The organism is Limnohabitans rimovensis (SeqCode), from assembly GCF_965234775.1.
Classification (GTDB): domain Bacteria; phylum Pseudomonadota; class Gammaproteobacteria; order Burkholderiales; family Burkholderiaceae_C; genus Limnohabitans; species Limnohabitans rimovensis.
The window spans coordinates 1,474,753-1,531,037 of record NZ_OZ248562.1 but is presented as its reverse complement, the minus strand read 5'-3'; the positions used below and the strand labels follow the sequence as shown (position 1 = coordinate 1,531,037).

Below are 56,285 nucleotides of genomic sequence, written 5' to 3'. Positions count from 1 at the left end.
GTTCGCAGCTTGGTGAAATGACATGAAAGCATTTGTGGTGGAAGACGGCGTGGCCGTTCCGTTTGATCAGGCCGATGTGGACACCGATCAAATTTTGCCGGCGCGGTATTTGCGCCGCCCGCGCCAAGGTGGCTATGGCCAGTTTTTGTTTCGTGACGTGCGCTTCAATGACGATGACAGCGAGCGTCCCGACTTCATCCTGAACCAAGCGCCTTACCGCAGCGCCATCATCATGGTGGCGGACCGCAACTTTGGCTGCGGCTCCAGCCGCGAGCAAGCGCCTTGGGGCCTGGTGGACCACGGCATCCGCTGTGTGATTGCCGCTGACTTTGGCGATATTTTTTACCTCAACTCGCTCAAAACAGGCTTGCTGCCGGTGCAATTGGACATTGCCGTGTGCGTGCGCATGCGTGAGCAACTGCACGCCCAGCCGGGCGCCCACATTCGGGTGGACTTGCCCGCCCAAACCGTGACCGGGCCGGATGGCCAGGTCTATGCTTTTAAGATGGATGCATTTCGCAAGAAATGTTTGGTCGAGGGACTCGATGAGATCGGTGTCACCTTGCAGCATGACGCCGCCCTCAAATCCTTTGAGGTGCAATACCGCCAAGCCCACCCTTGGCTTTTTAACCTTTGAATCGCATGGAACACTCCAACAAAACCGCGCGCCAATTGTTTGAAGACATCAAGGCCAACCCGACCCGCCGCCGCTTTGGCTTTGGCAAACGCCCGGCCATCATCAACATCGACTTGCAAAAAGCCTACACCTGCGTGGGTGAGTTTGCCACCGCCTACGAAACCGATCCGCAGCAACTGGCCTATGTGAACCAAATCTCCAACGCCTTGCGCGCCAAGGGCGGACCGGTGGTGTGGACCTATGTGGCTTACATGGAATCGGGCGAGGACTGTGGCATCTGGGGCACCCGCACCAACACCCCCGACTCTTTGCAAAACATCAAGGTCGGCTCGCGCCGCTCGGAGTTCGATGACCGCTTGCAAATCGATCACCAGCGCGATGTGGTCATCAACAAGCGCATGGCTTCGGCCTTCCATGAAACCCACCTCAATTCGGTGTTCAATTTTCACGGCATCGACACCGTGATCGTCACCGGCGGCTCGACCTCGGGTTGCGTGCGGGCCACGGTGGTCGACAGTTTGTCGCGCAGTTTTCGCACCATCGTTCCAGAGGAATGTGTGGCCGACAAGCACGAAAGCCCGCACTTTGCCAATTTGTACGACATGGCCATCAAGTACGCCGACGTCATGTCGGTCAAGGAGGTCTTGGCCTACCTAGAGGGCTTGCCGTCATGAAACGCGATCCGGGCTTTTACGACTTTTTGCCCTACCAAGATCGCCCGCCCATCCGCTGGCCCAATGGCGCGCAGTTGGCGTTTTGGGTGGCGCCCAACATCGAGTTTTATGAACTCGAGCCCCCGCCCAACCCCAAGCGCACCCCATGGCCCAGGCCCATCCCCGATGTGCAGGCCTACTCGTACCGCGACTACGGCAATCGGGTCGGCATGTGGCGCATGATGGAGGCCATGGACCGCTGTGGTGTGCGCGGCAGCGTGTCGCTCAACGTGGCTTTGTGTGAGCATCACCCTGAGATCATCGCTGCCTGTGTCGAGCGCGGTTGGGAGTTTTACTCCCACGGCACTTACAACACGCGCTACGTGTTCGACATGACGCCGGACCAAGAGCGCGAACTCATCCGCGACTCGATCGACACCATCAAAAAACACACCGGTCAAAAACTCGACGGCTGGCTCTCGCCGGCGCTGTCCTACACCGACCAGACCTTGAACCTGGTGGCCGAGGCCGGTTTGACCTATGTCTGCGATTTGTTCCATGACGACCAACCTGGCCCGGTCAAGGTGCCGCATGGGCGCTTGGTCAGCATGCCGTACTCGCTGGAGATGAACGACGCCATCGCCTTCAGCGTCAATTGGGTCACACCGCACCGTTACGGTGAAATGATCAAGCGCCAATTTGACCGCTTGTATGCCGAGGGTGAGCAATCGGGCACGGTGATGTGCATTCCCTTGCACCCGTATTTGATTGGCCAGCCCTATCGCATGAAAGCCTTTGAAGAAGCCTTGGCCTACATCACCGGGCACGACAAGGTGTGGTTGGCCACCGGGCGCGAAATCGCCCAACACTTTTTGGACCACGATTACAGTGCTTTTGAGCAGGCCTCTGTGCCTGTGGGAGAAGCCCCATGATCGCCCAAGACTATCTGCGCTACCCCAAGCGCCAATACGGCATGGACCACGACCGTTACGACTGGTCGATGCTGCCCGACCGCCCTGCGGTGCAATGGCCCGGCGGCGCCCGGGTGGCCCTGTGGGTCACGGCGTCTTTGCAGTGGTTTCCCCTGAACCAAAAGGGCGTGCCCTTCAAGCCGGTCGGTTCGTTGCAAACCGCGTACCCCGATTTGCGCCACTACACCTTGCGCGACTACGGCAACCGGGTGGGCATTTACCGCATCATGAAGGAGCTGCGCGCGCGCAACATCCCGGCCAGCGTGCCCATCAATGCGGCGGTGGCGGCGCGCTATCCCTCTTTGGCCCAAGCCTGTGTCGATCTCGGTTGGGAGCTGATGGGCCACGGTCTGGACATGGACCATGTGCACCACACCGGCATGGCTGACGAAGCGCAAGTGATTGAGCGCAGTTTGGACATCGTGCGCCGCTTTGCACCGGTGCGCGGCTGGTTGTCGCCGGCACGCAGCGAGTCTCACGACACCCTGGACTTGTTGGCATCGGCTGGCATCGACTATGTGTGCGATTGGGTCAACGACGACATGCCTTACCCCATCCGTGCCGGTGGGCGCGAGATGGTGGCCATGCCCTTGTGTGCCGACATCGAAGACGCGGGCTTGCTGATCGCGTGGCACCAAGATGAAGACGACTTGCGCCAGCAGTGGATCGACCAGTTTGACTATCTGTATGCCGAAAGCGAGCGCCAAGGCCCGCGCGTCATGGCCTTGCCCCTGCATGCCTGGGCGATTGGCCAGCCTTACCGCATTGGTGTGTTGGCCGATGTGCTCGATCACATCTTGTCCAAGCCCGGCGTGTGGGCCGCCACTGGCGGGCAGATCATGGACGCTTGGAAAGCCAGCCACGCCAAAGCCTGAGGGCTCAGGCCAGCTGCAGTTGGGGGCGCTGACACCCCTAGTGACTCAAACCGATTGGCGTCGCTGGGTGATGATTTGGCGCAAGGTGTGCTTTAAAGCTTCTGCCTGTGCGAAACCAAAGGGCTCGAGTATTTTTTCCTCGTGCGCCTTGGCTTGCTTGATCAGCGATTTGACAATTTTCTGACCCTGCGGGGTGATGCTCACATGCGTCACCCGCCGGTCTTTGGTTTGGGGCGTGCGCCGCACATGGCCCAAGGCCTCCATGCGGTCGAGCAAGCGGGTCACCGTGGGTTGCTTGGTCAATGAAATGGTGGCGAGGTGACCAATGCTCATGCCCTTGCTGCCAAACAAGCTGGCCAACACCCGCCATTCGGCCACCGAGAAACCGTGCGAGCGCACGACTTGGTGAAATTCGGTGGAAATCATTTGGCTGGCTTGGCCCAGCAAGGCGGCCAAGTAGCCGTCCACAAAAGGCGGCTGAGATGGGGGTTTCGACGGCGCTTGCATTTTAAAAATTGGATTGAGGCTGCGATGGAAAAGTTTGTGGCATCACGCCGTCCTGCCCCAGAGGATTAACCCTGATGGTTTTTTGATTGACAGGAAAACATTTCCAAAGTAATGTATCTCAAAGGGGAATAGCCCCAATTTTGAAAGACGCCATGAAAATTGCTGTGCTCGGAGGGGGACACGGGGCTTATGCAGCCGCTGCAGATTTAACCCTGTCTGGGCATGAAGTGCGTTTGTGGCGGCGGGATGGCGCAGCCCTCGCGCCGGTCCTGGCCGAAGGCGGCATTCGCCTCAAAGACAGCGATGGTGAACGCGATGTGCCCATCCACAGCGTCAGCGCCGACATTGGCGTGGCCCTGCGCGGGGCTGAGCTGATTGTGCTGCCCACCCCGGCCATTGCCCATGACGACATTGCCCAAGCCATGGCCCCGCATCTGCAAGACGGCCAAGTGGTTTTTTTGGCCCCCGGCACTTTTGGCAGCTTCACCATGGCCCGGCGTGTGCGCGCCCTGGGTTGCCAGGCCGATGTGCGCTGGGCCGAGACCGGCACCTTGCCGTATTTGGCGCGCAAGCACGGCCCACGCGAAGTCAACCTCACCATCCGTGCGGTGCACCTGCCCACGGGTGTGTACCCCGCCATCCATGCCGACGCTGCCTTGGCGGTGATCCGCCGCGCCTACCCCAGCGTGCACGCGTGTGGCGACGCCCTGTCGGGGGCTTTGATGAATGCCGGCCCCATCATTCACCCGCCCTTGATCGTCATGAATGCCGCGCCCTTGCAGCACTTTGAGCGCTGGGACATCCACAACGAAGGCACCCAAGCCAGTGTGCGCGCCGTCACCAACCAACTGGATCAGGAGCGCATCGCCGTGCGCGAGGCCGTGGGTTGGGGCGCGCCGCATTACCCCTTGCGCGACCATTACGAAAACGACCGCTGGATGTATGGCGATGCGCACAAAAAATTGGTCAAGTCGGGCGACTGGCGCGAGAACATCGACCTACACCACCACCGCTATGTCACCGAAGACATCGAACTGGGCTTGGCCTTTTTGTGTTCTGTCGCGCGCTGGGTGGGCGTGGATGCACCCATCGCCCATGGCTTGGTGGCCATCACGGGCGGTTATTTGGGGCGCGATTTGCGCCAGGGCCCACGCAGCTTGGAGGCCTTGGGCCTGCTGCACCACAGCCCAGCTCAATTGCGCGAGATGCTGCACCAAGGAGAGGGTGCATGAGCGTGGCGCGTTTTGTCGCGGTCGGCGCTGGCCGCATGGGCCGCAGCATTGCTACCGCCTTTGCTTACGCGGGTCATCGTGTCGCCGTGGTCGATTTGCGCTCGCGCACGCCCGACCAATGGCAAGCTTTGCAGCAAGAAGCCTCGGATGAGGTGCGGGGCAGTTTGAACAGCTTGGCTGAGTTGGGGGCTTTTGACCCAGCGTTGGTTTCGGCCATGGTGGCGCGCGTGTCATGGGTCAACGAGGCGGGTGCCGATGCCGCATTGGCCCAAGCCGAGATGGTGTTTGAAGGTGTCCCTGAAACCATGGCCGCCAAGCAAAGCGCGATGGCGCGCATCGGTGCAGCTTGCCGCGCTGATGCCATCATCACCTCCACCACCAGCAGCATATTGGTCACCGATTTGGTGCCGTGGGTGCTGGGCCCGGAGCGGTTTTTGAACATCCATTGGCTCAACCCGGCGTATTTGATCCCGGTGGTCGAGTTGAGCACCCATCCCCGCCTGGACCCGGCGGTGCTGGCGCGCGCCAAAGCCTTGATGAGCGCCATTGGCAAACTGCCGGTGGTGTGTGGCCCCACACCGGGTTACATCGTGCCGCGCTTGCAAGCCCTGGTGATGAATGAAGCCGCGCGCATGGTTCAAGAGGGCGCAGCAACCGCTGAAGAAATCGATGTGGCCACCCGCTACGGCATGGGATTGCGTTTTGCGGCGCTGGGCGTGATCGAGTTCATCGATCTCGGTGGCAACGATATTTTGTTCCACGCCAGCCGCGAAATGGCCGCCAGCATCGACCCACACCGCTATGCCACCCCGGCCATCGTGGCCGACAAAATGGCCCAAGGCCAGCTCGGCTTGAAAACCGGTGCTGGTTTTTACGATTACGATGGTCGCGATATCGCGGCCTATCGCCGAGACATCCTGTCTCGAACCCTGGGCATGCTCCAGCATGCCGGGCATTGGCATCCCCCCGCAACCACCACCCACGACTGAAGGAGTTCACCATGTCACCGAATCGTTTTAAACGCCACACCCTGTTGGGTTTGTGCGTGGCCGCAGCTGCATTGGCCGCTCCACTGGCCGCGCAAGCCCAGGAGATCACCCTCAAGGCGGTGAACGCTTTCCAAGAGGGCACCTATTACGCCCGCAACTTTGAGCGTTTCGTGAAAAAGGTCAACGACGAGGGCAAAGGCCTGGTGCAGATCAACTACATCGGTGGCCCCAAGGCCATCCCCACCTTTGAGCAGGGCAATGCCTTGCGCAGTGGCGTGGTCGACATGTCCAACACCACCACCTCGTTTGTGGCCGGCATCGTGCCCGAAGGCTTGGCCATCAACTACACCAACCAAACCATGGCCGAGATGCGCAAAAACGGCGCCATCGACTACTTGAACAAAATCATGATGGAAAAAGGCCTGTACTACTACGCCCGCACCGGCGAAGGCGTGCAGTACTACATCTACAGCAACAAGCGCATCGACAAGGCCGATCTGACCGGATTGAAGCTGCGCATTGCGCCCATCTACCGCGATTTCTTCCAAAAGCTGGGTGCCAACGTGGTGCAAATCGCCCCCGGTGAGGTCTACACCGCTTTGGAGCGCGGCGTGGTCGACGGCTACGGCTGGCCCCTGCTGGGCATTTTCGATTTGGGCTGGCATGAAAAAACCAAGTTCCGCATTGAACCGGGCTTTTACGCCATTGAGCTGGGTGTGATCTTCAGCGCCAATACCTGGCGCAAACTCAACCCCGCTCAGCGCGCTTTCTTGGAAAAGCAAGCGGTTTGGTTGGAAAGCCAGAACGTGGACATGGCGGCCAAAGATGCACCTGCCGAAATCAAAAAGCAGCAAGACGCGGGTTTGCAGGTCATCAAACTGGACGCCGAGCAGTCACGCATTTTGCAAAAAACCGCCTACGATGCCGCCTGGGATGCGGTGGTCAAGTCCAGCCCGGCGCATGGCGCCAAGCTGCGCGAAATGCTTGAACCCAAGTAAGGTGTTGACATGATGAATCGTTGGTCCCGCGTGTTGGGCCAGGTCTACGAAGCCCTGGCTTGGATGGCTTGCGCCATGTTGTTCGCCCTGATGCTGGTGATTTGCGCCGATGTATTTTTGCGCAACGTCCCCCTCATCCCAGGCTTGCGCGGCATGCCGGCGACCAACGATTTGTCCGAGGCTTTTTTGTACCTCATCACCTTGTTCGCGGGACCGTGGTTGCTGCGACTGGGCCAGCACATTCGGGTGGATATTTTTCTGCGTGCCATCCCGCCCCTGTGGGCTTGGTACTGTGAATGGGCCGTGGATGTGCTGGGCTTGCTGTGTTCTTTGGTGATTGCTTGGTACGGCTTGACCACCACCTGGGACAGCTTGCAAACCGGTGAAATGTTCATCAAAGCCTTGACCACCCCAGTGTGGTGGTGGCTGGCATTTTTACCGCTGACATTTGGTTTGTTGGCCGTGGAATTTGTGTTTCGCATGCACCGCTTGATGCATGGCGAGCGCGCGCCGCGCGAAGAAGCGGTTTCAGCCGCCTAAAACCCACGAAGGATTTTCATGAGTTGGCAATTGGCGTCTTGGTTGTTGTTGGGCGGATCCACCGTGCTGCTCTTTTTGGGTTTGCCGGTGGTGTTCTCGTTTTTAGTCATCAACGTGATTGGTGCTTGGCTGATCTTGGGCGGCGAGGCCGGCATTGCACAAATGGTGCGCAATTGCGTCGGCTCGGTGGCCAGTTTTTCCCTCACCCCTATTCCCTTGTTTGTGCTCATGGGCGAGGTGTTGTTCCACACCGGCTTGGCGGTCAAGGTGATCGACGGCATAGAGCGCCTGATCAGAAACCTGCCCGGTCGTTTGGCCGTGGTGGCGATTGTGGCTGGCACGGTGTTTTCTGCCATCTCGGGCTCGACCATCGCCACCACCGCGATGTTGGGCGGCTTGATGGTGCCGCTGATGCTGCAACGCGGTTATCACCCCACCATGGCCACCGGGCCGGTGATGGCCATTGGCGCGGTGGACATGCTGATCCCGCCCTCGGCGTTGACGGTGTTGCTCGGCTCGCTGTCGGGCATTTCGATCAGCAAATTGCTCATTGGCGGCGTGGTACCGGGTTTGATTTTGAGTGTGGTGTTTGTGGCCTACATCATCATCCGGGTAAAAATTCAGCCGCACCTGGCACCCAAAACCGAATTCACCGAGTACAAGGGTTGGGCCATGTTCCAACCCTTTGTGAAATATGTGCTCCCTTTGGTGTCGATTTTTGCGGTGGTCGTGGGCGTGATGATCGCGGGCATTGCCACCCCCACTGAATCGGCGGCGATTGGTGCGTTTACCACCGTGTTGTTTGCCATGGCCTACCGCGCCTTGACGCTGAAAAACCTGCTGGCCAGCTTGCGTGCCACGGTCACCATCTCGGGCATGATTTTGTTCATCATCATCGGTGCCACCACATTTGCCCAAATCTTGTCCTTTTCTGGGGTCAGCAATGGGGTGGTGCAGGTCATCACCGGCTCCAACTTGTCCACCAACGCCATCATTGTGGGTATGCTGCTGATTTTGATTTTCTTGGGCGTGTTTGTGGACCAGGTCAGCATGATGCTCATCACCTTGCCCATCTTCATGCCCATCATCCAGTCATTGGGTGTGGACCCCGTGTGGTTTGGCATCATGTTCTTGATCTGCATGCAACTGGGTTTGCTGCTGCCCCCGCACGGTTTGTTGCTCATGACCATGCGCGGTGTGGCTCCTAAAGAGGTCACCATGATGCACATTTTTCAAGCCGTGGTGCCCTACTTGGCATTCAGCTTTGCGGTGCTGGCGTTGGTGTTCTTTTGGCCGCCTGTGGCCACTTGGTTGCCCAACTTGTTGAGTTGATGCACCGAGCCGAGTCCATGAGCGCTGAGTTGCCGAACGCAACCTTTCACCCCTTGGTGCAAGACGATCGTGTGCACCGCGATTTGTACACCGATGCGGACTTGTTTGCGCAAGAGCAGCAGCGCTTTTTTGGCCGCGCTTGGGTGTTTGCCGGACACGGCAGCCAAATGCCCGAGGTGGGCGACTTCATCACGGTGTCCTTGTCTGGCCAGCCCATTTTGTTGCTGCGCGATGCGCCAGACCGCATCCAGGCCTTCTTCAACCGCTGCGCGCACAAAGGCTCCCAGCTCTACTCCCAAGCCCAAGGCCATGTGGGCAAGATGTTGCGCTGTCCCTACCACGCCTGGTCTTATCGCTTGGATGGCCAAGCTTTGGCCAGGCCCCTCAAAGATGGGTATGTGGGCACCGGTTTGGATGCCAGTCCCAATGGCCAAGGCCTCACTCGGCTACCCGGTGTGCATGTTTACCGCGAATTTGTCTTTGTGCGTTTGAGCCCGGAAGGCCTGGACTTTGACACTTACTTTGGCGATGCTTTGCGTGCCATTGACAACATGGTGGAGCGCTCGCCCGTGGGTCGATTGGAAGTGGCCGGTGGGGTCTTGCGCAACACCATGGCTTGCAACTGGAAGATGTACCTGGAAAACATCAACGACAGCGTGCATCCGGTATCTGCCCATGAGTCGGCCAGCAGTGTGGCGCGTCAAATGTGGCAGCAGCAGCCCAGCGGTGCACCCATGCCCATGGCCATGGAGCAAATCTTGCCGTTTGCCAATGGTTACGATTTTTTTGATCAGATGGGTGCGCGCATCCACCCCCAAGGCCACAGCCTGTTGGGGGTGAACTTCAGCATCCACTCGGCCTATGCGGTGTTGCCCGAGTACCAAGCGGCGCTGGAAGCGGCCTGGGGCGTTGAGCGCACCCAAGAGGTGTTGCAACGTTCACCGCAAAACGCGGTGCTCTACCCCAGCATCGCCTTGAAGGGTTCACCTTTGTCGATGCGTGTCATCCGCCCCCTGGCGGTTGACCGCACCTTGGTGGAGGCCTGGAGTTTCCGGGCGGTCGGCGCGCCTGACGTGCTGCTCGAGCGGGCCATGACCTACAACCGCTTGGTGTTTTCGCCGATGTCGGTGGTCGCCCACGATGATGTGCATTTGTTTGAAAGCATTCAACAAGGCTTGCAGGCCCAAGGACAGCCTTGGGTGAGTTTGCACCGCAATCACCAAGCCGGTGAAAGTGCGCACACCAGCGCCGACACCAACAGCGCCAACGAATGGCTGATGCGCAACCAATACCGTGCATGGGCACAAGCCATGGCCCAACCACTGGCTTCGGAGTTGGCATGAGCGCCGCAGATGTCCAAGCCGTGCAAGACTTTGTCCTGGCCGAAGCGCGTTTGCTCAACCATGCGCTTTACCGCGAATGGTTGGCATTGTTCGCCCATGAAGGCCGCTATTGGGTGCCCTTGGGCGGCATCGACCAAAACGAATCTGACACCCACAACGCCTTGGCCGACGAAGACCGCTTGCTGCTCAGCCTGCGTGTCGAACGCTTGCTGGCGGGGCGTGCCCATTCACAACAACCTGCCAGTCGCAGCGCCCATGTGCTGCAAGCCCCGCAGGTTGACTTGTGTGACGGCCAGCGGGCCGAGGTGTACACACCGTTCACCTACATCGAGAGCCGTGGCGAGCAACAAATCTGGTTGGCCGGGCACTGGTGCCATCGCCTGTGTCGCGAAGATGGCGCTTGGCGCATCGCCCTCAAGCGGGTCAACCTGGTCAACGCGGGCGCAGCCCACTTGGCCATTCAACTGTTTCCCTGATACTTACATGCACCCACTGCATTTCACACCCACCGGAGAGCGCCACCATGGCTGAACGTTCATTTGTGCAAGAGGTGCAAAAGCTGCGCTTAGGTGCTGGCGAAGAATTCGTCGGCGAGGGCATTTTGGCCGTCACCAAGGCCTTGCTGGAGTCCGGCGTGTCGTATGTGGCGGGCTACCAAGGCGCACCCATCTCGCACCTGATCGACGTGCTCGCCGACGCCCAAGACATTTTGCAAGAGCATGGCATCCGCTTTGAAAACAGCGCCAGCGAGGCCACCGCCGCCGCCACCTTGGCCGCCTCGGTCAATTACCCCTTGCGCGGCGCTGTGACCTTCAAGGCCACGGTGGGCACCAATGTCGCCTCTGACGCCTTGGCCAATTTGGCCTCGGGCGGGGTGACGGGTGGGGCTTTGATCGTGGTGGGTGAAGACTACGGCGAAGGATCTTCCATCATGCAAGAGCGCAGCCACGCGTTTGCCATGAAGTCGCAAATTTGGTTGCTCGATCCCCGTCCCAATTTGCCCAGCATGGTCAAGGCGGTGAAGATGGGTTTTGAGTTGTCCGAGGCCAGCCACACCCCGGTGATGTTGCAACTGCGCATCCGCGCCTGCCATGTGCATGGGCGCTTCATGGCCAGTGACAATGTGCGCGCGCCCTTTGCCCTGCACAAAGCCATGGAGCAACCGCAGCGCGACGTCAGCCGAATTGTCTTGCCACCCGCGAGCTTTGTTCACGAGCAAGAAAAGCTCAAGCAGCGTTGGCCGGCGGCGGTGGCCTTCATTGAAAAGCACCAGCTGAATGAATTTTTCGACGGCGATCTCCAAGATGTGGGCATCTTGGTGCAGGGCGGCAATTACAACGCCTTGGTGCGGGTGCTGGAGCGCATGGGTTTGGCCGATGTGTATGGCCGCAGCCGGGTTCCCTTGTATGTGATGAACGTGGCCTACCCCGTGGTCGATGCCGAAGTTTTGCGCTTTTGCGAGGGCAAGCGTGCGGTCTTGTTGGTGGAAGAAGGCCAACCCAATTTCGTTGAGCAAAACGTCGCCACCGTGTTGCGCCATGCGGGTTGCACGGCCGTGCTGCACGGCAAAGACCTGTTGCCACCGGCGGGTGAATACACCTTGCACGAGGTGCTCAAAGGGGTGCAGGCCTTTGCCCAGTTGTATGGCTTGTTGGATTCGGTGCAAGCCCCCAGCGTTTCGGGTTTGTCCACATCCACCAGCGTGGTGCCGAGCTTGGCGCCCGCGCCGGCCAAGGCGCACAAAGTGATAGCCCTCAAGCCTTTGCAGCAAGTGGTGCAACCGCGCCCGCCCGGCTTTTGCACCGGCTGCCCCGAGCGTCCGATTTTTGCCGCCATGAAGTTGGTTGAAAAAGAACTGGGCCCGCATCATGTCAGCGCTGACATTGGCTGCCACTTGTTTTCCATCTTGCCGCCGTTCCACATCGGCAACACCACCATGGGTTATGGTTTGGGCACCGCTGGCGCTTCAGCCATGAACGTGCCAGCGGGCAAGCGGGCCATTTCCATCATGGGCGATGGCGGCTTTTGGCACAACGGCCTGACCAGCGGCATTGCCAACGCGGTGTTCAACCGCAGCAATAACCTGACCATCGTGGTTGATAACAGCTACACCTCGGCCACCGGCGGGCAAGACGTGCTCTCGTCCAAGGCCCTCAACCCCACCCGCAGCACCGGCCACTTGATTGAGAAAGCGGTGCGCGGCGTCGGCGTGGAATGGGTGCGCACCTTCAAGCGCACCTATGACGTGGCGGGCATGCGTGACGCTTTGAAAGAAGCCTTGACCAGCCAGCACGCAGGCCCCAAAGTATTGGTGGCCCAGTCGGAGTGCATGCTCAATCGGCAGCGGCGCGAAAAGCCCCAGGTGCGGGCCCAACTCGCTGCGGGCAAGCGGGTGGTGCGCGAGCGCTTCGGTGTCGATGCCGACACCTGCACCGGGGACCGGGCATGCATCCGCATTTCAGGATGCCCATCCTTGTCGATCAAACCCAACCCCGATCCATTGCGCACCGACCCGGTCACCACCGTGCTCGACAGCTGTGTCGGATGCGGCATGTGTGGCGAGGTATCCCACGCGGCGGTGCTGTGCCCCTCGTTTTACAAAGCCCAAATCGTCAGCCACCCCTCGGCCTGGGAGCGTTGGTGGGACGGCTTGCGTGTGCGCATCGTGGCGGGCTTGCAGCGTCGGCGCGCCCAACAATTGTCGCAATGGGCTTTCTGATGGGCATGGCGAAATCACCCCAACCCATCAAGATCGCCATCCTGGCCATGGGCGGCGAGGGCGGTGGCGTGCTGGCCGACTGGATCGTGGACTTGGCCGAACACGCTGGCCATTGGGCTCAAACCACTTCGGTGCCCGGTGTGGCCCAGCGCACCGGTGCGACCATTTATTACGTTGAGTTGTTTCCCAAAGCCACGCCCGGTGCGGATGGGCTGGAGCCGGTGCTGGCCTTGATGCCCTTGCCAGGAGACGTGGACATTGTGTTGGCCTCGGAGCTGATGGAAGCCGGCCGCGCGGTGCAGCGCGGCTTGGTCACCAGCGACAGAACCACCCTCATTGCGTCGACCCACCGGGTTTACTCCATCACCGAAAAATCGGCTTTGGGCGATGGCCGTGTGGACCCCGAGCAACTGTTGGCCCATGCCGAGGCTGCCGCCCAACGCCTGGTGTGTTTTGACATGGCTGCTTTGGCCGAGCAAGAGGGCAGTGTCATCAGTGCGGTGTTGTTCGGCGCGCTGGCAGGTGTAGGTTTGTTGCCGTTCTCCCGCGATCAATTTGAAGCCACCATCGAGCGTGCGGGTTTGGGCGTGAAAAGCAGTTTGCGCGCCTTTGCCCAGGGCTTGTCGCAAGCGCACAGCCCGGTGGTGGTCGCGCCTGCGCCAGCCCAGCCCGAAGCGCTCAAACCGGTGCCCCAAAACCCTGTCATGCGCGAATGTGTCGATCAAGTGTGGGCGATGTTGGCCGAGCCAGCCCGGTCCTTGGCCATTGAGGGCGTGCGGCGCATGGCCGATTACCAAGACCCTGCCTATGCGCAACTGTATGTGGCCCGTTTGCGCCGGCTGCATGCCCTGCTGGCCCAAGACCCGCTGGATTTGATGGCCGCCTTGGCACGGCATTTGGCCTTGTGGATGTCGTACGAAGACACGGTGCGCGTGGCTGACCTGAAAACCCGGGGCACCCGTTTTTCCCGGGTGCGTGAAGAGGTCCATGCCCAAGCCGATCAGTTGTTGCGCATCAATGAATACATGCACCCCCGTTTTCAAGAGGTGTGCGAAACCTTGCCGGCGGGCCTGGGCGCGTGGCTATGGGCTTCCCCCACATGGCGTCGCTGGGGCGAGCGCTGGCTCAGCCATGGGCGCGTGGTGCAAACCAATTCTTTGGGCGGATTTTTTCTCTTGTATGCGGTCTCGGCCTTCAAGCCATGGCGGCGTGGAACGCTGCGTTACCGACTGGAAAACCAACGCATCGAACAGTGGCTGGATTTGGTCTGCCAATGGGCGCCCACCCACCCCGCATTGGCACTGGAAACCGTGTGGTGCCAGCGTTTGATCAAGGGCTACAGCGACACCCATGCGCGCGGCCATCAACACCATGACCGTTTGTTGGCCTTGGTGGCGCAGCACGGGGCCTTGTTGAGCGCTGAGCAGCTGCGTGACTTGCGCGAAGCGGCTTTGGCCGACGAGCACGGCAAGGCTTTTCACAGCACCTTGGCCGCCCAGGGCTGGGCCTGAACTGCTTGACAGGAATGGCCATGCCCAACCCATCATCTCCCCCCGACACCCGCCGTTGGATGCGCGGTTGTGAGGTGCATCGCGACGCCTTCATCGACCCGGATGTGTTTGCGCTGGAAATGCAAACCGTGTTCACCCACACCTGGGTGTTTGTGGGGCACGCCAGCCAAATTCCGCAGCCGGGTGACTATGCCACCACGACGGTGGGCGATCAGCCGGTGGTGATGGTGCGCCAATGGGACGGGGGTATCAGCGTTTTGCACAACCGCTGCGCCCACAAAGGCGTCAAGGTGGCTGGTCGTGAGCAGGGCAACACAGGTAAATTTTTTCGCTGCCCCTATCACGCATGGACTTACCAGTTGGATGGGGCTGTGTTGGCCATTCCCCTGAAAAGTGGCTATGCGCACAGCGGTTTGGAAGGCACCGAGGCGGCGCTGGGCATGGCCGCAGTGGGCGCGGTGCAGGTCTACCGCGACTTTGTGTTTTGTCGTTTATCGCAACAAGGCGAATCGTTTGCCGATTTTTTCGGGGACTCACTCTCCACCATTGACAACATGGTTGACCGATCCCCCGAAGGCAAGCTGGAAGTGGCCGGCGGTGTGTTGCGCTACATGCACCGCTGCAACTGGAAGATGTTGGTCGACAACCAAACCGACACCTGCCACCCCATGGTGGCGCATGAATCCTCTGCCGGCACGGCGGTCAAGGTGTGGAAGGCGGCCCCCGAGGGCACGCCCAAGCCCATGGCGGTCGAGTTGTTTGCACCCTTTGTCAGCCCATATGAGTTTTTCGAAGGCATGGGCATCCGCAGTTGGCCCAATGGCCATGGCCACACCGGCACGGCCGACTCCATCCACGCCGCCTATTCGCCGGTGCCCGGCTATTGGGACCAAATGAAGGCGGCTTATGGCGAACAGCGGGCGCAACAAATTTTGGGTGAGGTGCGCCACAACACCATTTATTTCCCCAACATCATGGTCAAGGGGCCGATCCAAACCCTGCGTGTCTTCAAACCCTTGGCGGCGGATCGCACCTTGGTCGAGTCATGGACCTTTCGCTTGGTGGGCGCACCCGATTTGTTGCTCGAGCGCACCCTGATGTACAACCGCTTGATCAATGCCCCAACCTCGGTGGTGGGTCATGATGACCTGGAGGTGTACGAGCGTTCGCAGCAAGCCCTGCATTCGCGTGGCCGCGATTGGGTCAATGTGGGTCGCTTGTATGACCCTGCCGAAACACAGACGCCAACCCAAGTGGTGAATGGCACCAGCGAGCTGCAAATGCGCAACCAATACCGCGCCTGGGCCAAGTACCTGGCCATGGGCCCTGAGGTAAAGCCATGAGCTTGTCGACCCACCAAACCCTGGTGGATGTGGTCTACCACGAGGCGCGTTGCATTGATGAGCAGCGCTGGGACGAGTGGCTGGCGCTGTACACCGACGACGCCCATTACTGGATGCCCTTGACCCACGGTCAGACCGATCCTTTGTTGCAAGGCTCTTTGATGTACGAGGACAAGATGCTGTTGGGCATCCGGGTCGAGCGGCTCAAGGGCCGGCGCACCTTTTCCCAAGAGCCCATCAGCCGCTGCCACCATTTGCTGCAAGCCCCCAGCGTCGAGATGCTCGATGCGGGCTTGGGCCAGGCGCGCTTGCGCACCGCATTCCACTATGTCGAAACCCGTGGCGACGAACAACAGCTGTACGCTGGGTGGGCCAGCCACGACCTGCGCTTACAAGGCGCAGATTGGCGCATCGTGCTCAAACGGGTCGACCTGGTCAATTGCGATGCCGCCTTTGGCAATATCCAACTTTTCATGTGAAAGCCCTGCCATGCTGTTGACCGATTTGGACACCCGTGCTGCCGACTGCACCGTGCATGCGGTGCTGCAAGCCGTGGCCCAGCGCCAACCGCAGGCCGACCTGCTGTTCACCGAAGATGTGACCGCTGCCCAATATGGCATCGCGCCGGGCACCGTGTCTTACTGGCAGGCCCTGGCCACCGTGGCGCAATGGCGCCAAGCCTATCAAGCGGCGGGCTACGGCCACGGCCACCGGGTGGGCTTGCTGCTGGACAACCGACCCGACTTTTTGTACCACTGGTGGGCACTGAATGCCTTGGGCGTGTCGGTGGTGCCCATCCATTCCGACATGCGCTCAGCCGAGTTGCAATACCTGATCGACCACAGCGAAATCGTGTTGGCGGTGGTGCTGCCGAACCGGGTGGCCGATGTGAGCCAAGCCGCCCAAGCGGTGGGCAGCGATGCTGCGGTGTGGGCCCATGGCAGCGATGCACCGCTGCCCCCAGCCGCACGGCCGGCCCCCAGTGCTTCACAAGCGCCTGGACGCGACAGCGAATGTGCTTTGCTCTACACCTCGGGCACCACCGGTCGGCCCAAGGGCTGCCGTTTGCTCAATGGTTATTTTTTGGCGGCAGGCCAGTGGTATGCCGACTTGGGTGGGGCCTGTGTGACGCACCCAGCGCAAGAGCGGGTCATCACCCCCTTGCCCTTGAACCACATGAACGCCATGGCCTTTTCCACCATGGTGGTGTTGCTCACCGGCGGATGCTTGGTGCAGCTCGACCGCTTTCACCCGCAAACCTGGTGGCAAAGTGTGGCCCAAAGCCGCGCCACCGTGGTCCACTACTTGGGCGTGATGCCCGCCATGTTGCTGTCGGCCCCCGCTCAGCCCAGCGACCGAGCGCATGCGGTGCGTTTTGGGTTTGGGGCCGGTGTGGACCAGCGCAACCACGCACCGTTTGAAGCGCGGTTTGGTTTTCCCTTGGTGGAGGCCTGGGCCATGACCGAAACCGGTGCCGCGGCTTGTGTGATGGCCAACGATGAGCCCCGCCATGTGGGCACCCGCTGCTTTGGCAAACCGCCCCCCGAGATGGCCTACTGCCTGGTCGACGACCAAGGCGTGGATGTGGGCGTGGGCGTGCCGGGTGAATTGTGGGTGCGTGCCCAAGGCCCGAACCCGCGCCAAGACTTTTTTGCCGGTTACCTCAAAGACGCGCAGGCCACCGAAGAGGCCTGGGCCGGTGGTTGGTTTCACACCGGTGACCTGGTGCAACGCGATGCCCAGGGTTTGTTGTACTTTGTCGATCGCAAAAAAAATGTGATCCGCCGCAGTGGCGAAAACATATCGGCGGTCGAGGTCGAAAGCGTGTTGGCCCAACACCCAGCGGTCAAGGCCTGCGCCATTGCAGCCACCCCCGATGCGGTGCGCGGCGATGAGGTCTTGGCCTGTGTGGTGACCCGCGAGGCCTTGCCTGCAACGCAGCGTGCGGCTTTGGCCCAGGATTTGGTGCGCCACTGTTTGGACCAATTGGCCTATTACAAGGCCCCGGGTTATCTGGCCTTTGTGGATGCCCTGCCGGTGACGTTGTCGCAAAAAGTCCAGCGTGGTCAATTGCGCGATGTGGCGCGTGACTTGCCTGGGCAAGCGCACTGCATCGATGTGCGCGCCCTGAAAAAGCGACAGACATGAGCCGCCAATCCTATGCAGGGGTGGCGGTGGCGGTGCCCATCACCGTGCCCTACCAACGCTACAGCACCCAAGGGGCGCATTGGTTTGTCGGTCAAGCACTGCAGGCCTTGATCCAAGCCTCGGGCATTGAGAAAGACGATATCGATGGCCTGTGCCTGAGCAGTTTTTCCCTCAACCCCGACACGGCCGTGGGCTTGACCCAGCACCTGGGTTTGTCGCCGCGTTGGCTGGACCACATTCCCACTGGCGGGGCTTCGGGTGTGATGGCTTTGCGCCGTGCAGCTCGGGCGGTGCAGGCCGGTGACGCCGATGTGGTGGCGTGCATTGGGGCCGATACCAACCACGTCGATTCATTTCGCCAAACCTTGGGCAGCTTCAGCCACTTTGCGCGCGACGCCAGTTACCCCTACGGCTCGGGTGGACCCAACTCGGTGTTTGCCTTCATCACCGCCAACTACATGCGCACCTATGGCGCGCAGCGCGAAGACTTTGGCCGCATCGCGGTGGCCCAACGCAGCAACGCTTTGAAAAACCCCAATGCTTTGTTCAAAAAAGCCTTGAGCCTGGACGAGTACATGGCGGGGCGGCCCATTTCGGACCCCATTCACCTGTTTGATTGCGTCATGCCTTGTGCGGGGGCGGATGCGTTTTTGGTCATGGGCGAACAGCGCGCCCGCGACCTGGGCCTGCCCCACGCCATCATCCGTGGCGCGATTGAACGGCACAATGCCTTTGCCAGCGACCCCATCATGGTGCAAGGCGGTTGGCGGCGCGATTTGGCCGATTTGTACGCCCAAGCCGACGCCACGGCGGCGCAGGTGGACTTTGTGCAAACCTATGACGACTACCCGGTGATCGTGATGATGCAATTTGAAGACCTGGGTTTTTGCGCCAAGGGCGAGGGCCCACAGTTTGTGCGTGACCACAGCTTGACCCATGACGGCAGCTTTCCCAACAACACCAGTGGTGGGCAGTTGTCGGTGGGTCAGGCCGGTGCCGCAGGGGGCTTCATTGGCATGGTCGAGTCGCTGCGCCAGCTGTGCGACATGGCCGGCGAACGCCAAGTGACCAACGCGCAACTGGGATTGGTGTCGGGTTTTGGCATGGTCACCTATGACCGCTGTTTGTGCACCGGTGCGGTGTTGTTGGGGCGATCCGCATGACCATGCCGCTGATGCGCCCGCCGCGCAAAAACCCGGTTTTGCGCACACCGCAAATGAACCTGCCGCCATCGGCGCGCAGCCGTGTGGCTTTGGGCCTGACCGCGGCTGCCGCCGAGGGCCGTTTTGAATTGCAGGTGTGCCAAGACTGCGACAGCGTGCAGTACCCGCCGCGCGAGGCCTGTGTGCACTGTGTGTCACCGCGCCTAAAGTGGCGCGCGCAATCGGGCTGGGGCCAGTTGTTGGCCAGCACCACCTTGCACCACAGCAATGATTTGTTTTTTCGCGAGCGCCTGCCCTGGCGCTTGGGCATGGTGGCGCTGGATGCGGGGCCATCGGTGATGGTGCACTTGCACAGCGAGGTCACCGAGGCCCCCTGCCGGGTTCGGGTGGGTGCGCGTTTGGACCGTGCGGGCCAGGCGGTGTTGATAGGTTTTCCTGAGAAAGAGAGCGAGCACATGGCCGACGACAAAATGCTGCGCGAGATGGGCAGCGACCCCAAGTTCCGCAAGGCCCTGGTCACCGACGGCAAAACCCCGGTGGGTCAAGCGATGGTGCGTGCCTTGGTCAAGGCGGGTGCGGACATCGTGTGGGTGGGCCATGCCGAACCGTGGAAGAAGTTGCCTGGCCTGGCCGAGTTGGCCGCGATCCCCCAAGTGACCATGTTGCCACTCGACCTGAGCAATGAGCGCTCGGTCACCACCTTGGCTGGCGAGATCGGTGGCAAGGTGGACATCGTCATCAACAACGCCGAGGTGCACCGCAGCCACGGCATTGGCAACCGCACCGGCACCGATGTGGCGCGCATGGAAATGGAGATCAATTATCTGGGCTTGCTGCGCTTGTCCCAGGCCTTGGGCCCGGCTTTGCAAGGGCGCGCCGCCGATGGGGTGACCCACGCCTGCGCTTGGGTGAACTTGCTGTCGATTTACGCCTTGTCCAATTTCCCCTCGCACGGCACCTACTCGGCTTCCAAGGCGGCGGCTTACTCCTTGTCGCAATGCTTGCGCGCCGAGATGCGGCCATCGGGCATCCGTGTGGTCCATGTGTTCCCGGGACCGATTGACGATGAATGGAACCAAAACATGCCACCACCCAAATTGGCGCCCGACACCTTGGCTCAAGCGGTGATCAAAGCCTTGCGCGATGGCACCGAAGACGTGTACCCCGGTGATGTGGCCCAAGAGTGGTTGCAGCGTTGGCGCGACAACCCCAAGGTGTTGGAGCGGGAAATCGCGGCGGGGGGCACATGAGCATGGCCACCACAGCCCCCTTGTTGAATGCCTTGGTTGAGGCCATGCGCACGCGGCGCATTGAAGTCATCGACCTGACCCAAACCCTGACCCCTGACTTTCCGCAAATTGCCCTGCCGCCCGAGATGGGCCAGTGCTGGCCATTTCGCATCGAAGAGGCATCGCATTACGATGCGCGCGGCCCGGGTTGGTATTGGAATAATTTTTCCTGTGGCGAGCACACCGGTACCCACTTTGACGCGCCCATCCATTGGATATCTGGGCGTGACCTGCCCAACAATGCCGTCGACACCATTCCGGTGCAGCACTTTGTGGCCCCGGCTTGCGTGGTGGATTGCTCGGCCCAGGTGGCACAAAACCCCGACTACCTGTTGACGGTGGACGATTTGTTGGCCTTTGAGGCCCAGCATGGCCGCATCCCAGCGGGGTCGTGGTTGCTGATGCGCACCGACTGGTCCCAACGCACCGATCCCGAGGCCTATCAAAACTTTGATGAGACCGGCCAACACACCCCCGGTCCCAGCACCGAGGCGGTGCGCTTTTTGGTCGATCAGCGCGATGTGCTGGGTTTTGGCTCCGAGGCCATTGGCACCGATGCCGGTCAGGGCTATCACCTGCGGCCCCCTTATCCCTGCCATTACTACATGCATGGTGCGGGCCGCTATGGCTTGCAGTGCCTGGCCAATTTGGACCGATTGCCGCCCACTGGCGCGGTGATTTTGAGCCCGCCCTTGAAGATCCAAAAAGGCAGTGGCAGCCCCTTGCGGGTGTTGGCACTGGTGGAGCACGCCGCTTGAGCATCGCACCCGCATCCGGCTGGCGCCAAGTGGCCTTGGTCAGTGGTGGCAGCGCTGGCATTGGCCGCGCTGTGTGCGAACAACTGTTGGCGCAAGGCTGCGAGGTGGTGTCGCTGGACATCCAAGCCCCGACCTGGCACAACCCGAAATTGCATGCCGTGCAGGTGGACTTGCTCGACCGCCAGGCCACCGCGCAAGCGCTGCAACAAGTGGTGCGTGACTGGCCGATCAACACCGTGGTGCACAACGCAGGCTTGATCCGCGCGGCTTTGTTGCCCGATGTGCGCCTGAGCGATTTGGACGATTTGACCCAACTGCATTTGGCCTGCGCCATCCAAATGGTGCAAGCGGCCTTGCCCACCATGCAAGCACAACAATTTGGCCGGGTGGTGCTGTTGTCGTCGCGCGCGGCAGTGGGCTTGGCCACCCGCAGTGCCTATTCGGCCACCAAGGCTGGTCTGATGGGCATGGCCCGCACCTGGGCATTGGAATTGGGCCCACAGGGGATCACCGTGAATGTGATCGCACCCGGGCCGATTCGCAGCACGGCCATGTTCCACGATGTGGTGCCTGCGGGCAGCGACAAAGAGGCGCAATTGGCCGCTTCCTTGCCGGTGCGCCGTTTGGGCGAGCCCGCCGATGTCGCCCGTGTGGCCGGTTTTTTTGCCCAGCCCGGCAGTGGCTTCATCACCGGTCAGGTTTTGTACGTTTGTGGGGGTGCCAGCGTGGGGAGTTTGAATTTGTGATGGGTCTGCTGAGCGTCTCATGGATGAAAAAGCGCACAGGGGGAATCCCTGAGCGTTTTCCGCGTCGCTCAAGCGACAATGCGTGTTCTTCGTATCTGCTGGCCCTTGTCGGGCTGGCCCCGCAGTTTTAAAGGAGTGATCATGCGCACAACAAAATCAGGCCGTTTGCTGGCCTTGTCTTTGGCCAGCTTGCTGGCCGCTTCCATGGTTCAGGCCGCTGACAAGGTCAAGATCGGGTTCGTCAGCACCTTGTCGGGTCCCAATGGCGCATTGGGCGCAGAGATTCGCGATGCCTTCAACCTGGCGGTCAAGCTCAACGGCGGCAGGCTTGGTGGTTTGCCCGCTGAGGTATTGATTGGCGACGACCAGTTCAAGCCCGATGTGGGCAAGCAACTGTTTGAGCGCTATGTCAAGCGCGACAAAGTGGACTTCATGACCGGTGTGGTGTTCTCCAACATCATGTTGGCGGGTTTGCCCGAGGCTGTGGGTGAAAAAACTTTTTACCTCAGCCCCAACGCCGCACCATCGCCCATCGCTGGCAAAGATTGCAGTCCTTATTTCTTTGCGGTGTCTTGGCCCAACGACGCCTACCATGAGGCCGCAGGCCAGCACGCGACCAACCGGGGCTTCAAGTCGGCTTATTTGGTCGCCCCCAACTACCAAGCGGGCAAAGACTCCTTGGCGGGTTTCAAGCGTTTCTACAAAGGCAAGGTGGCCGCTGAGGTCTATACCAAGCTGGGCCAGTTGGACTACTCGGCCGAGCTGGCTGAAATTCGCGCGGCCAAGCCCGATGTGCTTTACTTCTTCTTGCCCGGAGGCATGGGCATCAACTTCATCAAGCAGTTTGTGGCCGCTGGTCTGAACAAAGACACCAAGATGGTGTTGCCCGGCTTTGGCGCCGACCAAGACATCATCCGCAGTGTGGGTGACGAGATGTTGGGCATCACCGACACCGCCCATTGGGGCCTGGACTTGAACAATGCTGCCAACAAAAAGTTTGTGACTGAGTTCGAAAAAGAATACAAGCGCTTGCCCACCGTGTATGCCGCCCAAGGCTATGACACCGCGTTGTTGATTGACGCGGCGGTGCGCGGTGCCAAAGGCAATTTGGAAGACAAAGAAGCCTTGCGCCGCCACATCAAAGAGGCCAAGTTTGAATCGGTGCGCGGTGCCTTTAAATTCAACACCAACCAGTACCCGATCCAAAACTACTATTTGCGCGAAGTGCAAAAAGACGCGCAGGGTCGTTTGGTCAACAAAATTGTGTCGCAAACCCCGGTGCTGGCCAGCCACGGCGACGCTTACGTGCAAGATTGCCCCATGAAGTAAACGCTTGGGCGCACATCCCCCAAGGCCCCGCCACCCTGTGGTGGGGCATTTTTTGTTTTGACCGATAAGCGCTTGCATGACCTGGATACTGTTTCTTGAGCAAAGCCTCAATGGGCTTCAATTTGGTTTGATGTTGTTTTTGCTGGCCTCGGGCTTGACCCTGGTGTTTGGCATCATGGACATGATCAACTTGGCCCATGGCGCTTTGTACATGGTGGGTGCATTTTTGGCGGCCTGGTTGGTGAACATCACCCAGTCATTTTTGTGGGGCGTTTTGTTGGCTGTGCCTTTGACGGCAGTTTTTGGCATGGTGCTCGAGTCAACCCTGCTGCGCACGCTGTACCGGCGCGACCACATGTCGCAGGTGCTGGCCACCTTTGCCCTGATCTTGATCATCAACGAAGCGGTGCGCATGATTTGGGGCACCGATTTGGCGCTTTCGGCGCCGGCCGCTTTGTCGGGGCCAGTGGAATTGTTGCCCGGTTTGATGTACCCCAGTTACCGGCTCGTCATCATTGGGGTGGGTTTGGCCTTGGCCTTGTTTTTGTACCTGGTGGTCACCCAAACCCGCATGGGCGCGTGGGTGCGGGCTGGCGCGTCCAACCGCGACATGGCCATGGCCATGGGCATCAACATCCAACGTCTGTTCACCCTGGTGTTTGGTTTGGGTGCAGCCATGTGTGCTGTTGCGGGGGCCATGCTCGGGCCCTTGTTGGCGGTGCAGGTGGGCATGGGCGAAAGCATTTTGATCTTGGCCTTTGTGGTCATTGTGATTGGCGGCATTGGGTCTATTTGGGGGGCATTTGTGGGCTCCTTGTTGGTGGGTTTTGTCGATACCTTTGGCCGCACCTTGCTGCCGCATTTGTTTCGTGAAATATTCCCGCCGCAAGTCGCGGCCACCGCTGGCCCCGCAGCTGCGTCCATCATGGTTTACCTGTTGATGGCCGTGGTCTTGTTCATCCGCCCCCAGGGCTTGTTCTCGCGCAAAGCATGAGCCCCAACACCATGACGTCGTCCCGCTCCACCCCCGCCTGGGCTTGGTATTTGCTCATCGCATTGGCGGTGGGCTTGGGGTGGCTGATGCAAGCGCAAGGCCAGAACTTTTATTTGTCCATGCTCAGCCGCATGATGATTTACGGCTTGGCCGCTTGCAGCTTGAACCTGATCTTGGGCTATGGCGGCTTGGTGTCATTTGGCCACGCTGCATTTGTCGGCATCGGCGCCTATACCGTGGGCATCTTGATCACCGAGGGCGTGCCCAGTGGTTGGATCGGTTTCCCTGCAGCCATGGTGGTGTCGGCGATTTTTGCGGCCTTGATCGGCGCCATTTCGCTGCGCACCCGGGGCGTGTACTTCATCATGATCACCCTGGCCTTTGCGCAAATGGTCTACTACTTGGTCAATTCGGTCAAAGCTTATGGCGGCGACGAAGGCCTGAACATCCGCATGCGTTCCGACTTCGGCTTTGGCATCAACCTGAAAAATGACCTGGCTTTTTATTACCTGGTGCTGCTGTGCCTGGTGCTCAGCCTGTGGTTCATGCATCGCTTGATGCATTCGCGCTTTGGCCGGGTGGTGTTGGCCCAGCGCGATGACGATGTGCGCACCGAGGCACTGGGTTTTGCGGTGTACCGCTACCAAATGGTCTTGTTTGTGTTGGCCGGCGCCATTGGCGGCTTGTCAGGTGCATTGATGGTCAACCAGCAAAACTACGTCAACCCCAATTTGATGCACTGGACGCAATCGGGTGTGCTCATGGTCATGGTGATTTTGGGTGGCGTGGGCACCTTGGCCGGTGGCCTCTGGGGCGCGTTGTTGCTGCTGACCTTGGAAGACGTGTTCGCCGAATACACCGTTCACTGGCAGTTTTATGTGGGTTGGATTTTGCTGGCTGTGGTGCTGATGGCACCCAAAGGATTGGCCGGTGTGTTCCAGCGCCGTGCCAAGGGGGTGCAGCATGGCTGAGCCGGTCTTGCAGGTCAAATCTTTGGTCAAGTACTTTGGTGCCCTGTGCGCCACCGACCATGTCAGCTTGGATGTGCGGGCGGGCGAAATCCATGCCCTGATCGGCCCCAATGGGGCTGGCAAAACCAGTTTGGTGGCGCAACTCTCGGGCTTGCTCGCCAGCGATTCGGGTGAGGTGGTTTTCATGAACCAAAACATCAGCGCTTTGAGCGCCCACCAAAGGGTGCGTTTGGGCATGGTGCGTTCGTTTCAGATCACCCGCTTGTTCAAATCGTTCACTGTGCGCGATAACGTCGCGTTGGCGGTGCAGGCGCGCACCGGCAACCCCTACTCGTTTTGGCGCCCAGTGGCGGCTGAGCGTGCGCTGCACGATGAGGCCGAATCGATCTTGCAAGACATCGGTTTGGCCGAGCGCGCCGACGAGCTGGCGCAAAACCTGTCCCATGGCGAGCAGCGGGTGCTGGAGGTGGGATTGGCCATGGCCACGGCCCCAAAGCTGCTGCTGCTCGACGAGCCCATGGCGGGCACCGGCCCCGAAGAGTCCCAGCGCATTGTCGATTTGATCGCCGGCTTGAAGAGCCGCGTGGCCATTTTGTTGGTCGAGCACGACATGGACGCGGTGTTTCGCCTGGCCGATCGCATTTCCGTGATGGTCAATGGTGCGGTGATCGCCTGTGGCGAGCCCCAGGCCATCCGAAGCGACCCGATGGTGATCGCCGCTTATTTGGGCGAGGAGCACAGCGCATGAGTGCCGTTTTATTGCAGGCCCAAGGTTTGCGCGCTGCCTATGGTGCCAGCCAGGTGTTGTTTGGCATTGACTTTGAAATCCGTGCCGGTGAGGTCATGGGCTTGCTGGGGCGCAACGGCATGGGCAAAACCACCTTGATCCGCAGCTTGCTCGGCATCAAAAGCCCCCAAGCCGGCAGTGTTCGTTTTGAAGGCGCAGAAATCACCGGACACAGCAGCGACCGCATTGCGCGCATGGGGCTGGCCGTGGTGCCTGAAGGTCGGCAGGTGTTTCCCAACCTGAGCGTGGACGAGCACTTGACCGCCTTTGCCGCACGGCGCAATGGGGCCGCGCAGCCGTGGACGCCTGAGTCGGTGTACGCCTTATTCCCGCGCTTGGCCGAGCGCAAAAAGAACATGGGCAATCAACTCTCAGGCGGCGAGCAGCAAATGCTGGCGATTGGCCGTGCACTGGTGACCAACCCCAAGCTGTTGATCTTGGACGAGGCCACCGAAGGCCTGGCCCCGCTGATCCGCGAAGAAATTTGGCAATGCCTGACGCGCTTGCGCCAAGCCGGTCAAACCTTGGTGGTGGTCGATAAATACGTCAACCGTTTGGTGCAAATCGCCGATCGCCATTTGATTTTGGAGCGCGGCAGCGTGGCCTGGCAAGGCAGCTCGGCCGAGTTGGACCAAGACCGCAGCCTGTGGCAGCGTTACCTCGGCGTCTGAGTCTGGGCTGACGCGGCCGTTGGTCGATCCCCCTGACACGGGCGGTCTGCGCCTCAAGCAAACTGACGTTGCGCCACTGTTTTCAGGCTGGCCAGCAAGCTGGTGCAGGCCGCGCTGCGCGAACCACTGCGCCGACGGGTGATGCCCACCCGGCGCGCCCAATCGGTGCCGGCCACCGGCAATGCCCTGAGTTGACCGGCTTGTGCCTCCCAGTGAATCAGCTCTTGGGGGATGAAGGTCAAGGCATCGCTTTGCATCACCAAGGATTTCATCAACACTGTTGAGGTGGTCTCGATCTGTGCCTTGGGGGGTAAGAGCTGGTGGGCCAGAAAAAAATCTTCAAACGCCAAACGCTCGAGCTCGCGCGGGCGCGGCAGCACCCACACCTGGCCCAGCAATTCACTGGCATGCACTGTGCGCTTGTGACCCAAGGGATGATCAGCGCGGGCCACCACCACGGCGCTTTCGGTGAACAAGGTTTCGTGCACCAAATCGGCATCGCTGCTGCGTGCAGGCACCGATGACAAGGCGAAATCAACCTCGCCGTTTTTGACCCAAGGCATCAGCGATTCGTTCAGGCCGTAGAGCACCGTCACTTTGAGTTCGGGGTGGCTTTGTTGCCAAGCCATCAAGGCTTGGGGCAGCAAGCGGTTGGCTTCGGTGGGGCCGCAGCCGACGATCACATGGCCGCGCTGCGAGCCCTTGAGCGCGTCGATCTCGCCCAGCGCATGGCGCAGCTCGGCCTCGACCACTTGGCCGTGCTGCATCAAGGCTTGTCCGTAAGGCGTGGGGCTGACCCCAAAGCGGCCGCGCTCGAGCAAGGGCACACCCAGCGACTTTTCCAGGGACTTGATGCTTTTGGACAGCGCGGGTTGCGACACCTCGAGCTCAGCGGCGGCCTCGGTCAGGCTGCCGCAGCGCACGGCAGCGAGGAAAAACTGCACTTTTCGGTAATCCATAACCAATGGTAATGTAAAAAGCATGGAAAGTTGTAGGTGCTGCGCGCTGGCTTTGCTACCTTCGCATCTGCTTTCAACCCTTGCGTTCTTTTCGGAGATGCCATGACCGCTATTGACCTGGACCACTTGGTCCAACCCGACCGTGTGCACCGCAGCGTGTACACCGACCAGGCCTTGTTTGACCTGGAAATGGAACACATGTTTGAAAAGACGTGGGTCTACTGTGGCCACGAGTCCCAGGTCAAGGCGGTGGGCGACTACCACACGCTGCACATTGGGCGACAGCCCATGGTGATGGTGCGGGACCGCGATCAATCCATCCGCGTGCTCTACAACCGCTGCCCGCACCGGGGCGTGCAACTGTGTGGCACGCACAGCGGCAACACCGGTTCGGGTTTTGTGTGTCCCTATCACGCTTGGAGCTTTCACCTCAACGGCCAGGTGCGGGCGATTCCCCTGGCCAAAGGTTATGACGGGACCCGCTTGAAACTGGACGACCCGCAAGCCAGCATGGTGCCGGCCGCCCGCGTCGACAGTTACCGGGGCTTTGTGTTTGCCAGCCTGAGCGCTGAAGGCCCGAGCTTGCTGGAATTTTTGGGCGAGGCCAAGGTGGCGTTTGACGACATGTGCGACCGCTCACCGGTGGGCGAGGTCGAGGTGGTGCCGGTGTGCCACCGGGTGGTGCAGCACTCCAACTGGAAGTTCTTCATGGAGAACCAGTTGGACGCCTTGCACCCCTCGGTCACCCACCAGTCCACCGGCGTGTCGGCGCGGCGCATTGAAGAGCGCGTCAAAAAGAACCAAGGCTCGGCCCCGCTGTATTTCCATTACCTGTCGACCTTTGCGTCGAGCTTTGACCAGTGGGATTCGGTGCAAACCGTCAACTTTCCCTACGGCCATGGCATCTTGAAGGCCTACATGGGCTTGCGCCCCACCGACCCCGACACCGTGGAATACGAGGGTTTGCTGAAGAAAGCCTATGGTGAAGAAAAGGCCGAGGAATACCTCTCGCGCAGCATTCACCATGTGCTCATCTACCCCTACCTGTCGGTGCAGTCGCCCTTGCAGCAATTGCGCTGTTTGCGCCCCATCGGTCCGGACAAAACCTTGTCAGAGATTTGGCACTTCCGGCTCAAGGGCGCGCCCGAGGCGATTTACCGACGCGCCTTGTGGTACTTCAACCTGGTCAATTCACCCGCCACCATGATCAATGCCGATGACTTGGAAAACTGGACCCGTGGCCAATGGGGCTTGCAGTCCAAAGGCGGCGAGTGGGTCAGCTTTCACCGCAACATGGGCGGCGACACCGAGACCAACGGCGTGGCCTATTCCAACAACGGCACCTCTGAGGTGGTGATGCGCAACCAGTTCAAAGCCTGGCAGGCCTATATCCGTCCCGCGGTGCAAGCCGCGGTCAGCATTGCTTGAGGGAGCACACCACATGAGCCAAACCAACATCACCACCCAGCAAGCCCTGGGCAGCGGCGTCATCATCGAGGCGGTGCATTCCATGACCGGTGCCGAATCGATCGCCCCCGACCACATGGGCCGCGCCCGCGTGCCGGCACAAGGCTATGTGCCGCAATCGGTGGCCCAGGTCGACCCAGCCGTGATGCACCAGGTGCAAACGCTGCTGTTTCGCCAAGCGGCCATGCTCGATGCCAAATGCTGGGCCGATTGGATCGCCTTGTTCAGCGATGACGGCGTGTATTGGATGCCGTCCAACCCCGATCAGACCGATTGGGCCAGCCAGGCTTCGATCTTTGCCGAGGACCCATTGCTGATGGAAGTGCGCATGGGCCGTTTGCAACACCCCAATGCCTGGTCGCAAGCGGCCAATTGGTCGACCAACCACATCGTGGGCAATGTGATGATCGAGCATGCCGACAAAGACACGCTCGAGGTGTATTCACGCTTTCACATGCTGGAGTTGCGTCGCGACAATGTGCGCCACTTTGCCGGCAGTTACCGCCACAGCTTGGTGCGCGTGGGCAGCGATTGGAAAATCAAATTGCAGCGCGTCGACATGGCCAACGCCCAAGGCGCTTACGACTACGTGATCCAAGCCTGGGTGTGAAGCCATTCAGAGCCGCTTGAAAATCCAGCGGTCTCTGGCGGGCGCTGGTGCTGCGCGTCTGGCGTGGACCGGCGGATGCAGGCCTGGTTCAGCGCTTCACCACTGACCGGTTTCCATGTGGATGGCGACCTCGCAGTCGTCAAAGATGGCCAATTTGGCGATCTTCACCCGCACCCCCAGCACACCGGGCAAACCCATCAGGCGCGAGGCCAATTTGCCGATCAGGCTCTCGAGCAAATTGACATGCTCGGCGGTGCATTCGGCAATGATGATGCTGCGCACCTTGCGGTAGTCCAGCACATGGGTGATGTCATCGTCGCTGGGCATCAGCGGTTGTGAACCCAGGTTGAGTTCGGCATCAACCTGAATGGGTTGGGGCGCGTGCTGCTCTTGCGGCAAGATCCCTAAGTTGGCGTCAAAGCGCAGCCCCGTGAGGCTCAGGGTTTGGGTGCCTTTGCTGGCCATGTCAATGCCTTACACCACGCCGGGCTTGGCGCGAAAAATTTCCACGCCGACTGCATCGCAGTCGGGGTACACATCGGGCTTGCGGGTGGACACCTGTGCCGCCTGCACGCCGGGGTGGTCCAGCAAGGCGGTCATGATGTCGTCGCACAAAGTCTCTTGCAAACCAATGTGGCCTTGGGCCACACGTTGCTGCACCACTTGGCGCACAAAGTCGTAATCCACCACTTCATCCAATTGGTCGTTGCTGACCTGGGTGTCGGCCAAGGACACATACAAATCGACGTCAATGATCAAACGCTGCGTCGCTTGTTGCTCGAAATCGTGGATGCCAATGCGCGCTTGCACTTGCAGGCCGCGCAAAAAAAGCCGGCGGTGGTGTTGCAGTAAAAAGGGTGTCATGGTTGGGATGAGAGCATGTCGTCGACCACAAACAGCACATCGCGCGCCAGCGGCACCAAATGCTGGCCGTTGTCGACTTGGATGCAGGTGCCGGTGATGGATGCGGTTTGGGCCAAAAACACCGCTGCTTGCGCCACGTCTTTGGGGTCGATCGGTCGGCGCAGCAAATTCACCTGGGCTGCCATGTCGAAGTTGGCCTGGGTTTGCGGCCCACTCAGGTACATCAAGCCGGGGGCCACGGCATTCACCCGAATTTGCGGGGCCAGGCTTTGGGCTTGCAAACGCACGGCGCGCTCCAAGCCCACCTTGGACAAGGTGTAGGAAAAATAATCGGGGTTGAGGTTGAACACCTTTTGGTCCAGCACATGCACCACGCTGGCCCGCCCAGCTGGGCTGTGGGCATGCAAGCGGGCCAAGTGCTGGCCCATGTGCATGGGCGCGAGCAGGTTCACCCGCAGCTGTTGCAGTGCTAAATCGTCGCTGAAGTCGTGCCCGCTGTCGGGCTCAAACAAGGAGGCGTTGTTGACAATGCAGCGCAAGTTTGGCCCGGCATGCACCTGGGCTTGGGCAAACACCTGGGCCACCGCTTCGCCAGTATCGAGTGCGCCCCCCACCGCTGCTGCTGACACGCCCAAGCTTTGCAATTCGCCCACCAGCGCATGGGCGGCCGATTCAGAGCGTTGGTAATGGCACACCACGCTCCAGCCGCTGCGCGCAAAAGCCAGGGCGATTTCACGACCCAGTCGGTGCGCAGCGCCTGTGACCAAAACCCAATCGTGCATGTGAAAAAAACGTTGGCCCCTGCGAGGCAGTGGCAACAAGGTAGGATGAAGAGGCCATGAATGTACCGCCTTTTTCTCCACCTGCTGCCCCGCCGCTGCAGCGCTTGATCGAGCGCTCCATGGCCAGTGCCGGCGGCTGGCTCGGCTTTGACCGTTTCATGGCCCTGGCCTTGTATGCCCCTGGCCTGGGCTATTACAGCCGACAAGACCGCTTCATTGGGCAAGACCCGGCGCAAAGCGACTTTGTCACCGCCCCCACTTTGGGCCCGTGGTTTGGCCGTACCCTGGTCCATCCAGTGCGCCAGGCCTTGGAACACACCGGCACCGACTGCATTTGGGAGTTTGGCGCCGGTACCGGGGATTTGGCGCTGCAACTGCTGGCGGGTTTGGGCGACGCCGTGAAACGCTACACCATCATCGAGCTGTCGGGCGCCTTGCGCGAGCGCCAACAAGCCACCTTGCGTGACCACGCCCAACAAGTGCAGTGGTTGAGCGAATGGCCTGAAGCGATCGACGGCGTGGTGCTGGGCAACGAGGTCATGGACGCCATGCCGGTTCAGTTGTTGCAGCGCAGCCAAGGCCAATGGCATGAGCGCGGCGTGGTGGCCGCAGCGCCCGGCGCTGAGCGCGCTTGGGCTTGGCAGGACCGAACCAGCAGCGCCCGTCCGCCGGTGGATATCGAAGGCGAGCACGACTACCTCACCGAGGTCCATCCCCAGGCCGAGGCCTTTGTGCGCAGCTTGGCCGAGCGCTTGCAGCGCAGCCATCGGCCCGGGGTGGTGATGTTGCTGGACTATGGTTTCCCTGAAAGCGAGTACTACCACCCGCAGCGCCACATGGGCACCGTGATGTGCCACCGCGCCCACCGCGCCGACAGCGACCCGCTGGCCGATGTGGGTCTCAAAGACATCACCGCCCATGTCAATTTCACCGGCTTGGCCGTGGCCGCCCAAGACGCCGGCTTGCAGGTGTTGGGTTACACCTCGCAAGCCAATTACTTGCTCAACTGTGGCATCTTGCCTTTGCTCGAGGGCTTGCCCATCGCGCAGCGCCACACCGCTTTGACCTTGATCCATGAGCACGAAATGGGCGAGTTGTTCAAGGTGCTGGTGCTGGGCAGTGGCCCTGCTTGGACGCCCATGGGCTTTGAACACGGAGACCGCACCCATGCCCTTTGAAACAGGTGTGCATCGCGCATCCTCCTGGGGGCCAGGATCAACCACAGGCCGCAAGCCGGCCCACACCCCGGGGGTGTTTTGATGTGGCGCTGGTTGCTGGTTGTTTTTTTGGCACTGATTTTGTTCAATGGACTGATGCCGTGGTTGCGCAAAATCGGTTTTGGTCGCTTGCCAGGTGACCTTCAGTTTCGCCTTTTTGGACGCGACTGGTTCCTGCCCATCACCACCACGCTGGTGCTCAGCTTGTTGGCCGCTGGGGTATCCCGGCTGCTTTGAACCATTCCCTGCACCCCCCACGGGGTCTGCCACCTGGGGCCATGGCTTTCATGCCCAGTGGTTAACATCGGGCTCATTTCACCCCTTTTGTCCCCATGTCTCTGTCCCCTTTGTCACCCCATCGCCGCGCCCGAAAAACGGGGCGTTATGTGGCTTTGGCCGTGCTCGCGCTGGCCTTGGCCGGTGCCGGGACTTGGTACTTTTATTGGCGTCCCATGGCTGCCGACATGGCGGGTGAGGCCAAGGGCGAGGGCAAAGGGGGCAGCGCCAAGGGTGGGCGCTTTGGCGGTGGGCGCAACCAAGCCGTCAGCGCGGCCGAGGTGCAGCGCATGGACGTGCGCCAAACCATCCAGGCCATAGGCACCTTGACGGCCTTGAACACCGCGGTGGTGCGCGCCAAGATCGATGGCGAACTCAAAGCCCTGCGGTTTTCTGAGGGGCAAATGGTGCGCGCGGGCGATGTGCTGGCCGAGATCGATGACCGCAATGCCCAGGCTCAACTGGCCCAGGCCGAAGGACAGTTGGCGCGCGATGTGGCGCAACTGCGCAATGCGCAACTCGATTTGCAACGCTATCAAGGTCTGTTGGAAAAAGACGCGATCGCACGCCAGCAAGTGGAGTCGCAGCAAGCCCTGGTGCGCCAGTTGCAAGGCACGGTGCAGTCTGACCAGGCCCAATTGGATGCGGCCAAACTGCAACTCACCCACACCCGGGTGGTGGCCCCGATCTCTGGTCGTTTAGGCCTCAAGCAAACCGAGCTGGGCAGCTTGGTGCGCGCGGGCGACGCCAATGGCATCGTCAGCATCAACCAAACCGATCCGATGGCCGTGTTGTTTGCGGTGCCCGAAATCCATGTGCCCCTGATCCAGCGCAAACTGCGCTCGGGCCAGGTGTTGCCGGTGCAGGTGTGGGACCGCGAGGCCAAACAGATGTTGGCCCAAGGGCGGGTGAGCAGCACCGACAACGCCATCGACCTGGCCACTGGCACCCTGCGCTTGAAAGCCACTTTTCCGAATGCCGATGGCAGTTTGTTTCCGAATCAATTTGCCAACATCCGCTTGGAGTTGGACACCCTCAAAGACAGCTTGGCCGTGCCCAGTGCGGCGATTCAGCGCGGTGCCGCTGGCACGTTTGTGTATGTGGTGCAAGCCGACAACTCGGTGCTGACCAAAGTGGTGCAGCTCGATGCCCAAGACGGCGACTGGCAAGCCATTCGCGGGCCGATCCAAGCCGGTGACAAAGTGGTCACCGATGGTGCCGACCGTTTGCGCGATGGCAGCAAGGTCGAGGTGGTCAAGTCGGCCCCGCCGCGAGCGGCGGCGGTGGGCGGAGCCAAAGACGCAAAACCCACCGCGCCTGGCGTGCCGCCTGCGGGCGCAGCCAAACCACCAGCGGGAGCCAGCCCACCTGCGACTGCCGCCGCGCCCACACCCCCCCCTGCCGGTGCGCCCGAAGGCCCAGCCGGTGGCGGTTCGGGGCGTCCCGCGTGGATGGACCGATTGCCCCCCGAAGTGCAAGAACGGGTGAAAAACATGTCGCCCGAAGAGCGCCGCGCTTTCTTCCAGCGCATGCGCGAGCGCCGCCAATCCCAGGAGCCCTGATGAGCGCCCGGGTGTGCCCGCAGCGGCTTGCTGCGACACCAGGGGAGCGGTGGTGAACCTCTCGCGCTTGTTCATCCTGCGCCCGGTGGCCACCTCCTTGCTGATGGTGGCCATGTTGATCGCTGGCGCTTTGGCCTACCGGTGGTTGCCCATCGCCGCCTTGCCCCAGGTGGATTACCCCACCATCCAGGTGTCCACCTTGTACCCCGGGGCCAGCCCCGAGGTGGTGACTTCGTCCATCACCGCCCCCTTGGAGCGGCAGTTCGGTCAGATGCCCGGCCTGGATTTGATGAGTTCGGTCAGCTCGGGCGGTGCTTCCATCATTACCTTGCGCTTCTCGCTCGACCTGGCCCTGGACGTGGCCGAGCAGCAGGTGCAGGCCGCCATCAACGCGGGGGCCAATTTGTTGCCCAACGACTTGCCCATGCCGCCCACCTACAGCAAGGTGAACCCGGCCGATGCCCCGATATTGAGTTTGGCCCTGAGCTCGCCTTCGCGCCCCATCACCCAGGTCAGCGACATGGTGGAAAACCGCATCGCCCAGCGCCTGTCGCAGGTCTCGGGTGTGGGCTTGGTGAGCATCGCCGGTGGCCAGCGCCCTTCAGTGCGGGTACAGGTCAACCCGGTGGCTTTGGCGGCGGCGGGGTTTTCGCTGGAAGACGTGCGCACGGCCATCAACCAAGCCAACGTCAACCAAGCCAAGGGCAGTTTGGATGGGCCCAACCGGGCGTCGACCATCGACGCCAATGACCAACTGCGCTCGGCCCAGGAATACGGGCAAATGGTGCTGGCTTATCGCAACGGCAACCCCTTGCGACTGCGCGATGTGGCCACCATCGTCGAGGCACCCGAGAACAGCCGCTTGGCCGCATGGGCCAACCAAACACCAGCGGTGGTGTTGCACGTCCGCCGCCAGCCGGGTGCCAATGTGATTGAAACCGTGGACCGCATCCAGGCCTTGTTGCCGCGCTTGCGCGCCGAACTCCCCGACTCGGTGGACCTGCAGGTGATGAGCGACCGCACGGTGACCATCCGCGCATCGGTGCGCGACGTTCAGTTCGAGCTGATGCTGGCCGTGGCCTTGGTGGTGATGGTGATCTTTTTGTTTTTGCGCAACGCCGCCGCCACCTTGATCCCCAGTGTCGCCGTGCCGCTGTCGCTGGTGGGCACCTTTGGGGTGATGTACCTGGCGGGTTTTTCGATCAACAACCTGACCTTGATGGCCTTGACCATCTCCAGCGGCTTTGTGGTCGATGACGCCATCGTGATGATCGAAAACATTGCGCGCCACTTGGAGCAACGCGCCAAAGACGGCGAGGCGCAGAAGGGCGATTGGCGTGCGGCCGCTTTGGCCGCTGCCTTGAGCGGTTCGCGCCAAATTGGCTTCACCATCATCTCGCTGACCTTTTCACTGATCGCGGTGTTGATCCCGCTGTTGTTCATGGCCGATGTGGTGGGGCGTTTGTTCCATGAATTCGCCATCACCTTGGCGGTGTCGATTTTGATTTCTGCCGTGGTCTCGCTGACCTTGACGCCCATGATGTGCGCCCGATTGCTGCGGCCACCATCGGCGCAAACCACCAGTGCTTGGTCACTGGCGGTGGGGCGCAGCATCGATGGCTGGATTGCGCGTTATGGGCGCAGCCTGGGCCGGGTGCTGGACAACCCAGGTCGTGTGTGGGCGCTGTTTGGTTTGAGCTTGGCCAGCACCGTGGCCTTGTACCTGTGGGTGCCCAAAGGTTTTTTCCCCTTGCAAGACACCGGCAGCTTGCAAGTCATCACCGAGGCCACCCAGTCCACCTCATTTGACGCCATGGCGCAGCGCCAGCAAGCCCTGGCCGAGGTGTTGCTGCGCGACCCAGCGGTGCACAGCCTGACCTCGTTCATCGGCGTGGACGGCACCAACACCAGCCTCAACACCGGGCGCATGACCTTGCAATTGGTGCCCAAAGACCAACGTGATGTTGCGCTGCCTGTGGTGGTTGAGCGCCTGACCCGGCTGAGTGACCAAGTCAGTGGCATGCGCATCTTTGTGCAGCCGGTGCAGGACTTGAGCATTGAAGACCGGGTGGCGCGCACCCAATACCAGTTCATGCTCAGTGGGCCCGATCTTCAAACTTTGGGCGCTTGGTCGCAACGCTTGATCGAGCGCATGCGCGCCATGCCCGAGCTGACCGACCCGGCCAGTGATTACCAAAACCAGGGCTTGCAGGCCTATGTGCAAATCGACCGCGAAGCCGCTGCCCGCTTGGGGGTGAGTGTGTCGGCCATTGACACGGCCTTGTACAACGCCTTTGGTCAGCGCTTGATATCCACCATCTTCACCCAAAGCAACCAGTACCGCGTGGTGCTGGAAGTGGCCAGCGCCCAGCGCCTGGGCCCAGCGGCCTTGCAGCGCTTGTATGTGCCCGCCACCGGTGGTGCGCAAGTGCCTTTGTCGTCATTGGCCCAGGTGGTGGAAAAACCGGCCTTGCTCAGCATCACCCATGTGGCCCAGTACCCGGCGGTCACCTTGTCGTTCAACCCGGCGCCGGGTTTTGCGCTGGGCCAGGCGGTGCGCGCCATCGAGGCGGCCCGCGCCGAGATGTTGGATGAAGGCATGCCGGTGTCGATCGAAACCCGCTTCCAAGGCGCGGCATTGGCGTTTCAGGCCTCGCTGGTCAACACCTTGTGGCTGATCTTGGCGGCGGTGGTCACCATGTACATCGTGCTGGGCATTTTGTACGAGAGCTACATCCACCCCATCACCATTTTGTCCACCTTGCCATCGGCCGGCGTGGGCGCGCTGTTGGCCTTGATGCTGGCGGGCATGGACCTGGGGATGATCGCGGTGATTGGCATAGTGTTGCTGATAGGCATCGTCAAGAAAAACGCCATCATGATGATTGACTTTGCACTCGACGCCGAGCGCGAGCAAGGCTTGGCCCCGCGCGAGGCCATCCACCAGGCCTGCTTGCAGCGCTTTCGCCCGATTTTGATGACCACCTTGTGCGCCTTGCTCAGCGCTTTGCCCTTGATGCTCAGCAGCGGCGTGGGCAGCGAGCTGCGCCAACCGCTGGGTGTGACCATGGTCGGCGGCTTGATTTTGAGCCAGTGGCTGACCCTGTACACCACGCCGGTGATTTATTTGTTTTTTGCCCGTCGCTTTTCACAGGTGCGGGCATGACACGCGTGCGCGATGCCTGGGCCGATGGTGCGCCCCATTTTTCAGCCCCCTTTGTGGCCAGACCGGTGGCCACCACCTTGATCACCTTGGGCCTGGCCTTGGCCGGGGTGTTGGCTTATTTCCAATTGCCGGTGGCCCCCTTGCCCCAGGTCGAGTTCCCGACGATTTCGGTGCAAGCCAATTTGCCAGGGGCCAGCCCTGAGACCATGGCCGCCACCGTGGCCACGCCATTGGAGCGGGCCTTGGGCACGATCGCCGGGGTCAATGAAATCACCTCTTACTCATCGCTGGGCAGCACCCGGGTGAGTTTGCAATTCGACCTCAGCCGAGACATCAATGGCGCAGCGCGCGATGTGCAAGCGGCCATCAATGCCGCGCGCGCACTGTTGCCCACGGGCATGCCCAGCAACCCGAGTTACCGCAAGGTCAACCCCGCGGATGCGCCGATTTTGATATTGGCCTTGACCTCCAAAAACCTCTCACGCGGTCAGCTCTATGACGTGGCGTCCACCTTGTTGTCGCAGCGTTTGTCGCAGGTCGATGGCGTGGGGCAGGTGACCATTGGCGGTGGCGCTTTGCCAGCGGTGCGCATCGAAATCGACCCGGCCAAACTGGCCAGCCAAGGTCTGGCACTGGAAGACGTGCGCACGGCCGTGGCCGCGACCAACGCCAACCGGCCCAAAGGCCAGGTGGAGGATGCCCAGCGCAGCTGGCAAATCGGTGCCAACGACCAAGCCAGCCGCGCCGACGATTACACCCCCTTGGTGCTGCGCTACCGCGATGGCCGCGCGGTGCGCTTGGGCGACGTGGCCCAGGTCAGCGACTCGGTGCAAGATGTGCGCAACTACGGCGTGGCCAATGGCGAGCCGGCGATTTTGATCTTGCTCAACAAGCAGCCCGATGCCAATGTGATTGAGACGGTGGCCCGGGTGCGCGCCCTGATGCCGGTGTTGCAAGCGGCCATCCCGGCCGCGGTGGACATGCAGGTGGTGTCCGACCGCACCTTGACCATCCGCGCCTCCTTGGCCGAAATCCAAAAGGCGCTGGCCATCTCAGTGGGCTTGGTGATCGTTGTGGTGGGTTTGTTTTTGCGCCGCCTGCGCTCGGCCCTGATCCCCAGCGTGGCGGTGCCGGTATCGCTGGCGGGCACCTTTGCCGGCATGTATTTGCTGGGCTACAGCCTGAACAACTTGTCCTTGATGGCCTTGACCATTGCCACCGGCTTTGTGGTGGATGACGCCATCGTGGTGCTGGAGAACATCACCCGGCACCTGGAGAGGGGTGCCACACCCAAGGAGGCCGCGCTCAGCGGCAGCCGCGAAATTGGTTTCACCGTGGTGTCCATCAGCTTGTCCTTGATCGCGGTGTTCATTCCCATTTTGCTCATGGGCGGGGTGCTGGGCCGCTTGTTCCATGAGTTTGCGGTGGTGCTGTCCTTGGCCATCCTCATCTCGCTGTGGGTCTCGTTGACCACCACCCCCATGATGTGTGCGGCTTTGTTGCAAGCCCATGTACCGGTGCGACCCGCAACGCCAGTGGTGGCAATGCAGGGCGCCAGTCGCTGGCGGCGCTGGTGGGCGCGTCGGCCCAAAGCGGGGCGCCTGTACCGCACCAGCTTGGCGTGGGCGCTGCGCCATCAACCGGTGATGTGGTTGGTGCTGTTGGCGGCCATTGGGCTGAATGTGTATTTGTACAAAACCATTCCCAAGGGTTTCTTTCCGCAGCAAGACACAGGGCGCATTTTTGGCTCCATCCGGGCCGATCAAAGCACCTCGTTTCAAGCCATGCAAAAACGCTTGGACGAGTTCATCGCCATCGTGCGCGCCGATCCGGCGGTGGAGAGTGTCACCGGCTTCACCGGTGGTGGAAGGCGCAATTCGGCGCAAATGTTTTTGTCCTTGAAGCCGCGCGATCAGCGTGATGTATCGGCCGACCAAGTGGTGGCGCGATTGCGCCCCAAGCTCGCCAAACAAGCCGGTGCTTCTTTGTTTTTGGTGCCCGGCCAAGATCTGCGCATCGGTGCGCGCGTCTCCAGTGCCCAGTACGAGTACACCTTGAAAACCGACGACTTGGAGGACCTGCGCCTGTGGGAGCCGCGCATCCGCATGGCCCTGAGCCGTTTGCCCGAGTTGGAAGATGTCAACACCGACTATGAAGACCGGGGCTTGCAAACCACCTTGGTGATCGACCGCGATGCCTTGGCGCGGCTGGGCCTGAACATGCGCATGATCGACGCCACCTTGAACAACGCCTACGGCCAGCGCCAAGTGGGTGTCATCTACCACCCCCTGAACCAGTACCGGGTGGTGATGGAGTTGGCGCCCCAGCACCTGCAAGGACCCGAGTCTTTGCAGCAAATGCAATTCATCAATGCCAGTGGCCAGGCCGTGCCCTTGAGCGCTTTCGCCCGTTTGGAGATGACCCACACCGCCTTGTCGGTCAGCCACGAAGGCGGCGTGCCATCGGACACCATCAGTTTCAGCTTGGTCCCCGGGGTATCGCTGTCGCAAGCCACCGAAGCGATGGACAAAGCCTTGGGTGAATTGAAAATCCCGGTCTCGGTGCGCGGCAGTTTCTCGGGCACCGTCAATGCCTACCAGCGCTCGTTGGAGACCCAACCCTTGCTGATCTTGGCCGCCTTGGTCACGCTGTATTTGGTGCTCGGTGTGCTGTATGAAAGCCTGCTGCACCCCATCACCATTTTGTCCACCTTGCCCTCAGCCGGTGTGGGTGCTTTGTTGGCCTTGATGGTGTTTGATACCGAGTTCTCCATCATCGCCATGATCGGGGTGATTTTGCTGATTGGCATTGTCAAAAAGAATGCGATTTTGATGATCGACTTTGCCTTGGTGCGGCAACGCCAAGGCTGGAGCGCAGCCCAGTCCATCTACCAGGCTTGCCAATTGCGCGTGCGCCCCATTTGGATGACCACCTTGGCCGCCATGCTGGGGGCCTTGCCCTTGGCGTTGGGCCGTGGCGACGGTGCCGAGCTGCGCTGGCCCTTGGGCTTGTCGGTGTTGGGTGGTTTGCTGCTCAGCCAGCTGCTGACCCTGTACACCACACCGGTGGTGTTTGTGGGCTTGGAGCGTTTGCGCCAGCGCGTTCTCGGGCCCCGGTTGTGGTCGGGCAGCCCATCTGTGGACCCCAAATCTGCGGCTGCACAATGGAGGCCGACATGAGCCTTGTTTCACCCCATCGATGCATGCTGTTCAGCATGGCCCTGCTGTTGACGGCCTGCGGTTGGCTCAAGCCCCAACCCATGCCCGCCCTGAGCTTGCCCACACCAGCGGCCATTGGCCCATGGCAGTCGGCCAGTGATGTGCCCGCCGCCGACCCGTCCTGGTGGCAGCTGTTTCAAGACCCGGTGTTGGACGATTTGCAGCGGCAATTGGTGCTGGGCAACCACAACTTGCAAGCCATGGCTGCTGGGGTGCGCCAAGCCCAGGCCGCAGTGGGCACGGCCCAAGCCAGCTTGTTTCCCACGGTGAATGCCAACGTGGGTGTGTCGCGCAGCGAAAACACACCGGCCACGGTGACCGGTACCAATTACAGCTTGAGCGCACCCGTTTCTTGGGAAGTGGATCTGTGGGGCCGGGTGAGTGGTTTGAACCGTGCGGCCGACGCCCGTTTGCAAGCCAGCCGCGAGGACTTGGCCGCAGCGCGTTTGTCGGCCCAATCCACCTTGGTGCAAACCTATTTGTCGGTGCGCAGTGCTGACCAACAATTGGCCGTGCTCGACATGGCGGTGCAGGCCTATGAAAAGTCTTTGCAGCTGACCGAATACCGCTACCAAGCCGGTGTGGTGTCCGCTGCCGATGTGGCCCAAGCGCAGTTGCAATGGCAAACCGCCCAAGCCCAAAGGTTGGACGTGCGCACCCAGCGCACACAATTGGGCCATGCTTTGGCGGTGCTGCTGGGTCAGCCACCATCGGCCCTGGCCTTGGGGGTGCGCACCCAAGCTTGGGTGGTGCCCGAATTGCCCACGCGTTTGTCCACCGCCTTGTTGTTGCGCCGGCCCGATGTGGCTGCTGCCGAGCGGCGTGTGGCCGCTGCCAACGCCCAAGTGGGGGTGACCCAGGCGGCCTTTTTCCCTGCGCTCACCTTGTCGGCCAACGCCGGCTACCGCAACCAAGACTTTGGCAGTTTGGTGGGTGCTTCCAATGTCTTTTGGTCGGTGGGCCCGTCATTGGTTCAATCGGTGTTTGATGGCGGTTTGCGCCGCTCTGCCCGAGCCGACGCAATGGCAGCGCGCGATGCCAGCGTGGCCACCTACCGACAAACCGTGCTGACCGCCATGCAAGAGCTGGAAGACAACTTGGTGGCCGCCGCGCAGTTGGCTTTGCAAGCCCAGGCCCAAGCGCAGGCCTTGCAAGCCGCACGGCGCAATTTGTCCATCACCGATGCGCAGTACCGGGCTGGTGCGGTCAGTTACTTGGCGGTGGTCACCGCCCAAACCAGCGAACTCAGCGCCGAGCGCAGCTTGATTGATGTGCAAACCCGCCGCTTGGTGGCCATCAATGCCTTGCTGAAGAACCTGGCTGGGCGATGGCCTGAGCCATCCTTGGGCTAACTCAAGATTGGCAATGGGCGCTAAGTAGCATTACCTCTGGTGTGGGCTGACCCATTGAGAAACCACAGCCATGGCGGTGGTTTTTTTCTTGGCACATTGAATTGTCTAGGTCGTCGACTCAAGCCTCAATGCGCGAAGCCTGAATCACACGCCGCCAACGGTCTATTTCAGAGTTGATTTGATGGCTGAGTTCTGCGGGCTGGTTGGCGATCGCGTTGAAACCCATCTCCACCAAATTCTCACGCATACCAGGGCCGTTGACGATGGACACGATTTCGCGGTGCAAAAACGACACGATGGCCGCTGGCGTGCCAGTGGGGGCCATCAGGGCCTGCCAGGTCGATGACTCTTGATCATTCAAGCCCGACTCGGTCATGGTGGGGATGAGCGGGGCCGAGGCAAAGCGCTGCGCACTGGTCACCGCCAAGGCACGCAACAAGCCAGCGCGCACCAACTCTTTGACCGGCGGCAAGGTGGTGCAACCCAATGCGATCTCACCACTGACCACAGATTGGACCGCTGGCCCTGCACCCTTAAACGGTATGTGCGTCACGTCCAGGCCCAGGCTGATTTTGAGTTGCTCTACGGACAAGTGGGCGATCGTGCCCGATCCTGCCGATACATAGCTGAACTTGCCCGGTTGGGCGCGCACGCGTTCGATGAGTTGACGCATGTTTTGTGCATTCACAGACGGGTGGACAAAAAACACATGGGGCGATTCACCCACCATTGAAATAGGTACGAAGTCTTTGATTGGATCGTAGGTGGCCGTCTTGTAAAGACTGGGATTGACCACATAGGTGGAAGAGGCCAGCAACAAAGTCAAACCATTGGCAGGGGCCCTGGCGGCAGCACCCATGCCAATGTTCCCGCCTGCACCAGCGATGTTTTCCACCACGAACGATTTGCCCGTTCTCTCACCCAGGCGCTGCGCCAACCAGCGGCCCATGATGTCGCTGGGGCCACCCGGGGCAAAGGGGACAATGATTTTGACCGGTCTGTCCGGGTAAGCCTGTGCCCAACCATGGGGCGCAAGGGTGGTGCCGGCGGCGGCAGCTAGCAAATGGCGGCGCGAAATTTTTTTCTCAAAGGTGGTCATGGTGGTTGCCTCGGTTGCGGGGTTCAAACAAAGCGGTGCTGAATCGAGCGGCACTCAAGCCGTCATCAATCCTGCGGCCCGCACATCGGTGATGAAACTGTGCGCCGGTGCATGCGCGATGAACAAGGGCAGGGCTGCTGCCTCTGCGGCGGCCTGGGGTGTCACGCCGCAGGCCCAAAACACAGCGACTTTTCCTTTGGGCAAAGCTGGCACGGGACCGCCAAACAAAGGGTGCGCCAAATCGGCACCGATCTCGGCTGGGTCGCCAACATGAACGGGCGCGCCGTGGTTCAACGGAAAGCGCGCACTGATTTCATGGGCCAGTTGCGCGTGTTCGGGTGTGAGCCAGCGCATGGTGACGATCAAAGGTCCGCAAAAAATCCCTGCTGCTTGCGTCGGCAGTGTGGTCGTGAGCACCCAGCGATCGGTATGGGTCGGAATGCCCGATTGCTCAAAGGCCTGGTCAAAGGTGATGCCCGAACCGATCAAAAATGTGACCAAGTCGTTGCGCCACACATCCACGATATCGGTCCGATCGGCTTGCCGTTGGCCGTGGATGAACACGGCATATCGTGCGCAATCGGTGCGCAAATCCGCGCCAGGTGCCAAACGCTGCGGCTCGGTGCGACCAGGTTGCGTCACTTCCAGCACTGGGCAAGCTCGTGCATTGCGTTGGCAATACAGCCAAAAATCATCTGCGTGTGCTTTGGGCAAAATAGCCAAATTGCATTGCAAAAAACCCATCGCTTGTCCACGACTGGTCCCGGTGATCGTGGCTTGTCGAATCAGCGAGCGTACGCGTTGCGCCTCATGGGGCGCAGGCTCGGCATCGAGTTGGGGCAAACCGCTCAGGTCCATGGTGTGAATGGCGGTGGGTGGGTCATGGGACTTCACACTCATACAACTGCGCGTATCCAGAGCGGTCGGAGGTGAAGATCACCCAGCGGCCATCGGGTGAAAAACGCGGGTGCGGATGGGTGTGTTGCGGGGCATACACCTGCACGGGCCCGTGGTTGTAGGGAAAGGGCCCATTCCAATGCGTGCCGATGGATGTGGCCATCGATTGGCACAGCACGCGGCCCGTGCTGGGTTCGCCGCGTGCGGCGAAGGTGTGCAGGCCGATGTCTGGAAAGTTGGTGTCGCACACGAAGGTCTGGCCAGTGGCATCTGGAAACGCATGCCATGCGGGAAAGTGGCTGACCCACCGCCTGGCACCGGTGTGCACATGGATGGCTTGCATGCCCCGCGGCCAGTCGACAAAGGCCAACTCCAGGGTGCCGGGAATCCAGCTTTCATGGGTGATCCACTGCTGGTCGCTCTCGCGTTGGTACAAGCGCTCATGGCGGCGCCCATCGACGCTGCCAATCCACAGGCGATCGGTCATCGGCCCGGCATAAAAAATGAGCTGGGGGTCATCTGGGCAAAACTGCGGATGCCCGATGATGGTGTTGTCAAAAGCTTCGTGCGTGGTTTGCTGTTCCAAGTCGATGAACAGCATGTGCGAGCGCCCGCCGTGGCGCACTGGGATGGCCCAGGTGCGGTCGTCACCCGACAAGGTGGTGGTGCCCATGGCAGCACCCACCATGCCTTCGACCTGGTTGGGCTGCTGCTCAAAAGCTACCAGAACCTCTTCTTGCAAGGTCTCCATGTCGAGCCGATGGGCACCGCTTTGGGTGGTGAACAACAGGTGGCGGCCATCGTGCGTGGGGTGCAGTGACCAGGGGACCAGGTGGGGATGATCGGTCAACTGCAACAACTGACCGCTGGCACGCAGCTCGGCATAAATTTGCGGCTGTCCGCTGCGGTGCGACACAAAAAACGTGTAGCGCATGGCTTGGTCATGCGCTGGTACAAAAAAGAAGGGGTGGTGGTGAATGCAAGCGGCGGAGGTCACCTGGCGCACCCGCGCACCGGTGTGCGCATCGGTGTGCCAAAGCGTTTCGCTCGGGTGCAGTTGCCCCTTGCCCATGTTTACTCGGGCTTGAAGCCAGCCCCGCGCAGCAGCTCGGCGTTTTGCGCCACATCGGCCGCGATAAAGCGGGTGAACTGGTCCACGCTTTCGGTGATGCCGTCAATGCCCAGGGCGGCAAAGGCGCCGCTTTTGTTGAGTTCGTTGACCGATTCATTGATCGCGGCATTGAGCATTTGTACCCGGTCTGCAGGTGTGCCCAAAGGCGCCCAAATGCCATACCAACTGGTGTAGACCAAGCCGGGCACGCCACTCTCTGCCGCGGTGGGGATGTCTGGGGCAATGGCGCTGCGCTTGGCCGATGTGGTCACGATGGGCTTGACCTTGCCGCTTTTGGCCATGGGCAGCAAAGCGATGATGGAGTCCATCAATATTTGCGAATGCCCACCCGCAATGTCCACCAGCGCTGGGGCCGTGCCTTTGTAGGGCACGGTGGTGATTTTCAGGTTGGATTTTTGCGCCAACAGCAGGGTGGCCAAATGGCTGGGTGCGCCCATGGCGGGCAGGGCGGCGGTCCATTTGTCGGGGTTTTGCCGTGCCGAGTTGAGCACCTCGCTGAGTTTTTGCTCGGGCAAATTGGGTGAGATGACTAACAGCAGCGGTGCTTCGCCGACACGGGCCACTGGGGCGAAATCGGTCACCGGGTCGTAAGGTGCTTTGGACATCACCTGCTTGGCCAGCACATGGGTGGCGCCGGAGAACAACAAGGTCTGGCCGTCGGCAACAGCGGTTTGCACCACCTTGCCACCCACGCTGCCATTGGCGCCCGCGCGGTTTTCCACCACCACCGACACACCGAGTCGGCTTTGCATGTGTTTGGCGATCAAGCGCCCGGCGGTATCGACACCGCCACCCGGCGCAAATGGCACGATCATCTTGATCGGCCCATCTGGGAATTTGCCACTTTGCGCCCACAACGGTGCCAAGGCGCAGCCCAGCAGCAGGCCTGTCCAAAAGCGCAAATGTTGGCGCACGGGTTTGATGGTCATGGTGTTCTCCTTGGGGTGGCGGGTGGTCAGCGCATGGCGCTGTGTTCTTCAATCGACGCGATGCTGATGCCCAATGCATCGAGCAAGGCGCTCAATTCTGCGGTGGTCAATGCGTTGTCTGGCTGGGCCAAGCTTTGCAGCATATCGGACAAAGCATGGCGACCCGCATCGGCCTGGGCCAAGGCCGGGGTCAATAGGTGCACCAAGCCAGGTTGTTGGGCAAAGCGGTTGCGCAAGTGGTCCAAAATCATCGCGTCCAGGCCACCAATTTCAATGGCTGCGTCGATGCCACAGGCGCAACCGTTCATCAACGAAATGCGGCCCATGCCACAGCGCTGCCAGCGTGCGAAAAGCATGGCGGCGCGCACACATTCGCTGTGGCGATCCAGTCCATTGGCTGATCCACGGCTGGGGCGTGCATGGGCGCGCGGTGTGCGCCCTTGTTTCGCGCGTTGCGCCGCGCCCAATTGGGCCAGGGCTTGTTTCATGCCGGACCACCGACCAAGTCGTGTTGGGCAATTTCTTCTGCGGTGGGCTCCACGCCATACACATCTTTGGCTTCTTGCCAATGGATGTAGCCCATTTGCAAGTCACGCAATACCGCGCTGCGAGCGCGCTTGGCCGGTGGGCCAAAGCCGCCGCCGCCGCCCGAGTGCAGCACATAGGATTCACCGGCTTCCAAGCGCATGTTCACCTTGCCGCCGGGGAACAAGGTCAGCCTGCCGTCTTTTTTGCGCATGCCCACTTGGTTACCCAAGGCGCTGTGCCCGCCCAGCAAACCCCAGGGCGGGTGGTTGACCCGGTCGATGCGGGTTTGGTAGTTGACGCGGGTCAATGCCACCACCTCGGCTTGCGCGCCCAGGCCGCCACGGAACTGGCCCGCACCCGCCGAGCCTTCGCGCAATTGGTAGTACTTGACCAGCAAGGGAAATTTGTTTTCCACCTGTTCGCTGGGGCCGTTGTGGGTGTCGCCGTCGTTCATGCACACGGTCACGTTGACGCCGTCTTCGTTGTGTTTGGCGCCCCAGCCGCCGCCAATCAGGCCGCCCAGGTAAATCCACAATTTGCCGTCGCGCGGGTGGATGCCGTTGACGTTGGCAATGACCAAATCGGCATGGTGGCCGGCAATGGTTTTCTCGGGGATGGCTTGGGCCACGGCCTTGAAGATGGTGTCGACCACGGTCATGGGGTAGGTCATCCACACCCGCATGGCAGACGGGTGCAAGGCGCTGACCACGGTACCGGGGGGCAAGATCACCTTGAGCGGGCGAAAGTTGCCGTCGTTGATCGGGTGGTCACTGGGCATGGTCAGGCATTTGAAAGCCACTTGGGCACAAGCCACCCCCGCACCCGAGTTGAAAAAGCCTTTCACCTGGGGGCTCACGCCACTCAAGTCCACGGTCATTTCGTCATCGCTGATGGTGACCTTGACCCGGATGGGCACGGGCTGGTCGATGTCCACCGCATCGTCGTCCATGAAGGACTCGGCCTCGTAGACGCCATTGGGCATAGCGCGAACTTGGTTGCGGGCCTCGGCTTCGGTGTGGTCCATGATGGCGTCAATCGCCCATTGCCAAGCCGATTCGCCGTGGCGAGAGAGCATTTCTTCCAGGTGCTTCACCCCCACGCGGCAGGCCGACAACTGGGCTTCCAAGTCACCGGCGGCGCGGTCGCGGCGGCGCACGTTCATCAATATCAGCTCGCGCATTTCTTCGTTGAGCACGCCTTGGCGGTGGTACTTCACCAACGGAATTTGCAAGCCCTCGGCATAAATATCGGTGGTCACGCCATTCAGGATGCCGCCAATGTCTTGCCAGTGCGCCATGCAGGTGGAAAACGCAACGATCTTGCCCTGGTGAAAGATGGGGATGGAAAACGTCAGGTGGTTCAGGTGCGCGCCGGTGATGTAGGCGTCGTTGGTCAACAAAATATCACCCGGGTGGATGTTCTCCAGCCCCCAATGCGCGATCTTGGACTTGACCACATCGCTCATGCCGCGGATGAACATGGGCAGGCCCAGACCAATCGACAGCGTTTGGCCGTTTCGGTCGAACAAGCCCACGGTGAAGTCCAGCGCTTCATAAATGATCATGTTGTAGGAGGTGCGCATCAGCACCGACTTCATTTCTTCAGTGGCTGCGACCAAGCTGTTGCGCACCAACTCAACGGCCACGGGGTCGGCTTTTTTCATGGCGGCCGTGCGCTTGGCAGCGACCGCAACGACAGCTGTTTTTGGGGTTTTGGGACGGGTTTTGTTCATGGTTGACAGGCGCTCTCAGGGCTGGCGTTCGGTTTGGGCCACGTCGATGTGCAAATTACCGTGGGCATCGACATGCAGGCGGTCACCGGGTTGCAACACCGTGGTGGTGGCGTGTTCTTCAATCAGCGCGGGGCCTTCCAATCGGTTGTTGGCACGCAGTTCATCGCGGTGGTAAACCTGGGTGTTCAGCCAGCCTTCGCGCTCAAAATAAACCTGGCGCTGACCGCGCAGGGCGCTGGCAACGGGTTTGCGGGTGCCGGTGCGAATGGTCTCGAGCACGGGTTTTTTCAGCACCCCGATCACGGTGCTGCGCAGGCTGACAATTTCGGCGGGCTCGTTGGGTGAACCCCGGCCATAGCGTTCGCGGTGGGCTTCGTCGAACACCGCTTTGAGCGCATCCAGGTTTTTGCGCTTGAAGGCGGCGGCGGGGATTTCCACTGTCACCGCATGCTCTTGGCCGATGTAGCGCATGTCCAAGTGGCGTTGCACCATGATTTTGCGGGTGCCGACTTCGGCCGCGTCCAGCGTGCGCAAGCCCTCGGCCTCCAACTCGCCAAACCAGGCGTCGAGTTGGGGCAACGACAACTCGGCCAGGGTGATGAAGTGCGAGCGCACCAGGTCGCGGCGAAAGTCGGCCAGCAACATGCCAAAAGCGGAAAAATGCCCGGGCGCGCGCGGGATCACCACATGCGGGATGCGCAACTCGCGCGCCACCATGGAGGCATGCAAGGGGCCAGCGCCGCCATAGGCGAACAAATAGGGAAACGCACCGGTGTCCAGGCCCCGATCGGTGGTCACGCCTTTGACCGCGTGCGACATGGCCGCCGCAGCGATGCGCAAAATACCCGACGCGGCTTGGGTGGTGGTCATGCCCAGAGGCTCGGCAATGTGGCTTTGCATGGCGCGCTCAGCTGCGGCCAAATCGAGTTGCATCTCGCCACCCAAAAAGTGCGCTGGGTCGATGCGCCCCAGCAGCACATTGGCGTCGGTCACGGTGGGGGCTGAGCCACCCAAGCCATAACAGGCCGGGCCTGGTGCAGCGCCTGCGCTTTGTGGGCCTACACGCAACGCGCCGGTGCTGCTCAAGCTGGCCAAACTGCCCCCGCCGGTGCCGACCTCGTGGATGTCGATCATCGGGGTGAGCAAGGGCAGGCCGGTCATGTAGCCGCCAATCATCACGCTGTTGGCCACCAGGGCTTGGTGGTTGCGCACCACACCGGCTTTGGCGGTGGTGCCGCCCATGTCAAACGCGATGGCGTTTTCTATTCCCAGGGCTTGGCACAGGGCTTGGGTGCCGATCACCCCAGCGGCCGGGCCCGACTCCATCATGCGCACACAGTCTTGCCGCGCCTCGGACAAAGCATACAAACCACCGGTGGACTGCACCACCAAAAATTGACCGGGGAAATCCACCTCTTTCAAGGTGCTTTCGATTTCGCCCAAGTAGCGGTCGACGCGCGGGCCAATGTAGGCATTGGCCACCACTGTGGAGGTGCGCTCGTATTCGCGGTATTCCTGGGACAGGTCGGAGGAGATGGACACAAACGCATCGGGCAGGTGTTGGCGCAACAGCTCGCGCACCCGCCGCTCATGGGTGGGGTTGCGGTAGGCATGCAAAAACAGCACGGCCACACTTTGAATGTGCTTGGTCTTCAAGCGCTCAATCACGGCCAACACCTCGGCCTCGACCAATTCGGCATGCACCTCGCCGCTGGCCAACATGCGCTCGGTCACTTCAAAGCGCAAATCGCGCTCGACCAAGGGGGCGTGTTTGCGGTGCCGCAGGTTGAACGAGTCGGGTCGGTTGATGCGGCCAATTTCGTAGATGTCGCGAAAGCCACGGGTGGTGATCAAGGCGGTTCGGGCACCGCTGCGCTCGAGCATGGTGTTGATGGCCACGGTGGAGCCATGCAAGAACAAATGCGCCTCGGGCAAGGACACGCCGGCCTTGTCCATGCCTTGCAAGATGCCTTGCACCAGTTTTTCGGGGGTGGTGAGGGTCTTGCCCAGCAGCAAGCGGCCTTCGCGTTCGTCAAAGGCGGCAACGTCGGTGAAGGTGCCGCCAATGTCGGCGGCAACGCGCAATCGGTGTGTGGTTTTCATGCGATGGCATGCTAGGTGGGGTGGGGTATGCTGTCAATCATGGTTTTTGCAATACAGGCATCACTTTTTTGGCATACCTTGAATGAATGATTTGTCCATGATGCGGCCCGCGGCCTGGCAACTGTTTCTCGACTTGGCCAAAGAAGGCAGCCTGAGCCGTTTGGCCTTGCTTCAAGAGCGCGCCCAGCCCCAGCTCAGCCGCCAGTTGGCCGAACTCGAGGCCGCTTGTGGCACCCCCTTGTTTGTGCGCCATGCCCGAGGTTTGCAGTTGAGCGAATACGGCCAATGGGTGCTGCCCTTGGTGCGCGGGTGGCTGGCGCAAACCCAGGCCTTGCAAGATGAAATTCGCCATGGTGTGGGGGTGGCAGTGGGTGAGGTGCGCTTGGGCGTCATCCCCTCAGCGGTGGGCCCAGTGGTGATGCCCGCCTTGGCCGCGCTGCGTGTGCATCACCCCTTGGTGCGATTGACCATCACCGAAGCCTTGGACAGCCAAATGGAACACAGCTTGCAAAGTGCCCGAGTGGACTTGGCGGTGCGTTATGTGCACCCGGCCGGTTTGCGTGCCGGAGACCAGGTGTTGCAAAGCGTGGGCACTTATTTGGTGGGGCCGCCGGGTGACCCGTTGACGCGGCGCAAAACCGTTCCTTTTGCGCGTTTGCAAGGTCTGCCGCTGGTGTTGCCGTGCAAGCCCAGCGCATGGCGCGACACCCTCGACGGTTTGGCGCAGCAGCAAGGCTTTGCGCTGCAAGTGGTTTTGGAGGCCGACTCTTTGCGGGTGCAAAAAGATTCGGCGATGCAGGGCGTGGCCCATACCCTGCTCGGCCCCTTGGCCTTGGAGCCCGAGCGCCATCAAAAGCGCTTGCAAGTGGCTTTGGTGGTGGAACCCGCTTTGCCAAGGTTGATTGTGTTGACCATGCGCCCAGGTTTAACGCCCAATTTGGCGCACCGTGCAGTGGTCGATGCCATCATGGCCAGTGCCCAAGCCCAGCCCGGGCAGGCTGCCTGATCACCAGCTTTTTTGCAGACCCAAGCCCAATTGGCCGTGGGCCATTTGGATTGGCACCAGGCGCAAAGCGGTGGCCTTGCGCTGGCCGCCCTCGATCACAGTTTGCACCGATTCATAGGCCATGAACCAACCCAAGGCGGCCTGTGACGGGTAGTGGTCGTTGTCGTTCATGCGCGAAAAAGGCACTGCGAACGATGCCGCATAGCCCAGGGCTTTCAAACCGATGGATGCGCTGTTGAGTTCGGCCATGGCCAAAAACGGAATCGCTCCGACAAACGAGTGGCCGCTGACGCTGTTGTCGTCTTGTAATGGACGCCATTTGGAATCGGGCACGGCCACGCCCTCTTCGTTCGGGCGTGAGGCACCGGCCAAACGCTGCCCGATCAAGGTCGAAGGCGTGCCCACCACAATCGCGCGCAGACTCAGGTTGCCCCAGGTTTGGAGTCCGCCGTTGTCTTTGGGCAGCAGGGCTGAAATGCCCCAAGAAATCGGCAGCATGTACTTCCACTCGCCAAATTGTTTGACGCTGGTGCTGAAGCTGTCGGTGCCGCTGCTGCGCCCACCCTGGATGCTGTTTTGGATGCTTTGATCGGCATTGGTGTTGGCCACCACCGCGCCCATGCCCATCGCCACGCCCAAACGCGTCAACCGGTCGCGGGTGTAGTAGCGATCGGCATCTTTGGCCATGTCATCGAACCAGTCGCCCGACTGAACAACCTGGGCCCAGCCGGTGAAGGGCAGGGCGGACAACAAAAGGGTGGACAGCAGTTTTTTCATGGGGGATGGTGGGGTTGAACAAAAGGTGCAAGATGGTACTGGATGGGTTCACGGCAGCTTTGAAGCCAGTTCACAAAGCTGAACAAGTTGAGATCGCTTGGATGCGCGCCGCTTCGATGCGCTCGCCCACTTGGGCGCCCGTAAGGCCATCCGCTTGCGCCTGTTGGGCCACGCTGGCGGTATCGACCGCCAGGGCGGCTTGCAGCAAGGCTTGCAAGCGCTCGGCCTGGGGGTAAGGGCGGTCGTGCCAGCCCAAACGGCCCCGCGCGTCGCACAGGCAGGCTTGCAGCACTTGGGCGAAGCGCTCAGGTCGGCGCAGCGCGTCGCAGCGCACCAGCAAGCGCAAGGCGGCCGCAGCGCCCAGGGTGGCGCTGGCGTGGATGTGGCCGTGTTCGCGCGCCACCACCTCGGCCAGTTCGTGGCAGCTTTGGGGCACGTGCAGGCGCTGGGCCAGGGCATGCAGCAAGCGCACGCTGCGCTGTTCGTGCCCGATGTGCCTGGGCAAGGCATCGGCGGGGGTCAGGCCTTTGCCCAGGTCGTGGCACAGGGCGGCAAAGCGCACTTCCAGCGGGGCGTTGATGGCGGCGCTGTGGTCGAGCACCATTTCCAAGTGCACACCGGTGTCGATTTCGGGGTGGTGCTCGACCGGTTGCGGCACGCCGTACAAGCGGTCCACCTCGGGCAACAAGCGCGCCAAGGCGCCGCAGGCGCGCAGCACCTGCAACATGCGCGAGGGGCGCGCGGCCATCAAGCCTTTGGCCAGCTCTTGCCAAACGCGCTCGCGCACCAAGGCGTCCACCTCGCCCGCTTGCACCATGTCTTGCATCAAAACCAGTGTGGCGGGGGCCACGGCAAAGCTGGGCATGCGGGCCGCAAAGCGGGCCACGCGCAAGATGCGCACCGGGTCTTCGCGAAAGGCATCGGTCACATGGCGCAGCAATTGGGCTTGCAAGTCGCGCTGGCCGCCATGCGGGTCGATCAACTGGCCTTGCGCGTCTTGGGCGATGGCATTGATGGTCAGGTCGCGCCGCGCCAGGTCTTGCTCCAGCGTGACATCGGGCGCGGCATGCACCACAAAGCCTTTGTAGCCCGGCGCGGTTTTGCGCTCGGTGCGGGCCAATGCGTGTTCTTCGCGGGTGTGGGGGTGCAAAAACACGGGAAAGTCCTTGCCCACAGGGGTGAAGCCCGCCGCCACCATGGCGTCGGGCGTGCTGCCCACCACCACCCAGTCGCGGTCAGCGTCTGGGATTCCGAGCAAGGCGTCGCGCACCGCACCACCGACCAAAAAAGTTTGCATGCGGCAAATCGTAGCAGGGGGCCACAAAGCCCCATCAAGCCGGGTGGCGACTTGTTGCAAGCTGGATACCTCTTTTTTTGGGCCCAGTTGTTATTAACCGACACCACTGCCCTGAGCCCGGTGCTAACTTTGAGACCACTTTGCACAGCACCTGGGTGCGGTTGATTTTTTGAAAGATAGAGATGGTCCCCACATGTCATTGACTTTGCAAGCGTGCCAACACCTGGATGCGCAAGACCCGTTGCGGCCCTTGCGTGATTTGTTTGATATTCCCCCGGGGATGATTTACTTGGATGGCAATTCATTGGGGGCACTGCCCCGCGCCACCGCCCCCCGCTTGCAAGCAGTGGTGCAACAAGAGTGGGGTGTGGGCCTGATCCGCAGTTACAACACGGCGCAATGGTTTGAGCAACCCCACTTGCTGGGTGATCGACTGGCCCCTTGGTTGGGTGCCGGTGTGGGTGAAGTGGTGGTGACCGATACCACCTCGGTGAACCTGTACAAGGTCTTGAGCGTGGCCATGGCCATGGCTGCGCAAGACCGACCCCAGCAACGGGTATTGCTCAGTGAGCAGGGCAACTTTCCCACCGACTTGTACATGGCCGAGTCTTTGTGTGCCCAACACGGTTGGCAATTGCGCTGTGTACCTGCCGGTGAGCTGGCCCAACACCTGACGCCGGAGGTGGGTGTGCTGATGCTCACCCATGTCCATTACCGCACCGGGTCGATGTGGGACATGGCCTTGTGGAGCCAGCGGGCCCACGAGGTCGGGGCTTTGGCGGTTTGGGATTTGGCCCACAGTGCGGGCGCGGTGCCATTGGCCTTGAAAGCCGACCATGCCGATTTCGCCGTGGGTTGTGGCTACAAGTACTTGAATGGCGGGCCGGGTGCACCGGCGTTTGTGTGGGCCCACCCCGATCACCTCCACCGTGCTCAGCAACCCTTGTCGGGTTGGTGGGGGCACGCCCAACCCTTTGCATTTGTACCCAGTTATGCGCCAGCCCCAGGCATGGGGCGGTTTTTGTGTGGCTCGCAATCCGTGTTGGCCATGGCAGCCCTGGGCTGCGGATTGGCCGCATTCGAGCACAGCCTGCCCTTGGGCGGCATGGCGGCCTTGCGCCAAAAGTCGTTGGCCTTGACCGACGCCTTCATCGGATTGGTACAAACCCATTGCGCCGGCCATGGCTTGGTGTTGGAAACGCCGCTGGAGCACGCCCAGCGCGGCTCTCAGGTGAGCTTCAGCCGCCACGATGGCGCTTATGCCGTGGTGCAAGCCTTGATCGAACGCCAAGTGATCGGCGACTTTCGCGCAGGAAACCCGTCTTGGGGCGAGCCCCACATCATGCGCTTTGGCTTCACGCCCTTATATGTGGGCTTTGAAGATGTGTGGCGCGCCGTCACCGCGCTCAAGGATGTGCTGGACTCGGGCAGTTGGCGCGATCCGCGCTTTGCCATCCCCAACCCGGTGACCTGAGTGGTACCCCATGTCCCAGGCCTGAATGACCCCAGGAGGTGTTTGTGAATTGCCCTTTTTCTTCTGTCCCCATCGGCCCCCATTCCGAGCCAGCACTTGGCTTGGCGGCGGCGGACCAAGCGCACATGGACTTCAGCCAAGCCATGGCCTATGGCGATTACCTGCATCTGGGCTCCATTCTGGGAGCCCAGCACCCCTTGTCGCCCGCGCACGACGAGATGCTGTTCATCGTGCAGCACCAAACCAGCGAGTTGTGGATGAAGTTGATGCTGCACGAATTGGCAGCGGCCATTCAGTGCATTGAGAGCGACCGGCTGAGCATGGCCTTCAAAATGATGGCGCGGGTCAGCACCATCATGGCCCAGTTGGTCCACGCCTGGGATGTGTTGGCCACCATGACCCCACCAGAGTACACGGCCATACGCCCCTATTTGGCGGCATCCAGCGGCTTTCAAAGCCACCAATATCGTTGCATTGAATTTGCCATGGGCAATAAGCAAGCAGCGATGGTGCAGCCCCATGCCCACCGGCCCGAGGTGCTCAACACAGTGCAATTGGCCTTGAACGCCCCCTCGGTGTACGACCAATCTTTGCGCTTACTGGCCCGGCGAGGCTTGACCATACCGGACAGCCACTTAGCGCGTGACTGGTCCCAGGCCTATGTGGCCAGCGAAGTGGTGGAGGCAGCTTGGTTGCAGGTGTACCGCGACCCGGAAAAGCACTGGGATTTGTACCAACTGGGCGAAGAGCTGACCGACTTGGAAGACGCGTTTCGGTTGTGGCGCTTTCGCCACCTGACCACGGTGGAGCGGGTGATTGGCTTTAAACGTGGCACCGGCGGCACGGGTGGGGTGTCGTACTTGCGGCGCATGCTCGATGTGGTGTTGTTTCCCGAAATTTGGAGCCTGCGCACCCATTTGTGATCAATTTGCAAGGGGTCTTGGGCTGAACCAGGGTCGATTCCCTTGACTGTGCGACTGGTATGGTCTTTCACTAAACTGCGCCCTCGGATCAAACCAAAACCCCCACAACAAGGAGCGAACACATGCGTCAGGTTGGAAAACACTTTTGGGCGACTGCCCTGCTGGGCTTGAGCCTGGCCTTCAACGCCTTGGCCCAAACCATGGGCGACGATCAATACAAGCCCACCGTGGGCCAATCGGGCAAAGACGTGGTCTGGGTGCCCACCCCCGACCAATTGATCGACAAAATGCTGCGCACCGCGCAAGTGACCGACAAAGATTTGGTCTATGACTTGGGTGCCGGTGACGGCAAGATTGCCATCGCCGCCGCCCTCAACCACGGTGCGCGTGCCGTTGGCATTGAATTCAA

The 56,285-nt window shown here is 61.0% G+C and carries 52 protein-coding genes (2 of these 52 only partly in view); 38 read left to right on the top strand and 14 right to left on the bottom strand.

The window, feature by feature from the left end; genetic code table 11:
- The 5 genes in view from leuC to AC8GFZ_RS07440 are tightly spaced (at most 5 nt apart) and all read left to right on the top strand, a layout consistent with a single transcriptional unit that may run on beyond the window.
- Positions 1-21 carry the 3' portion of a 3-isopropylmalate dehydratase large subunit gene (gene leuC / locus AC8GFZ_RS07460; RefSeq protein WP_506643879.1) on the top strand. Its footprint begins 1,377 nt before the window's first position, so only the last 21 of its 1,398 coding nucleotides appear in the window; the start codon falls outside the window, past its left edge; the stop codon is at positions 19-21.
- Between the two features lies 1 nt (position 22).
- Positions 23-637 (top strand): 3-isopropylmalate dehydratase small subunit, encoded by a 615-nt coding sequence (gene leuD, locus AC8GFZ_RS07455; protein WP_506643877.1) that lies wholly within the window; start codon positions 23-25, stop codon positions 635-637.
- A gap of 5 nt (positions 638-642) precedes the next feature.
- Positions 643-1,311: an isochorismatase family protein gene (locus AC8GFZ_RS07450; protein WP_506643875.1), complete on the top strand. Its 669-nt coding sequence runs from the start codon at positions 643-645 to the stop codon at positions 1,309-1,311.
- Positions 1,308-2,222: a polysaccharide deacetylase family protein gene (locus tag AC8GFZ_RS07445; RefSeq protein WP_506643873.1), complete on the top strand. Its 915-nt coding sequence runs from the start codon at positions 1,308-1,310 to the stop codon at positions 2,220-2,222. The genes AC8GFZ_RS07450 and AC8GFZ_RS07445 overlap by 4 nt, the downstream gene beginning before the upstream one ends.
- Complete coding sequence (locus AC8GFZ_RS07440; protein WP_506643871.1) at positions 2,219-3,136, top strand: polysaccharide deacetylase family protein; 918 nt, start codon at positions 2,219-2,221, stop codon at positions 3,134-3,136. Before AC8GFZ_RS07445 ends, AC8GFZ_RS07440 begins: the two co-directional genes overlap by 4 nt.
- 45 nt (positions 3,137-3,181) lie before the next feature.
- Here the strand turns inward: AC8GFZ_RS07440 and AC8GFZ_RS07435 are convergent, their stop codons facing one another.
- On the bottom strand, positions 3,182-3,643 hold the full coding sequence (locus AC8GFZ_RS07435; RefSeq protein ID WP_506643869.1) for a MarR family winged helix-turn-helix transcriptional regulator: 462 nt from the start codon (positions 3,641-3,643) through the stop codon (positions 3,182-3,184).
- 152 nt (positions 3,644-3,795) lie between these two features.
- Between AC8GFZ_RS07435 and AC8GFZ_RS07430 the strand changes: the two genes are divergently transcribed.
- The 21 genes from AC8GFZ_RS07430 to AC8GFZ_RS07330 all read left to right on the top strand — a co-directional run bounded on the left by AC8GFZ_RS07430 (position 3,796) and on the right by AC8GFZ_RS07330 (position 26,506).
- Entirely contained in the window at positions 3,796-4,875 is a 1,080-nt protein-coding gene (locus AC8GFZ_RS07430; protein ID WP_506643867.1) for an NAD/NADP octopine/nopaline dehydrogenase family protein, read from the top strand.
- Complete coding sequence (locus AC8GFZ_RS07425) at positions 4,872-5,864, top strand: 3-hydroxybutyryl-CoA dehydrogenase (RefSeq protein ID WP_506643865.1); 993 nt, start codon at positions 4,872-4,874, stop codon at positions 5,862-5,864. The genes AC8GFZ_RS07430 and AC8GFZ_RS07425 overlap by 4 nt, the downstream gene beginning before the upstream one ends.
- Before the next feature lie 11 nt (positions 5,865-5,875).
- Positions 5,876-6,862 carry a TRAP transporter substrate-binding protein DctP gene (gene dctP, locus AC8GFZ_RS07420; protein ID WP_506643863.1) on the top strand — a complete coding sequence of 329 codons (987 nt, stop codon included), beginning with the start codon at positions 5,876-5,878 and terminating at the stop codon, positions 6,860-6,862.
- A 9-nt stretch (positions 6,863-6,871) separates the two neighbouring features.
- A complete protein-coding gene (locus AC8GFZ_RS07415) occupies positions 6,872-7,402 on the top strand; it encodes a TRAP transporter small permease (protein ID WP_506643861.1) in 531 nt (176 codons plus the stop codon).
- An 18-nt stretch (positions 7,403-7,420) separates the two neighbouring features.
- The gene (locus AC8GFZ_RS07410) at positions 7,421-8,734 is read left to right on the top strand and encodes a TRAP transporter large permease (protein WP_506643859.1); all 1,314 of its coding nucleotides are present in this window, start codon (positions 7,421-7,423) and stop codon (positions 8,732-8,734) included.
- A 17-nt stretch (positions 8,735-8,751) separates the two neighbouring features.
- The gene (locus tag AC8GFZ_RS07405; protein WP_506643857.1) at positions 8,752-10,077 is read left to right on the top strand and encodes a Rieske 2Fe-2S domain-containing protein; all 1,326 of its coding nucleotides are present in this window, start codon (positions 8,752-8,754) and stop codon (positions 10,075-10,077) included.
- Entirely contained in the window at positions 10,074-10,553 is a 480-nt protein-coding gene (locus tag AC8GFZ_RS07400) for an aromatic-ring-hydroxylating dioxygenase subunit beta (RefSeq protein ID WP_506643855.1), read from the top strand. Before AC8GFZ_RS07405 ends, AC8GFZ_RS07400 begins: the two co-directional genes overlap by 4 nt.
- 47 nt (positions 10,554-10,600) lie before the next feature.
- On the top strand, positions 10,601-12,796 hold the full coding sequence (locus AC8GFZ_RS07395; protein WP_506643853.1) for a thiamine pyrophosphate-dependent enzyme: 2,196 nt from the start codon (positions 10,601-10,603) through the stop codon (positions 12,794-12,796).
- Between the two features lie 5 nt (positions 12,797-12,801).
- Entirely contained in the window at positions 12,802-14,307 is a 1,506-nt protein-coding gene (locus tag AC8GFZ_RS07390) for an indolepyruvate oxidoreductase subunit beta family protein (protein ID WP_506643851.1), read from the top strand.
- A gap of 20 nt (positions 14,308-14,327) precedes the next feature.
- On the top strand, positions 14,328-15,650 hold the full coding sequence (locus AC8GFZ_RS07385) for an aromatic ring-hydroxylating dioxygenase subunit alpha (protein WP_506643849.1): 1,323 nt from the start codon (positions 14,328-14,330) through the stop codon (positions 15,648-15,650).
- Positions 15,647-16,129, top strand: a complete 483-nt coding sequence (locus AC8GFZ_RS07380) for an aromatic-ring-hydroxylating dioxygenase subunit beta (protein WP_506643847.1) — start codon at positions 15,647-15,649, stop codon at positions 16,127-16,129. The genes AC8GFZ_RS07385 and AC8GFZ_RS07380 overlap by 4 nt, the downstream gene beginning before the upstream one ends.
- Before the next feature lie 10 nt (positions 16,130-16,139).
- Positions 16,140-17,798 (top strand): AMP-binding protein, encoded by a 1,659-nt coding sequence (locus AC8GFZ_RS07375; protein WP_506643845.1) that lies wholly within the window; start codon positions 16,140-16,142, stop codon positions 17,796-17,798.
- Positions 17,795-18,961 (top strand): thiolase family protein, encoded by a 1,167-nt coding sequence (locus AC8GFZ_RS07370; RefSeq protein ID WP_506643843.1) that lies wholly within the window; start codon positions 17,795-17,797, stop codon positions 18,959-18,961. The genes AC8GFZ_RS07375 and AC8GFZ_RS07370 overlap by 4 nt, the downstream gene beginning before the upstream one ends.
- Positions 18,958-20,211, top strand: coding sequence for an SDR family NAD(P)-dependent oxidoreductase (locus AC8GFZ_RS07365; protein ID WP_506643841.1), 1,254 nt, complete (start codon positions 18,958-18,960; stop codon positions 20,209-20,211). The genes AC8GFZ_RS07370 and AC8GFZ_RS07365 overlap by 4 nt, the downstream gene beginning before the upstream one ends.
- Positions 20,212-20,213: 2 nt before the next feature.
- Positions 20,214-21,008, top strand: coding sequence for a cyclase family protein (locus tag AC8GFZ_RS07360; RefSeq protein WP_506643839.1), 795 nt, complete (start codon positions 20,214-20,216; stop codon positions 21,006-21,008).
- Positions 21,005-21,754, top strand: a complete 750-nt coding sequence (locus AC8GFZ_RS07355; protein ID WP_506643837.1) for an SDR family NAD(P)-dependent oxidoreductase — start codon at positions 21,005-21,007, stop codon at positions 21,752-21,754. Before AC8GFZ_RS07360 ends, AC8GFZ_RS07355 begins: the two co-directional genes overlap by 4 nt.
- Positions 21,755-21,895: 141 nt before the next feature.
- On the top strand, positions 21,896-23,083 hold the full coding sequence (locus tag AC8GFZ_RS07350) for an ABC transporter substrate-binding protein (protein ID WP_506643834.1): 1,188 nt from the start codon (positions 21,896-21,898) through the stop codon (positions 23,081-23,083).
- A gap of 76 nt (positions 23,084-23,159) precedes the next feature.
- Positions 23,160-24,077, top strand: a complete 918-nt coding sequence (locus AC8GFZ_RS07345; protein WP_506643832.1) for a branched-chain amino acid ABC transporter permease — start codon at positions 23,160-23,162, stop codon at positions 24,075-24,077.
- A gap of 11 nt (positions 24,078-24,088) precedes the next feature.
- Positions 24,089-25,048: a branched-chain amino acid ABC transporter permease gene (locus AC8GFZ_RS07340; protein WP_506643830.1), complete on the top strand. Its 960-nt coding sequence runs from the start codon at positions 24,089-24,091 to the stop codon at positions 25,046-25,048.
- Positions 25,041-25,796, top strand: a complete 756-nt coding sequence (locus tag AC8GFZ_RS07335) for an ABC transporter ATP-binding protein (protein ID WP_506643828.1) — start codon at positions 25,041-25,043, stop codon at positions 25,794-25,796. Before AC8GFZ_RS07340 ends, AC8GFZ_RS07335 begins: the two co-directional genes overlap by 8 nt.
- Positions 25,793-26,506 (top strand): ABC transporter ATP-binding protein, encoded by a 714-nt coding sequence (locus tag AC8GFZ_RS07330; protein ID WP_506643826.1) that lies wholly within the window; start codon positions 25,793-25,795, stop codon positions 26,504-26,506. Before AC8GFZ_RS07335 ends, AC8GFZ_RS07330 begins: the two co-directional genes overlap by 4 nt.
- Before the next feature lie 53 nt (positions 26,507-26,559).
- Here AC8GFZ_RS07330 and AC8GFZ_RS07325 read toward each other — a convergent pair whose 3' ends face one another.
- Positions 26,560-27,465, bottom strand: a complete 906-nt coding sequence (locus AC8GFZ_RS07325; RefSeq protein ID WP_506643824.1) for a LysR family transcriptional regulator — start codon at positions 27,463-27,465, stop codon at positions 26,560-26,562.
- Between the two features lie 102 nt (positions 27,466-27,567).
- On the opposite strand from AC8GFZ_RS07325, the gene AC8GFZ_RS07320 reads away from it, so the two are divergent.
- Positions 27,568-28,893 carry an aromatic ring-hydroxylating oxygenase subunit alpha gene (locus AC8GFZ_RS07320; RefSeq protein ID WP_506643822.1) on the top strand — a complete coding sequence of 442 codons (1,326 nt, stop codon included), beginning with the start codon at positions 27,568-27,570 and terminating at the stop codon, positions 28,891-28,893.
- A 13-nt stretch (positions 28,894-28,906) separates the two neighbouring features.
- Positions 28,907-29,542 carry an aromatic-ring-hydroxylating dioxygenase subunit beta gene (locus AC8GFZ_RS07315; protein WP_506643820.1) on the top strand — a complete coding sequence of 212 codons (636 nt, stop codon included), beginning with the start codon at positions 28,907-28,909 and terminating at the stop codon, positions 29,540-29,542.
- 96 nt (positions 29,543-29,638) lie between these two features.
- On the opposite strand, the gene AC8GFZ_RS07310 is transcribed toward AC8GFZ_RS07315, so the two are convergent.
- From AC8GFZ_RS07310 to AC8GFZ_RS07300, 3 genes are read right to left on the bottom strand one after another with little or no spacing between them, the layout of a single operon-like run.
- A complete protein-coding gene (locus tag AC8GFZ_RS07310; RefSeq protein ID WP_506643818.1) occupies positions 29,639-30,007 on the bottom strand; it encodes a dihydroneopterin aldolase in 369 nt (122 codons plus the stop codon).
- 9 nt (positions 30,008-30,016) lie between these two features.
- Complete coding sequence (locus AC8GFZ_RS07305; RefSeq protein ID WP_506643816.1) at positions 30,017-30,406, bottom strand: dihydroneopterin aldolase; 390 nt, start codon at positions 30,404-30,406, stop codon at positions 30,017-30,019.
- Positions 30,403-31,188 carry an SDR family oxidoreductase gene (locus AC8GFZ_RS07300; protein WP_506643814.1) on the bottom strand — a complete coding sequence of 262 codons (786 nt, stop codon included), beginning with the start codon at positions 31,186-31,188 and terminating at the stop codon, positions 30,403-30,405. The genes AC8GFZ_RS07305 and AC8GFZ_RS07300 overlap by 4 nt, the downstream gene beginning before the upstream one ends.
- A gap of 56 nt (positions 31,189-31,244) precedes the next feature.
- Between AC8GFZ_RS07300 and AC8GFZ_RS07295 the strand changes: the two genes are divergently transcribed.
- The 6 genes from AC8GFZ_RS07295 to AC8GFZ_RS07270 all read left to right on the top strand — a co-directional run bounded on the left by AC8GFZ_RS07295 (position 31,245) and on the right by AC8GFZ_RS07270 (position 41,979).
- Positions 31,245-32,366 (top strand): class I SAM-dependent methyltransferase, encoded by a 1,122-nt coding sequence (locus tag AC8GFZ_RS07295; RefSeq protein ID WP_506643812.1) that lies wholly within the window; start codon positions 31,245-31,247, stop codon positions 32,364-32,366.
- A gap of 81 nt (positions 32,367-32,447) precedes the next feature.
- Positions 32,448-32,642, top strand: a complete 195-nt coding sequence (locus tag AC8GFZ_RS07290) for a DUF2905 domain-containing protein (protein ID WP_506643810.1) — start codon at positions 32,448-32,450, stop codon at positions 32,640-32,642.
- Between the two features lie 95 nt (positions 32,643-32,737).
- Positions 32,738-34,243 (top strand): MdtA/MuxA family multidrug efflux RND transporter periplasmic adaptor subunit, encoded by a 1,506-nt coding sequence (locus AC8GFZ_RS07285; protein ID WP_506643808.1) that lies wholly within the window; start codon positions 32,738-32,740, stop codon positions 34,241-34,243.
- Between the two features lie 52 nt (positions 34,244-34,295).
- A complete protein-coding gene (locus AC8GFZ_RS07280; RefSeq protein WP_506643806.1) occupies positions 34,296-37,409 on the top strand; it encodes a multidrug efflux RND transporter permease subunit in 3,114 nt (1,037 codons plus the stop codon).
- Positions 37,406-40,588: an efflux RND transporter permease subunit gene (locus AC8GFZ_RS07275; protein WP_506643804.1), complete on the top strand. Its 3,183-nt coding sequence runs from the start codon at positions 37,406-37,408 to the stop codon at positions 40,586-40,588. Before AC8GFZ_RS07280 ends, AC8GFZ_RS07275 begins: the two co-directional genes overlap by 4 nt.
- The gene (locus AC8GFZ_RS07270; RefSeq protein ID WP_506643802.1) at positions 40,585-41,979 is read left to right on the top strand and encodes an efflux transporter outer membrane subunit; all 1,395 of its coding nucleotides are present in this window, start codon (positions 40,585-40,587) and stop codon (positions 41,977-41,979) included. Before AC8GFZ_RS07275 ends, AC8GFZ_RS07270 begins: the two co-directional genes overlap by 4 nt.
- Positions 41,980-42,097: 118 nt before the next feature.
- Here the strand turns inward: AC8GFZ_RS07270 and AC8GFZ_RS07265 are convergent, their stop codons facing one another.
- From AC8GFZ_RS07265 to AC8GFZ_RS07235, 7 genes are read right to left on the bottom strand one after another with little or no spacing between them, the layout of a single operon-like run.
- The gene (locus AC8GFZ_RS07265) at positions 42,098-43,078 is read right to left on the bottom strand and encodes a tripartite tricarboxylate transporter substrate binding protein (protein WP_506643800.1); all 981 of its coding nucleotides are present in this window, start codon (positions 43,076-43,078) and stop codon (positions 42,098-42,100) included.
- Positions 43,079-43,132: 54 nt separating this feature from the next.
- Positions 43,133-43,978, bottom strand: a complete 846-nt coding sequence (locus tag AC8GFZ_RS07260) for a D-glutamate cyclase family protein (RefSeq protein ID WP_506643798.1) — start codon at positions 43,976-43,978, stop codon at positions 43,133-43,135.
- Positions 43,959-45,047 carry a beta-propeller domain-containing protein gene (locus AC8GFZ_RS07255; RefSeq protein ID WP_506643796.1) on the bottom strand — a complete coding sequence of 363 codons (1,089 nt, stop codon included), beginning with the start codon at positions 45,045-45,047 and terminating at the stop codon, positions 43,959-43,961. The genes AC8GFZ_RS07260 and AC8GFZ_RS07255 overlap by 20 nt, the downstream gene beginning before the upstream one ends.
- 2 nt (positions 45,048-45,049) lie before the next feature.
- Complete coding sequence (locus AC8GFZ_RS07250; protein WP_506643794.1) at positions 45,050-46,036, bottom strand: Bug family tripartite tricarboxylate transporter substrate binding protein; 987 nt, start codon at positions 46,034-46,036, stop codon at positions 45,050-45,052.
- Positions 46,037-46,062: 26 nt separating this feature from the next.
- A complete protein-coding gene (locus AC8GFZ_RS07245; RefSeq protein ID WP_506643793.1) occupies positions 46,063-46,524 on the bottom strand; it encodes a hypothetical protein in 462 nt (153 codons plus the stop codon).
- Positions 46,521-48,296 carry a hydantoinase B/oxoprolinase family protein gene (locus tag AC8GFZ_RS07240; RefSeq protein WP_506643791.1) on the bottom strand — a complete coding sequence of 592 codons (1,776 nt, stop codon included), beginning with the start codon at positions 48,294-48,296 and terminating at the stop codon, positions 46,521-46,523. Before AC8GFZ_RS07240 ends, AC8GFZ_RS07245 begins: the two co-directional genes overlap by 4 nt.
- 15 nt (positions 48,297-48,311) lie before the next feature.
- Positions 48,312-50,399: a hydantoinase/oxoprolinase family protein gene (locus tag AC8GFZ_RS07235; protein WP_506643789.1), complete on the bottom strand. Its 2,088-nt coding sequence runs from the start codon at positions 50,397-50,399 to the stop codon at positions 48,312-48,314.
- 82 nt (positions 50,400-50,481) lie between these two features.
- Between AC8GFZ_RS07235 and AC8GFZ_RS07230 the strand changes: the two genes are divergently transcribed.
- On the top strand, positions 50,482-51,405 hold the full coding sequence (locus AC8GFZ_RS07230) for a LysR family transcriptional regulator (protein ID WP_506643787.1): 924 nt from the start codon (positions 50,482-50,484) through the stop codon (positions 51,403-51,405).
- On the opposite strand, the gene AC8GFZ_RS07225 is transcribed toward AC8GFZ_RS07230, so the two are convergent.
- The gene (locus AC8GFZ_RS07225; protein ID WP_506643785.1) at positions 51,406-52,182 is read right to left on the bottom strand and encodes a phosphatase PAP2 family protein; all 777 of its coding nucleotides are present in this window, start codon (positions 52,180-52,182) and stop codon (positions 51,406-51,408) included.
- A 70-nt stretch (positions 52,183-52,252) separates the two neighbouring features.
- Positions 52,253-53,479, bottom strand: a complete 1,227-nt coding sequence (locus tag AC8GFZ_RS07220; RefSeq protein ID WP_506643783.1) for a multifunctional CCA addition/repair protein — start codon at positions 53,477-53,479, stop codon at positions 52,253-52,255.
- Between the two features lie 193 nt (positions 53,480-53,672).
- On the opposite strand from AC8GFZ_RS07220, the gene kynU reads away from it, so the two are divergent.
- From kynU to AC8GFZ_RS07205, 3 genes are all read left to right on the top strand, one after another.
- Positions 53,673-54,953, top strand: a complete 1,281-nt coding sequence (gene kynU / locus AC8GFZ_RS07215; RefSeq protein WP_506643781.1) for a kynureninase — start codon at positions 53,673-53,675, stop codon at positions 54,951-54,953.
- Between the two features lie 125 nt (positions 54,954-55,078).
- Positions 55,079-55,876, top strand: a complete 798-nt coding sequence (kynA, locus tag AC8GFZ_RS07210; protein ID WP_506644260.1) for a tryptophan 2,3-dioxygenase — start codon at positions 55,079-55,081, stop codon at positions 55,874-55,876.
- Positions 55,877-55,998: 122 nt separating this feature from the next.
- Positions 55,999-56,285, top strand: partial view of an SAM-dependent methyltransferase gene (locus tag AC8GFZ_RS07205; RefSeq protein ID WP_506643779.1) — the 5' portion only. It continues 553 nt past the right edge of the window; the window shows 287 of its 840 coding nt (coding positions 1-287); the start codon lies at positions 55,999-56,001; its stop codon lies beyond the right edge, outside the window.

Coding starts and splice junctions, on each gene's coding strand:
- leuD (WP_506643877.1), top strand. CDS start 23: ATGAAAGCATTTGTGGTGGAAGACGGCGTGGCCGTTCCGTTTGATCAG.
- AC8GFZ_RS07450 (WP_506643875.1), top strand. CDS start 643: ATGGAACACTCCAACAAAACCGCGCGCCAATTGTTTGAAGACATCAAG.
- AC8GFZ_RS07445 (WP_506643873.1), top strand. CDS start 1,308: ATGAAACGCGATCCGGGCTTTTACGACTTTTTGCCCTACCAAGATCGC.
- AC8GFZ_RS07440 (WP_506643871.1), top strand. CDS start 2,219: ATGATCGCCCAAGACTATCTGCGCTACCCCAAGCGCCAATACGGCATG.
- AC8GFZ_RS07435 (WP_506643869.1), bottom strand. CDS start 3,643: ATGCAAGCGCCGTCGAAACCCCCATCTCAGCCGCCTTTTGTGGACGGC.
- AC8GFZ_RS07430 (WP_506643867.1), top strand. CDS start 3,796: ATGAAAATTGCTGTGCTCGGAGGGGGACACGGGGCTTATGCAGCCGCT.
- AC8GFZ_RS07425 (WP_506643865.1), top strand. CDS start 4,872: ATGAGCGTGGCGCGTTTTGTCGCGGTCGGCGCTGGCCGCATGGGCCGC.
- dctP (WP_506643863.1), top strand. CDS start 5,876: ATGTCACCGAATCGTTTTAAACGCCACACCCTGTTGGGTTTGTGCGTG.
- AC8GFZ_RS07415 (WP_506643861.1), top strand. CDS start 6,872: ATGATGAATCGTTGGTCCCGCGTGTTGGGCCAGGTCTACGAAGCCCTG.
- AC8GFZ_RS07410 (WP_506643859.1), top strand. CDS start 7,421: ATGAGTTGGCAATTGGCGTCTTGGTTGTTGTTGGGCGGATCCACCGTG.
- AC8GFZ_RS07405 (WP_506643857.1), top strand. CDS start 8,752: ATGAGCGCTGAGTTGCCGAACGCAACCTTTCACCCCTTGGTGCAAGAC.
- AC8GFZ_RS07400 (WP_506643855.1), top strand. CDS start 10,074: ATGAGCGCCGCAGATGTCCAAGCCGTGCAAGACTTTGTCCTGGCCGAA.
- AC8GFZ_RS07395 (WP_506643853.1), top strand. CDS start 10,601: ATGGCTGAACGTTCATTTGTGCAAGAGGTGCAAAAGCTGCGCTTAGGT.
- AC8GFZ_RS07390 (WP_506643851.1), top strand. CDS start 12,802: ATGGCGAAATCACCCCAACCCATCAAGATCGCCATCCTGGCCATGGGC.
- AC8GFZ_RS07385 (WP_506643849.1), top strand. CDS start 14,328: ATGCCCAACCCATCATCTCCCCCCGACACCCGCCGTTGGATGCGCGGT.
- AC8GFZ_RS07380 (WP_506643847.1), top strand. CDS start 15,647: ATGAGCTTGTCGACCCACCAAACCCTGGTGGATGTGGTCTACCACGAG.
- AC8GFZ_RS07375 (WP_506643845.1), top strand. CDS start 16,140: ATGCTGTTGACCGATTTGGACACCCGTGCTGCCGACTGCACCGTGCAT.
- AC8GFZ_RS07370 (WP_506643843.1), top strand. CDS start 17,795: ATGAGCCGCCAATCCTATGCAGGGGTGGCGGTGGCGGTGCCCATCACC.
- AC8GFZ_RS07365 (WP_506643841.1), top strand. CDS start 18,958: ATGACCATGCCGCTGATGCGCCCGCCGCGCAAAAACCCGGTTTTGCGC.
- AC8GFZ_RS07360 (WP_506643839.1), top strand. CDS start 20,214: ATGGCCACCACAGCCCCCTTGTTGAATGCCTTGGTTGAGGCCATGCGC.
- AC8GFZ_RS07350 (WP_506643834.1), top strand. CDS start 21,896: ATGCGCACAACAAAATCAGGCCGTTTGCTGGCCTTGTCTTTGGCCAGC.
- AC8GFZ_RS07345 (WP_506643832.1), top strand. CDS start 23,160: ATGACCTGGATACTGTTTCTTGAGCAAAGCCTCAATGGGCTTCAATTT.
- AC8GFZ_RS07340 (WP_506643830.1), top strand. CDS start 24,089: ATGACGTCGTCCCGCTCCACCCCCGCCTGGGCTTGGTATTTGCTCATC.
- AC8GFZ_RS07335 (WP_506643828.1), top strand. CDS start 25,041: ATGGCTGAGCCGGTCTTGCAGGTCAAATCTTTGGTCAAGTACTTTGGT.
- AC8GFZ_RS07330 (WP_506643826.1), top strand. CDS start 25,793: ATGAGTGCCGTTTTATTGCAGGCCCAAGGTTTGCGCGCTGCCTATGGT.
- AC8GFZ_RS07325 (WP_506643824.1), bottom strand. CDS start 27,465: ATGGATTACCGAAAAGTGCAGTTTTTCCTCGCTGCCGTGCGCTGCGGC.
- AC8GFZ_RS07320 (WP_506643822.1), top strand. CDS start 27,568: ATGACCGCTATTGACCTGGACCACTTGGTCCAACCCGACCGTGTGCAC.
- AC8GFZ_RS07315 (WP_506643820.1), top strand. CDS start 28,907: ATGAGCCAAACCAACATCACCACCCAGCAAGCCCTGGGCAGCGGCGTC.
- AC8GFZ_RS07310 (WP_506643818.1), bottom strand. CDS start 30,007: ATGGCCAGCAAAGGCACCCAAACCCTGAGCCTCACGGGGCTGCGCTTT.
- AC8GFZ_RS07305 (WP_506643816.1), bottom strand. CDS start 30,406: ATGACACCCTTTTTACTGCAACACCACCGCCGGCTTTTTTTGCGCGGC.
- AC8GFZ_RS07300 (WP_506643814.1), bottom strand. CDS start 31,188: ATGCACGATTGGGTTTTGGTCACAGGCGCTGCGCACCGACTGGGTCGT.
- AC8GFZ_RS07295 (WP_506643812.1), top strand. CDS start 31,245: ATGAATGTACCGCCTTTTTCTCCACCTGCTGCCCCGCCGCTGCAGCGC.
- AC8GFZ_RS07290 (WP_506643810.1), top strand. CDS start 32,448: ATGTGGCGCTGGTTGCTGGTTGTTTTTTTGGCACTGATTTTGTTCAAT.
- AC8GFZ_RS07285 (WP_506643808.1), top strand. CDS start 32,738: ATGTCTCTGTCCCCTTTGTCACCCCATCGCCGCGCCCGAAAAACGGGG.
- AC8GFZ_RS07275 (WP_506643804.1), top strand. CDS start 37,406: ATGACACGCGTGCGCGATGCCTGGGCCGATGGTGCGCCCCATTTTTCA.
- AC8GFZ_RS07270 (WP_506643802.1), top strand. CDS start 40,585: ATGAGCCTTGTTTCACCCCATCGATGCATGCTGTTCAGCATGGCCCTG.
- AC8GFZ_RS07265 (WP_506643800.1), bottom strand. CDS start 43,078: ATGACCACCTTTGAGAAAAAAATTTCGCGCCGCCATTTGCTAGCTGCC.
- AC8GFZ_RS07260 (WP_506643798.1), bottom strand. CDS start 43,978: ATGAGTGTGAAGTCCCATGACCCACCCACCGCCATTCACACCATGGAC.
- AC8GFZ_RS07255 (WP_506643796.1), bottom strand. CDS start 45,047: ATGGGCAAGGGGCAACTGCACCCGAGCGAAACGCTTTGGCACACCGAT.
- AC8GFZ_RS07250 (WP_506643794.1), bottom strand. CDS start 46,036: ATGACCATCAAACCCGTGCGCCAACATTTGCGCTTTTGGACAGGCCTG.
- AC8GFZ_RS07245 (WP_506643793.1), bottom strand. CDS start 46,524: ATGAAACAAGCCCTGGCCCAATTGGGCGCGGCGCAACGCGCGAAACAA.
- AC8GFZ_RS07240 (WP_506643791.1), bottom strand. CDS start 48,296: ATGAACAAAACCCGTCCCAAAACCCCAAAAACAGCTGTCGTTGCGGTC.
- AC8GFZ_RS07235 (WP_506643789.1), bottom strand. CDS start 50,399: ATGAAAACCACACACCGATTGCGCGTTGCCGCCGACATTGGCGGCACC.
- AC8GFZ_RS07230 (WP_506643787.1), top strand. CDS start 50,482: ATGAATGATTTGTCCATGATGCGGCCCGCGGCCTGGCAACTGTTTCTC.
- AC8GFZ_RS07225 (WP_506643785.1), bottom strand. CDS start 52,182: ATGAAAAAACTGCTGTCCACCCTTTTGTTGTCCGCCCTGCCCTTCACC.
- AC8GFZ_RS07220 (WP_506643783.1), bottom strand. CDS start 53,479: ATGCAAACTTTTTTGGTCGGTGGTGCGGTGCGCGACGCCTTGCTCGGA.
- kynU (WP_506643781.1), top strand. CDS start 53,673: ATGTCATTGACTTTGCAAGCGTGCCAACACCTGGATGCGCAAGACCCG.
- kynA (WP_506644260.1), top strand. CDS start 55,079: ATGGACTTCAGCCAAGCCATGGCCTATGGCGATTACCTGCATCTGGGC.